At 70.9% G+C, this 55,770-nt stretch carries 55 protein-coding genes and 1 tRNA gene (2 of these 56 only partly in view); 31 read left to right on the top strand and 25 right to left on the bottom strand.

Translation table 11 applies throughout. From position 1 onward, the window contains the following. Together ACSGDB_RS09680 and ACSGDB_RS09675 are read left to right on the top strand one after the other, a co-directional pair. On the top strand, positions 1–703 hold the 3' portion of the coding sequence (locus tag ACSGDB_RS09680) for a heme o synthase (RefSeq protein WP_434994412.1). It extends 242 nt beyond the left edge of the window; the window shows 703 of its 945 coding nt (coding positions 243–945); its start codon lies off the left edge, out of view; it ends in the stop codon at positions 701–703. A gap of 72 nt (positions 704–775) precedes the next feature. After that, positions 776–1,675, top strand: a complete 900-nt coding sequence (locus tag ACSGDB_RS09675) for a dihydrodipicolinate synthase family protein (RefSeq protein WP_434994411.1) — start codon at positions 776–778, stop codon at positions 1,673–1,675. A gap of 52 nt (positions 1,676–1,727) precedes the next feature. On the opposite strand, the gene ACSGDB_RS09670 is transcribed toward ACSGDB_RS09675, so the two are convergent. The 3 genes from ACSGDB_RS09670 to ACSGDB_RS09660 are packed head-to-tail and all read right to left on the bottom strand — an operon-like array spanning position 1,728 to position 4,445. Further along, positions 1,728–2,699: a COX15/CtaA family protein gene (locus tag ACSGDB_RS09670; protein WP_434994410.1), complete on the bottom strand. Its 972-nt coding sequence runs from the start codon at positions 2,697–2,699 to the stop codon at positions 1,728–1,730. A gap of 4 nt (positions 2,700–2,703) precedes the next feature. After that, positions 2,704–3,498, bottom strand: a complete 795-nt coding sequence (locus tag ACSGDB_RS09665) for an ABC transporter permease (RefSeq protein ID WP_434994409.1) — start codon at positions 3,496–3,498, stop codon at positions 2,704–2,706. Further along, a complete protein-coding gene (locus tag ACSGDB_RS09660; RefSeq protein WP_434994408.1) occupies positions 3,495–4,445 on the bottom strand; it encodes an ABC transporter ATP-binding protein in 951 nt (316 codons plus the stop codon). Before ACSGDB_RS09660 ends, ACSGDB_RS09665 begins: the two co-directional genes overlap by 4 nt. Before the next feature lie 128 nt (positions 4,446–4,573). On the opposite strand from ACSGDB_RS09660, the gene ACSGDB_RS09655 reads away from it, so the two are divergent. The 8 genes from ACSGDB_RS09655 to ACSGDB_RS09620 all read left to right on the top strand — a co-directional run bounded on the left by ACSGDB_RS09655 (position 4,574) and on the right by ACSGDB_RS09620 (position 12,596). Beyond that, on the top strand, positions 4,574–5,470 hold the full coding sequence (locus tag ACSGDB_RS09655; protein WP_434994407.1) for a helix-turn-helix transcriptional regulator: 897 nt from the start codon (positions 4,574–4,576) through the stop codon (positions 5,468–5,470). Next, positions 5,470–6,942 (top strand): Fe-S cluster assembly protein SufB, encoded by a 1,473-nt coding sequence (gene sufB / locus ACSGDB_RS09650; RefSeq protein WP_434994406.1) that lies wholly within the window; start codon positions 5,470–5,472, stop codon positions 6,940–6,942. Before ACSGDB_RS09655 ends, sufB begins: the two co-directional genes overlap by 1 nt. 2 nt (positions 6,943–6,944) lie before the next feature. Next, positions 6,945–8,282, top strand: a complete 1,338-nt coding sequence (gene sufD, locus ACSGDB_RS09645; protein ID WP_434994405.1) for a Fe-S cluster assembly protein SufD — start codon at positions 6,945–6,947, stop codon at positions 8,280–8,282. Further along, complete coding sequence (locus tag ACSGDB_RS09640) at positions 8,282–8,641, top strand: non-heme iron oxygenase ferredoxin subunit (protein ID WP_434994403.1); 360 nt, start codon at positions 8,282–8,284, stop codon at positions 8,639–8,641. Before sufD ends, ACSGDB_RS09640 begins: the two co-directional genes overlap by 1 nt. 63 nt (positions 8,642–8,704) lie before the next feature. Further along, the gene (gene sufC, locus ACSGDB_RS09635) at positions 8,705–9,472 is read left to right on the top strand and encodes a Fe-S cluster assembly ATPase SufC (RefSeq protein WP_434994402.1); all 768 of its coding nucleotides are present in this window, start codon (positions 8,705–8,707) and stop codon (positions 9,470–9,472) included. 42 nt (positions 9,473–9,514) lie between these two features. Then, positions 9,515–9,844: a metal-sulfur cluster assembly factor gene (locus ACSGDB_RS09630; protein ID WP_104120512.1), complete on the top strand. Its 330-nt coding sequence runs from the start codon at positions 9,515–9,517 to the stop codon at positions 9,842–9,844. Between the two features lie 143 nt (positions 9,845–9,987). Further along, complete coding sequence (locus ACSGDB_RS09625) at positions 9,988–10,929, top strand: ABC transporter ATP-binding protein (protein ID WP_434994401.1); 942 nt, start codon at positions 9,988–9,990, stop codon at positions 10,927–10,929. Further along, positions 10,929–12,596, top strand: coding sequence for an ABC transporter permease (locus ACSGDB_RS09620; RefSeq protein WP_434994400.1), 1,668 nt, complete (start codon positions 10,929–10,931; stop codon positions 12,594–12,596). Before ACSGDB_RS09625 ends, ACSGDB_RS09620 begins: the two co-directional genes overlap by 1 nt. A gap of 79 nt (positions 12,597–12,675) precedes the next feature. Here ACSGDB_RS09620 and ACSGDB_RS09615 read toward each other — a convergent pair whose 3' ends face one another. The 3 genes from ACSGDB_RS09615 to ACSGDB_RS09605 are packed head-to-tail and all read right to left on the bottom strand — an operon-like array spanning position 12,676 to position 14,673. Further along, positions 12,676–13,350 carry an energy-coupling factor transporter transmembrane component T family protein gene (locus tag ACSGDB_RS09615; RefSeq protein WP_434994399.1) on the bottom strand — a complete coding sequence of 225 codons (675 nt, stop codon included), beginning with the start codon at positions 13,348–13,350 and terminating at the stop codon, positions 12,676–12,678. Further along, positions 13,347–14,039 (bottom strand): energy-coupling factor ABC transporter ATP-binding protein, encoded by a 693-nt coding sequence (locus tag ACSGDB_RS09610; protein WP_434994398.1) that lies wholly within the window; start codon positions 14,037–14,039, stop codon positions 13,347–13,349. The genes ACSGDB_RS09615 and ACSGDB_RS09610 overlap by 4 nt, the downstream gene beginning before the upstream one ends. Beyond that, complete coding sequence (locus ACSGDB_RS09605) at positions 14,032–14,673, bottom strand: biotin transporter BioY (protein WP_434994397.1); 642 nt, start codon at positions 14,671–14,673, stop codon at positions 14,032–14,034. The genes ACSGDB_RS09610 and ACSGDB_RS09605 overlap by 8 nt, the downstream gene beginning before the upstream one ends. A 164-nt stretch (positions 14,674–14,837) precedes the next feature. Between ACSGDB_RS09605 and ACSGDB_RS09600 the strand changes: the two genes are divergently transcribed. Further along, complete coding sequence (locus tag ACSGDB_RS09600; RefSeq protein ID WP_434994396.1) at positions 14,838–16,436, top strand: ABC-F family ATP-binding cassette domain-containing protein; 1,599 nt, start codon at positions 14,838–14,840, stop codon at positions 16,434–16,436. Positions 16,437–16,479: 43 nt separating this feature from the next. Here the strand turns inward: ACSGDB_RS09600 and ACSGDB_RS09595 are convergent, their stop codons facing one another. The 8 genes from ACSGDB_RS09595 to ACSGDB_RS09560 all read right to left on the bottom strand — a co-directional run bounded on the left by ACSGDB_RS09595 (position 16,480) and on the right by ACSGDB_RS09560 (position 24,540). Further along, positions 16,480–17,811: a glycosyltransferase family 2 protein gene (locus tag ACSGDB_RS09595; RefSeq protein WP_434994394.1), complete on the bottom strand. Its 1,332-nt coding sequence runs from the start codon at positions 17,809–17,811 to the stop codon at positions 16,480–16,482. Positions 17,812–17,857: 46 nt separating this feature from the next. After that, positions 17,858–18,691, bottom strand: coding sequence for a hypothetical protein (locus ACSGDB_RS09590; RefSeq protein WP_434994393.1), 834 nt, complete (start codon positions 18,689–18,691; stop codon positions 17,858–17,860). After that, entirely contained in the window at positions 18,688–20,217 is a 1,530-nt protein-coding gene (locus ACSGDB_RS09585) for a polysaccharide deacetylase family protein (protein WP_434994487.1), read from the bottom strand. Before ACSGDB_RS09585 ends, ACSGDB_RS09590 begins: the two co-directional genes overlap by 4 nt. 20 nt (positions 20,218–20,237) lie before the next feature. Continuing rightward, on the bottom strand, positions 20,238–21,233 hold the full coding sequence (locus ACSGDB_RS09580; protein ID WP_434994392.1) for an NAD-dependent epimerase/dehydratase family protein: 996 nt from the start codon (positions 21,231–21,233) through the stop codon (positions 20,238–20,240). Positions 21,234–21,258: 25 nt separating this feature from the next. Further along, complete coding sequence (locus ACSGDB_RS09575; protein WP_434994391.1) at positions 21,259–22,629, bottom strand: nucleotide sugar dehydrogenase; 1,371 nt, start codon at positions 22,627–22,629, stop codon at positions 21,259–21,261. Between the two features lie 365 nt (positions 22,630–22,994). After that, positions 22,995–23,822 (bottom strand): SURF1 family cytochrome oxidase biogenesis protein, encoded by an 828-nt coding sequence (locus tag ACSGDB_RS09570; protein WP_434994389.1) that lies wholly within the window; start codon positions 23,820–23,822, stop codon positions 22,995–22,997. Then, complete coding sequence (locus ACSGDB_RS09565; protein ID WP_434994486.1) at positions 23,823–24,062, bottom strand: hypothetical protein; 240 nt, start codon at positions 24,060–24,062, stop codon at positions 23,823–23,825. A gap of 52 nt (positions 24,063–24,114) precedes the next feature. Then, positions 24,115–24,540 carry a DUF3099 domain-containing protein gene (locus ACSGDB_RS09560; protein WP_434994388.1) on the bottom strand — a complete coding sequence of 142 codons (426 nt, stop codon included), beginning with the start codon at positions 24,538–24,540 and terminating at the stop codon, positions 24,115–24,117. A gap of 204 nt (positions 24,541–24,744) precedes the next feature. On the opposite strand from ACSGDB_RS09560, the gene ACSGDB_RS09555 reads away from it, so the two are divergent. After that, on the top strand, positions 24,745–25,482 hold the full coding sequence (locus ACSGDB_RS09555; RefSeq protein WP_434994386.1) for a beta-ketoacyl-ACP reductase: 738 nt from the start codon (positions 24,745–24,747) through the stop codon (positions 25,480–25,482). Between the two features lie 51 nt (positions 25,483–25,533). Continuing rightward, complete coding sequence (locus ACSGDB_RS09550) at positions 25,534–26,283, top strand: SDR family oxidoreductase (protein ID WP_434994385.1); 750 nt, start codon at positions 25,534–25,536, stop codon at positions 26,281–26,283. Positions 26,284–26,313: 30 nt separating this feature from the next. Here the strand turns inward: ACSGDB_RS09550 and serB are convergent, their stop codons facing one another. Further along, entirely contained in the window at positions 26,314–27,198 is an 885-nt protein-coding gene (serB, locus tag ACSGDB_RS09545) for a phosphoserine phosphatase SerB (RefSeq protein WP_434994384.1), read from the bottom strand. Between the two features lie 183 nt (positions 27,199–27,381). On the opposite strand from serB, the gene ACSGDB_RS09540 reads away from it, so the two are divergent. From ACSGDB_RS09540 to ACSGDB_RS09525, 4 genes are all read left to right on the top strand, one after another. Further along, positions 27,382–28,167: an ABC transporter ATP-binding protein gene (locus ACSGDB_RS09540; RefSeq protein ID WP_434994383.1), complete on the top strand. Its 786-nt coding sequence runs from the start codon at positions 27,382–27,384 to the stop codon at positions 28,165–28,167. A 37-nt stretch (positions 28,168–28,204) separates the two neighbouring features. Then, positions 28,205–29,041, top strand: coding sequence for a TrmH family RNA methyltransferase (locus ACSGDB_RS09535; RefSeq protein WP_434994381.1), 837 nt, complete (start codon positions 28,205–28,207; stop codon positions 29,039–29,041). 102 nt (positions 29,042–29,143) lie between these two features. Then, the gene (locus ACSGDB_RS09530; protein WP_104051131.1) at positions 29,144–29,401 is read left to right on the top strand and encodes a type B 50S ribosomal protein L31; all 258 of its coding nucleotides are present in this window, start codon (positions 29,144–29,146) and stop codon (positions 29,399–29,401) included. A gap of 95 nt (positions 29,402–29,496) precedes the next feature. Then, complete coding sequence (locus ACSGDB_RS09525) at positions 29,497–30,579, top strand: lipoate--protein ligase family protein (protein ID WP_434994379.1); 1,083 nt, start codon at positions 29,497–29,499, stop codon at positions 30,577–30,579. On the opposite strand, the gene pepN is transcribed toward ACSGDB_RS09525, so the two are convergent. Together pepN and glgC are read right to left on the bottom strand one after the other, a co-directional pair. Continuing rightward, a complete protein-coding gene (gene pepN / locus ACSGDB_RS09520) occupies positions 30,564–33,179 on the bottom strand; it encodes an aminopeptidase N (protein ID WP_434994377.1) in 2,616 nt (871 codons plus the stop codon). The two genes, ACSGDB_RS09525 and pepN, sit on opposite strands and share 16 nt — an antisense overlap. 123 nt (positions 33,180–33,302) lie before the next feature. Beyond that, positions 33,303–34,547, bottom strand: coding sequence for a glucose-1-phosphate adenylyltransferase (gene glgC / locus ACSGDB_RS09515; protein WP_434994375.1), 1,245 nt, complete (start codon positions 34,545–34,547; stop codon positions 33,303–33,305). A 134-nt stretch (positions 34,548–34,681) separates the two neighbouring features. On the opposite strand from glgC, the gene glgA reads away from it, so the two are divergent. Beyond that, positions 34,682–35,875 carry a glycogen synthase gene (gene glgA, locus ACSGDB_RS09510; protein WP_434994373.1) on the top strand — a complete coding sequence of 398 codons (1,194 nt, stop codon included), beginning with the start codon at positions 34,682–34,684 and terminating at the stop codon, positions 35,873–35,875. Between the two features lie 71 nt (positions 35,876–35,946). Here glgA and ACSGDB_RS09505 read toward each other — a convergent pair whose 3' ends face one another. The 5 genes from ACSGDB_RS09505 to ACSGDB_RS09485 form a co-directional block, all read right to left on the bottom strand. Beyond that, on the bottom strand, positions 35,947–36,690 hold the full coding sequence (locus ACSGDB_RS09505) for a glucose 1-dehydrogenase (RefSeq protein WP_434994371.1): 744 nt from the start codon (positions 36,688–36,690) through the stop codon (positions 35,947–35,949). A 92-nt stretch (positions 36,691–36,782) separates the two neighbouring features. Then, entirely contained in the window at positions 36,783–38,126 is a 1,344-nt protein-coding gene (locus ACSGDB_RS09500; RefSeq protein WP_434994369.1) for a phosphoribosyltransferase family protein, read from the bottom strand. A 145-nt stretch (positions 38,127–38,271) separates the two neighbouring features. Beyond that, positions 38,272–39,054 (bottom strand): polysaccharide deacetylase family protein, encoded by a 783-nt coding sequence (locus ACSGDB_RS09495; RefSeq protein ID WP_434994367.1) that lies wholly within the window; start codon positions 39,052–39,054, stop codon positions 38,272–38,274. A gap of 293 nt (positions 39,055–39,347) precedes the next feature. Continuing rightward, on the bottom strand, positions 39,348–41,486 hold the full coding sequence (locus ACSGDB_RS09490; RefSeq protein WP_434994365.1) for an acyl-CoA dehydrogenase family protein: 2,139 nt from the start codon (positions 41,484–41,486) through the stop codon (positions 39,348–39,350). Next, complete coding sequence (locus ACSGDB_RS09485; RefSeq protein ID WP_434994363.1) at positions 41,483–42,268, bottom strand: TetR/AcrR family transcriptional regulator; 786 nt, start codon at positions 42,266–42,268, stop codon at positions 41,483–41,485. The genes ACSGDB_RS09490 and ACSGDB_RS09485 overlap by 4 nt, the downstream gene beginning before the upstream one ends. 64 nt (positions 42,269–42,332) lie before the next feature. Here ACSGDB_RS09485 and ACSGDB_RS09480 point away from each other — a divergent pair, with 64 nt between their 5' ends. The 6 genes from ACSGDB_RS09480 to ACSGDB_RS09455 all read left to right on the top strand — a co-directional run bounded on the left by ACSGDB_RS09480 (position 42,333) and on the right by ACSGDB_RS09455 (position 49,176). Continuing rightward, a complete protein-coding gene (locus tag ACSGDB_RS09480; protein WP_434994361.1) occupies positions 42,333–43,646 on the top strand; it encodes an acetyl-CoA C-acetyltransferase in 1,314 nt (437 codons plus the stop codon). Between the two features lie 2 nt (positions 43,647–43,648). Continuing rightward, on the top strand, positions 43,649–45,025 hold the full coding sequence (locus ACSGDB_RS09475; protein WP_434994359.1) for a 3-oxoacyl-ACP reductase: 1,377 nt from the start codon (positions 43,649–43,651) through the stop codon (positions 45,023–45,025). Then, entirely contained in the window at positions 45,022–45,930 is a 909-nt protein-coding gene (locus ACSGDB_RS09470) for a MaoC family dehydratase (RefSeq protein WP_434994358.1), read from the top strand. Before ACSGDB_RS09475 ends, ACSGDB_RS09470 begins: the two co-directional genes overlap by 4 nt. Before the next feature lie 156 nt (positions 45,931–46,086). Then, on the top strand, positions 46,087–47,046 hold the full coding sequence (locus ACSGDB_RS09465; protein ID WP_434994357.1) for a trypsin-like serine peptidase: 960 nt from the start codon (positions 46,087–46,089) through the stop codon (positions 47,044–47,046). Positions 47,047–47,144: 98 nt separating this feature from the next. After that, on the top strand, positions 47,145–48,425 hold the full coding sequence (locus ACSGDB_RS09460) for a kynureninase (protein ID WP_434994355.1): 1,281 nt from the start codon (positions 47,145–47,147) through the stop codon (positions 48,423–48,425). Positions 48,426–48,435: 10 nt separating this feature from the next. After that, positions 48,436–49,176 carry a M50 family metallopeptidase gene (locus ACSGDB_RS09455; RefSeq protein WP_434994353.1) on the top strand — a complete coding sequence of 247 codons (741 nt, stop codon included), beginning with the start codon at positions 48,436–48,438 and terminating at the stop codon, positions 49,174–49,176. Positions 49,177–49,178: 2 nt separating this feature from the next. Here ACSGDB_RS09455 and ACSGDB_RS09450 read toward each other — a convergent pair whose 3' ends face one another. Next, a complete protein-coding gene (locus ACSGDB_RS09450; RefSeq protein WP_434994352.1) occupies positions 49,179–49,499 on the bottom strand; it encodes a hypothetical protein in 321 nt (106 codons plus the stop codon). A gap of 252 nt (positions 49,500–49,751) precedes the next feature. On the opposite strand from ACSGDB_RS09450, the gene ACSGDB_RS09445 reads away from it, so the two are divergent. The 4 genes from ACSGDB_RS09445 to ACSGDB_RS09430 all read left to right on the top strand — a co-directional run bounded on the left by ACSGDB_RS09445 (position 49,752) and on the right by ACSGDB_RS09430 (position 53,061). Further along, positions 49,752–49,835: transfer RNA gene (locus ACSGDB_RS09445), tRNA-Leu, on the top strand. A gap of 203 nt (positions 49,836–50,038) precedes the next feature. Beyond that, entirely contained in the window at positions 50,039–50,401 is a 363-nt protein-coding gene (locus ACSGDB_RS09440; RefSeq protein WP_434994350.1) for a cupin domain-containing protein, read from the top strand. Positions 50,402–50,554: 153 nt separating this feature from the next. Beyond that, positions 50,555–51,856 (top strand): M20/M25/M40 family metallo-hydrolase, encoded by a 1,302-nt coding sequence (locus ACSGDB_RS09435; RefSeq protein WP_434994349.1) that lies wholly within the window; start codon positions 50,555–50,557, stop codon positions 51,854–51,856. Positions 51,857–51,885: 29 nt separating this feature from the next. Further along, the gene (locus ACSGDB_RS09430) at positions 51,886–53,061 is read left to right on the top strand and encodes an acyl-CoA dehydrogenase family protein (RefSeq protein WP_434994348.1); all 1,176 of its coding nucleotides are present in this window, start codon (positions 51,886–51,888) and stop codon (positions 53,059–53,061) included. Between the two features lie 31 nt (positions 53,062–53,092). Here ACSGDB_RS09430 and ACSGDB_RS09425 read toward each other — a convergent pair whose 3' ends face one another. Then, positions 53,093–53,326, bottom strand: a complete 234-nt coding sequence (locus tag ACSGDB_RS09425) for a DUF5703 family protein (RefSeq protein WP_434994347.1) — start codon at positions 53,324–53,326, stop codon at positions 53,093–53,095. Between the two features lie 40 nt (positions 53,327–53,366). Here ACSGDB_RS09425 and ACSGDB_RS09420 point away from each other — a divergent pair, with 40 nt between their 5' ends. Then, complete coding sequence (locus ACSGDB_RS09420; RefSeq protein ID WP_434994346.1) at positions 53,367–53,630, top strand: hypothetical protein; 264 nt, start codon at positions 53,367–53,369, stop codon at positions 53,628–53,630. A 19-nt stretch (positions 53,631–53,649) separates the two neighbouring features. Here the strand turns inward: ACSGDB_RS09420 and ACSGDB_RS09415 are convergent, their stop codons facing one another. Next, entirely contained in the window at positions 53,650–54,576 is a 927-nt protein-coding gene (locus tag ACSGDB_RS09415) for an aldo/keto reductase (protein ID WP_434994345.1), read from the bottom strand. Positions 54,577–54,646: 70 nt separating this feature from the next. Here ACSGDB_RS09415 and ACSGDB_RS09410 point away from each other — a divergent pair, with 70 nt between their 5' ends. Both ACSGDB_RS09410 and mshC read left to right on the top strand, forming a co-directional pair. Next, entirely contained in the window at positions 54,647–55,471 is an 825-nt protein-coding gene (locus ACSGDB_RS09410; RefSeq protein ID WP_434994344.1) for an undecaprenyl-diphosphate phosphatase, read from the top strand. A 23-nt stretch (positions 55,472–55,494) separates the two neighbouring features. Next, on the top strand, positions 55,495–55,770 hold the 5' end (the start) of the coding sequence (mshC, locus tag ACSGDB_RS09405) for a cysteine--1-D-myo-inosityl 2-amino-2-deoxy-alpha-D-glucopyranoside ligase (protein ID WP_434994342.1). The gene runs 990 nt beyond the window's last position; only the first 276 of its 1,266 coding nucleotides appear in the window; it begins with the start codon at positions 55,495–55,497; the stop codon falls past the right edge of the window.

Below are 55,770 nucleotides of genomic sequence, written 5' to 3'. Positions count from 1 at the left end.
CCGTGACATCGACAAACTGATGCACCGCACGGAGAACCGGCCCCTCGTCACCGGCGAGGTCACGCCGCGGGAGGCGCTCGTCTTCTCCTGGGTCCTCGGCGTCGTCGCGATCGCCGTGCTCTGGTTCGGCGCCAACCCGCTCGCCGGCATGCTGGGCATCGCCGCGATCTTCCTCTACGTGGTGATCTACACGCTCGTCCTCAAGCGCCGCACGTCGCAGAACATCGTGTGGGGCGGAGCCGCGGGGTGCATGCCCGTCCTCATCGCCTGGGCCGCGGTCACAGAGGCCGTCGAGTGGCCCGCCGTCGTGCTCTTCCTCATCATCTTCCTGTGGACGCCTCCGCACTACTGGCCGCTGTCCATGAAGTACAGCGACGACTACAACGCGGCCAACGTGCCGATGCTCGGGGCCATCGCCGGCGCCCGCGCGGTCTCCGTGCAGGTGGTCCTGTACGCCTGGGCGATGGTGGCCTGCTCGCTGCTGCTGGTCCCGGCCGGCGCGGGCTGGGTGTACACGGTCGCCGCGATCGCCGGGGGCGCCTGGTTCCTGCGGGAGTCCCACCGGCTGTACTCGCTCGCGCACCGCGGGGAGCTGCACCCGAAGGCCGCGATGAAGGTCTTCCACGGTTCGATCAGCTACCTCACGGTCCTCTTCCTGGCCCTGGCGATCGATCCGTTCGTCGGCCCCGCAGTCCTCGCCTGACCCGGCAGGATCCGCGAGACCGGGTCCTGCCCGGAGCCTCGACCAGGCCCTGCTGGCCCTAGGCTTGCACTCATGGACTTCACCGGCCTGATCGCCTACCCCCTGACCCCGTTCCTGCCGGACGGCTCCGTCTCCCTCCCGGACCTCCGGGGCCTCGTGGACGGACTCGCCTCCACGAGGGTCGACGCCCTCACGGTCCTCGGCTCCTCCGGGAGCTTCGCCTACCTGGACCGCGGCGAACGGGCCCGGGTGGCGCGCACGGCCATCGAGGCCGTGGACGGCCGGCTCCCCGTGGCCGTGGGCATCAGCTCGGTCGGCACGCGCGAGGTGCTGGAGTCGGCAACGGACGCCCAGGAGGCGGGGGCATCCGGCCTGGTGCTCTCGCCGGTCTCCTACGTGCCCCTCACCGACGACGAGGTCCTGGCGCAGGTCCGGGCGGTGGACGAGGCGACGGACCTGCCGATCTGCCTCTACAACAACCCGGGCACCACCCAGTTCGACTACTCGCTGCAGGTGGTGGCCGAACTGTCGTTGCTCCCCGACGTCGTCGCGTTCAAGGACACCGCCGCTGACGCCCTGACGTTCAACGCCCGCTACGCCGAACTGGCCCGGCTCGTCCGGGGACCGTTCAGCCACGGCGTCAGCGGCGACCTCCTGATGATGACCGGCGAGGTGGCCGCCGATGCCTGGCACAGCGGGCCGGCCGCGCTCCTGCCTGCCTATTACGCCGGCCTCCGCGACGCCGTCGTCGGCGGGGACCGGGCGGGGGCGGAGCGGATCCGGCGCGTACTCGCACCGCTCGTCGACCACGTCGCGGGGCTGCGCAAGATCAGCGGCCTGCACCTCCTGGCACGTGCCTGCGGTGTCGCGGCCGGGGATCCCCGGCCGCCGCTGCTGCCGAGCCCGGGCTCCGAGCTGCGCGAACTCGGGCGGCTCCTCGACGTCCTCGAGGCGGAGCTCGACGCCGGCTGACCGGCGCCGGGCCTCCCGGACGGACCGGCCGGCCGGCCGGCGGCGATGCCGTCTAGGAGACGGCCTGCGGCATCCGGGTCGCAGCCGTCGTGCCCGGCAGGGTCCTCCGCGTGGTACCGGTGTACTGCGCGTGGACGGCCGCGGCCATGAGCAGGGACGCACCGAGCATGTGGAGCGCCACGAGCGCGATGGGCAGGTGGAGGAAGTGCTGCACGTACCCGACGGCCCCCTGCAGCAGGACGATCACGGCCAGCAGCACCAGCGCCTTGCACAGCTTCGCGTGGACCGCGGACCGGTAGGCGACCACGACGGCGAGGGCGACCGTGGCGACCAGGAGATACACCGGGAGGGCGTGCAGGCGCGTCATCAGGTCAGAGTCGAGCCCGTTGCGGGCGGCGCCGTGGTCACCCGCATGCGGGCCGGACCCGGTGACGACGACACCGAGCAGGATGGCGATCGACGTGAGCACGGTCGAGGTCAGGAGCAGCTGGCGCAGCAGCGGTGGTGCGGCGGGCGCACGCCGGCTCCGATACTGCGCGGCGTCGAGACGGGCCCGGTTGACGAGCACCATCGCGACGGCGACGAGGATCATCGACACGACGAAGTGCAGGCCAACGACCCAGGGGTTCAGTCCGGTCCACACGGTGATGCCGCCGATGACCGCCTGCGCGGGGATGCCGAGGAAGAGCCCGATCGACAGGCGGAACAGGTCCTTCCGCTCCCGGCGCATGCCGAGCACGGCGACGATCATGGCCACGGCGATGGCGACGAGCACGAAGGTCAGCAGCCTGTTGCCGAACTCGATCACCCCGTGGAAGCCCATCTCCGGCGTGGTGACGATGGAGTCCGCCGTGCAGCGGGGCCACTCCGGGCAGCCGAGCCCCGACGCCGTGAGGCGCACGGCCCCGCCGGTCACCACGATGGCGATCTGCGAGACGAGGGAGGCAACGGCCAGCCGCCGCACCACGGGCGTGGTGGTGCGGGGGAGTGCGCCGGTGAGGCGGGCGAGCGGGGGAAGAGTCATGCTGTCAGCTCCATTTGAACCAGCGGATGGCCGCCAGGCTGGCGACGACGGCCCAGGCCAGGAGGACCAGGCACGCGATGGGGTCGAACACGCCGTCCAGCAGGGCGCTCCGGAGACCGTCGCCCAGGGCGGCGGAAGGGAGCACCGAGACGAACGGTTCGGCGGCGGCAGGCAGGCTCGCCGCCGGGATGATCACGCCGCCGGCGGCGGCGAGCAGGATCCACACCAGGTTGGTGACCGCGAGGGTCGCCTCCGGGCGGAGCGTCCCGGCCACGAGGAGCCCGAGCGCGGTGAAGGCCGCCGACCCGAGGAGCAGCAGCAGGGCCGCGGGCAGGATCCCCGCGGGGTCGGGCGTCCAGCCCATCAGGAGGGCGGCTCCGCCGATCACGACGAGCTGGACGGCCAGCACGACGGCGACCGCGACCGCCTTGCCGAGGATCAGGCCCGACCGGCCGAGCGGCGTCGTCGACAGGAAGCGCAGGACCCCGTAGCGGCGGTCGAACCCCGTCGCGATGCCCTGGCCGGTGAAGGCCGTGGACATGGTGCAGAGGGCGAGGACGCCGGGGGCCGCGACGTCGATCCTGCTCGGCCCGTAGGCGTCCAGCAGCGGCGTGAGGACCAGCGCCGTGAGCGCGAGGAGCGGCAGGACGATCGCGAGGACCAGCTGCTCCCCGTTGCGGAGCATGGCCAGCGCCTCGTAGGCGCCGTGGCGCAGGACCCGGGCCGGCAGCGGGGCCGCGGCACCGGCGGCCGACGGAGGGGCCGGCGTCCCGGCGGGAACCGGTGCGTGAAGGGTCATCGGATGCTCCGTCCGGAGATGTCGAGGAAGACGTCCTCGAGCGAGCGCGGCGCCATGGAGATCGCCGTGGGCATCACCCCGCATGCGTCCCACCACCGGGCCAGCCGGGCGACGTCGTCCGCCGTGAGCGGTCCGCGGAGCACGTACTGTCCCGGTTCCGTCTCACGCTGGAGCAGGTGGGGGAGGAGATCGGGCGGGAACGAGAGGCCCGGCACGGTCTCGAAGCGCAGTTCGCGGGCGCCGTCCGCCCCGCTGTCCGCCGTGAGCGACGCGACGGTGCCCTCGGCGACGGTGCGGCCTCCCTCGAGGATGTACACGTAGTCGGCGAGCTTCTGGGCGTCGTCGAGCAGGTGCGTGGTCAGGATGACGGCCAGGCCGTCGGCGCGGAGCTGGCGGATGAGGTCGAACACGATGGTGCGGGACTGCGGGTCGAGGCCGGCGCTCGGCTCGTCGAGGAAGACGACCTCGGGCCGGCCCACCAGCGCGCAGGCCAGGGCGAGGCGCTGCTTCTGCCCACCGGAGAGCCGCCGGATGGAGACGGCCCCGAACTCGTCGAGTCCGAGGTGCTCCGCCAGGGCGGCGACGGGCAGGGGGTTCGCGTACATGGACGCGACGTGGCGGAGGAGGGCCAGCGGGCGCACCGACGGCGGGAGCCCGCCGTCCTGCAGCATCACCCCGACACGCGCGCGCAGGTGCGGCGTGGCCCGGGACGGATCCTCGCCGAGCAGGCGGACCCGGCCGCCGTCGGCGCGCTGCAGGCCCTGCGCGCATTCGAGGGTCGTCGTCTTGCCGGCGCCGTTGGCGCCCAGGAGGACGGTCACCGCGCCGTGCTCGGCCCGCAGGCTGACGCCGTCGAGCACGCGGACCATCCGGCCGTCGAGGGCGCCGACCGGGCCGAAGTCCTTGACGAGACCGTCGATCTCGAGGGCGGGGGAAGATGTCGGCACCCGCTTATTCTACGGCAGGTAGTAGGCGCCACGACGGCGCCGATGGGTAGCCTCGCCTAAGTGGTGGCACGGAATACATTAGGTCATGCTTGTGTTGTGTATTTTGTCGCCGACGGAGGGAATGGATCGTGACCGCATCACCCCACGCCGCCGTTCCGGCGGCGTCTACGCCTGCTGTCCGGGCGCCGGCCCGCGCGGCGCAGATCGTCTCCCCGGACTCCGACGAACGCACGCGGGACCGTGTCCTCGCGGCCGTCCTCGAACGCGGCCCGGTCAGCGCGACGGAGCTCGGCGACAGCCTCGGATTCACGCCTGCCGCCATGCGGCGCCACCTCGACGCGCTGTCCACCGACGGCCTCATCGAGGTCAAGCGCGTCCGCGGGTCGGCCGGCGGCGCGGGACGCCCGGCCCGGCGCTACGTGCTCAGCCGCCGCGGGCAGTCCCGGCTCGGCAACGACTACCTGGACATCGCCGTCGCGGCGCTCGCGCAGCTCGGTGAGACCGGGGGTCCCGAAGCCATCGAGGAATTCGCCCGCACACGCTTCTCCGGCATGGAGGAGCGGTACCGGCCGATCGTCGAGGCCGCAGGTCCCGACCTCGCCGCCCGTGCCCACGCCCTCGCCGGCGCCCTGACCACCGACGGTTTCGTCGGGTCCACCAAGACGGTCGGCCTCCCGCAGGGCGACGCGCCGCGGACGGGCCCCTCGGCGGCCCGGCCCGTGATGCTCAGCGTCCAGCTGTGCCAGGGACACTGCCCCATCCAGGGCCTGGCCTCGGCCTTCCCGGCGTTCTGCGACCAGGAGACCGGCGTCTTCGCCCGCCTGCTCGGCGTCGACGTCCGGCGGCTGTCCACCCTGGCCGCCGGCGGGCACGTCTGCACCACCCACATTCCCCTGGGACGGACGACGGCGGCCACGGCCGCGCCGGTCGGCCCGGACACCCCGGGACCCGCGCAGGCGGATCCCGGCACCGTCCCGCCCAGCAGCCCAGCAACGTTATCCATCCATCAGCAAGGAAGGCCATGATGACGGATCAAGTAGACCGCACGCCCGCTGCATCGGCAGTGCCGGAGTCGGTGATCACCGACATCCTCGAGAAGAACCCCGAGCTCGAGGGCATCGGGACCTACCAGTACGGGTGGGCCGACAAGAACGAGGCGAGCGACAACGCGCGCCGCGGGCTGAGCGAGGAAGTCGTCCGCGACATCTCCGCGAAGAAGAACGAGCCCGAATGGATGCTCGACCTCCGCCTCAAGGGCCTGAAGTACTTCGACCGCAAGCCCATGCCCGCCTGGGGCGCCGACCTCTCCGGCATCGACTTCGACAACATCAAGTACTTCGTCCGCTCCACCGAGAAGCAAGCGAACACGTGGGAGGACCTCCCCGAGGACATCCGGAACACGTACGAGAAGCTCGGCATCCCCGAGGCGGAGCGTGCGCGCCTGGTCTCCGGCGTCGCGGCCCAGTACGAGTCCGAGGTGGTCTACCACCAGCTGCGCGAGGACCTCGAACGCCAGGGTGTCCTCTTCCTCGATACCGACACCGCGCTGCGCGAGCACCCCGAGATCTTCAAGGAGTACTTCGGCACGATCATCCCCGTGGGCGACAACAAGTTCGCGTCGCTGAACACGGCCGTCTGGTCGGGCGGCTCGTTCGTCTACGTGCCCAAGGGCGTCCACGTCGAGATCCCCCTGCAGGCGTACTTCCGCATCAACACCGAGAACATGGGCCAGTTCGAGCGGACGCTGATCATCGCGGACGAGGACTCGTACGTGCACTACATCGAGGGCTGCACCGCCCCGATCTACACCTCGGACTCCCTGCACTCGGCCGTCGTCGAGATCGTGGTGAAGAAGGGCGCCCGCGTCCGCTACACCACCATCCAGAACTGGTCGAACAACGTGTACAACCTGGTGACCAAGCGCGCCGTCGCCCACGAGGGCGCCACCATGGAGTGGATCGACGGCAACATCGGTTCCAAGGTCACCATGAAGTACCCGGCCGTGTACCTCGTCGGCGAGCACGCCAAGGGGGAGACGCTCTCCATCGCCTTCGCCGGTGAGGGACAGCACCAGGACACCGGGTCGAAGATGGTCCACATCGCGCCCAACACCAAGTCCTCGATCATCTCGAAGTCCGTGGCGCGTGGCGGCGGACGCGCCGCCTACCGCGGACTCGTCCAGGTCCGGGACGGCGCGAAGCACTCGGCCAATACGGTGCGCTGCGACGCGCTGCTCGTGGACACCATCTCGCGCTCAGACACGTACCCGTACGTGGACATCCGCGAGGACGACGTCACCATGGGCCACGAGGCCACCGTGTCGCGCGTCAGCGAGGAGCAGCTGTTCTACCTCATGTCCCGCGGGCTCCCCGAGGACGAGGCCATGGCCATGATCGTGCGCGGCTTCATCGAGCCGATCGCGCGCGAGCTGCCCATGGAGTACGCGCTCGAGCTGAACCGGCTGATCGAACTGCAGATGGAAGGGGCCGTGGGCTAGCAATGGCTGACACGACACAGATCTCACCCGACACCACGTCCGAGGGGGAGCGGACCGAGCTCGGACGTGCGGCCGACAAGGCACGTATAGGTGTTCCCTCCGGCACAGTGGACACCCGCGCCGTCATCGACGGCTTCACCGAGGAGGGCGAGAGCCTGCCCGGGGGCGACGACGGGGTCGAGCAGCTCGGCTTCAAGAAGCACAGCCACGGCAACGCACCGGTCATCCCCGAGGCCTCGCGCGGTGAGCGCCGCCGGTCCTTCGACCTCGCGGACTTCCCGCCGCTGACCGGCCTCGAGGAGGACTGGCGGTTCACGCCGCTGAAGCGCCTCCGCGGCCTGCACACCGACGCGCTCGACGGCGCAGCGCCCGCCGTCGCCGTCACGGGTGCCGGCAACGTCACCGTCGAGACCGTGGGCCGCGGCGACTCCCGGCTCGGGTCGGCCGCCACGCCGGAGGACCGCGTGTCGGCCGCCGCGTGGAACGCCTTCACCGAGGCCACGGTGATCACCGTCCCGCGCGAGACCGCCGCCGACGGCGAGGTGATGGTCAGCGTCACGGGGTCCTCACCCGGCGCCGCCGCGCAGCACATCCTCATCCACGCCGAGGCGTTCTCGAAGGCCGTCGTGGTCCTGGACCACACGGGCTCCGTCACGCTCGCCCAGAACGTCGAGATCGTGGTGGGCGACGGCGCCGAACTCACGGTCGTCAGCGTCCAGGAATGGGACGACGACGCCGTGCACGTGTCCTCGCAGCAGGCGAAGGTGGGACGCGACGCCCGGTACAAGCACGTCGTCGTCAGCCTGGGCGGCGACCTCGTGCGCCTCACGCCGTCGTCCATCTTCACCGCCACCGGCGCCGAGGTCGAGATGTACGGCCTGTACTTCGCCGATGCCGGACAGCACCTCGAGCAGCGCCTCCTGGTGGACCACGCGGTCCCGAACTGCAAGTCCCGGGTGACCTACAAGGGCGCGCTGCAGGGACAGGACGCGCACACCGTCTGGGTGGGCGACGTCCTGATCCGCAAGGCGGCCGAGGGCACGGACACCTACGAGACGAACCGCAACCTGATCCTCACGGACGGCGCGCGCTCGGACTCGGTCCCCAACCTGGAGATCGAGACGGGACTCATCGAGGGTGCAGGCCACGCCAGTGCCACGGGCCGGTTCGACGACGAGCACCTGTTCTACCTGATGGCGCGCGGCATCCCCGAGAAGGCGGCCCGCCGTCTCGTGGTGCGCGGCTTCCTCACCGAGGTCATCCAGCAGATCAGGGTGCCCGCGCTCGAGGAGCGGCTGTCGGAGTCGGTCGAGCGCGAACTCGCGGCAGGCAACCTCTGATGTCCGAGACGCCCCGCGGCGAGCTGATCTGCAGCGTCGACGACATCCAGGTCAAGCAGGCCCTGCGCGTGCTCATCGACGACTACCCCGTGGCGATCGTCCGTGACTCCGAAGGCGACATCCACGCGCTGGGCGACACCTGCTCGCACGCGGACATCTCCCTGTCCGAGGGCGACGTCGAGGGGTGCGCCATCGAATGCTGGGGCCACGGCTCCCAGTTCGACCTCCGCAGCGGCGCCCCGCTGCAGCTCCCGGCGTACGAACCGGTCCCGGTCTTCGCGCTGGAGATCCACGACGGCAACGTCTACGTCGACGTCACGACGGTCACAAACGGAGCAGCCACCCCGCAGCTCGGCTAGCGGCCCCAGCCCCACCTACTTCCTGCACACCTCCTGCATAGCAGGCGAAGGAGAAAGAACACGATGTCCACACTTGAAATCAAGGACCTGCACGTCAGCATCGACACCGAGCAGGGCAACGTCCCCATCCTCAACGGTGTCACGCTGACCATCAACACCGGCGAGACCCACGCGATCATGGGCCCCAACGGCTCCGGGAAGTCGACCCTCGCGTCGACCATCGCCGGCCACCCCCGCTACAAGGTCGACAGCGGCACGATCACCCTCGACGGCGAGGACGTGCTGTCCATGAGCGTCGACGAGCGGGCCCGCGCCGGACTGTTCCTGGCCATGCAGTACCCGGTCGAGGTACCCGGCGTCACGATGACGAACTTCCTGCGGACGGCCAAGACGGCCCTCGACGGCGAAGCCCCGAGCCTGCGCCACTGGACCAAGGACGTCAAGACGGCCATGGCGCAGCTGCGTATCGACGCCGACTTCGCGCAGCGCAACGTCAACGAGGGCTTCTCGGGCGGCGAGAAGAAGCGCGTGGAGATCCTGCAGCTCGAGCTGTTCCGCCCCAGGTTCGCGATCCTCGACGAGACCGACTCCGGCCTCGACGTCGACGCCCTGAAGGTCGTCTCGGAGGGCGTCAACCGTGAGCACGCGAAGGGTGAGATGGGTACGCTGCTCATCACGCACTACACGCGGATCCTGCGGTACATCAAGCCGGACTTCGTCCACGTGTTCGTGGGCGGCAGGATCGCCGAACAGGGCGGGCCGGAACTCGCGGACCGCCTCGAGGAAGAGGGCTACGATCGGTTCACGGCACAGGCCGCGGTCGAGGCGTAGCCCCACCGCGTCAGAGGACACCAGCCTGAGAGGAAGAGTTCGATGAGTGATGTGCAGCAGGCGCAGACCGCGCTGGATGACATCGAGGAAGCGCTGCGGGACGTGATCGACCCGGAGCTCGGCGTGAACATCGTCGACCTCGGTCTCCTGTACGGCCTGAAGTACGCGGAGGACGGCGCCCTCCTGATCGACATGACCCTGACGACGGCGGCCTGCCCGCTCACCGACGTGCTCGAGGAGCAGGTGGGCCAGGCGCTCGACGGCGTCGTGGACGAGTGGCGCCTGAACTGGGTGTGGATGCCGCCGTGGGGTCCGGAGAAGATCACCGAGGACGGCCGCGACCAGATGCGGGCCCTCGGCTTCAACATCTGAGCGGTCCGACGGCGGGACGGGAGGGCGGTTCCAGCGAAGGCTGGGACCGCCCTTCCTCGCGTCCGGGAGGTCCTTCGGCCCTGACCTGCGTGCCCCGGCGGTCCTAGCCTTGGTCCCGGACGACCGACCAGAGGGGACACAGGATGGCGGCGGTAGAGGTCCGGGATCTCCGGAAGTCCTACGGCGACCTCCTCGTCGTCGACGGTGTGTCCTTCAGCGTTGATGCCGGCGAGGTGTTCGCCCTCCTCGGACCGAACGGGGCCGGGAAGACGACGACCGTCGAGATTTTGGAGGGGCACCGGCGCGCCGACGCCGGCACCGTGTCGGTCCTTGGCTTCGACCCGGCGACGCACCCCCGCGCCTTCCTCGAGCGCATCGGGATCGTCCTGCAGGACGCCGGGTTCGAGGACGACTTCACCGTCCTCGAACTCGTGAACCTGCAGCGCGGGCTCTACCCGCGCCGGGTGGGGGCGGACGCCCTGATCGACCAGGTGGGGCTCTCGGCGAAGCGGAAGGCGCGGGTGAAGACCCTCTCGGGGGGCCAGCGTCGCCGGCTCGACCTCGCCCTCGGCCTGGTCGGCGACCCGGAGATGCTCTTCCTCGACGAACCCACCACCGGGTTCGACCCCTCCGCCCGGCACCAGGCGTGGGGGCTGGTGGAAGGCCTCCGCGACCTGGGGAAGACCGTGCTCCTGACCACGCACTACCTCGACGAGGCGGAACACCTCGCCGATCGCGTGGCCGTGATGGTCGAGGGCCGCATCGTGGCGCTCGGGACGCCGGCGGAACTGACCGCCGGGCAGCGCAGCGTCGTGGTGTCGTTCCGCCTGCCGCGCGGGATCCCCGTGGAGAGGCTCCCCGAACTGGGCGGCAGGCCCCTGCCCGACGGAGCGGGGTGGACGCTGTCCACGATGCATCCGGCCGCGGTGCTCCATGCCCTCTCCGGCTGGGCGCTCGAACACCGGCTCGAACTCCCGGCCCTCGAGGTCCGCCGTCCCTCCCTCGAGGACGCCTACCTGGCGCTCGTGGGCTCGGCGGCGACGGCGGAGCGGGAGGACGCCGAGGCACCCCCGGGGAGGGCGTGATGGACGCCGGCGTCGGAAGCGCCGTCCGGGGGCAGGCCGTCCCGGTCAGCGCCGCCTCGATGGCCCGCGACCAGCTGGTGCATGCCGTCCTCGCGCTGTGGCGGACCCAGGTGGTGCTGATCTTCACCTTCGTGATGCCGCTGCTTTGGCTCTTCGTGCTCGGCCTGCTCGCCGGCAACGACGCCGTGGGGCCGGACGGCGTCCGGGTCATGCAGTTCGCCGCACCGATCGCCATCGCGATGGGCACGTTCTTCGCCACCCTGCCGCCGGTGGCGATCGCGGTGGCGGAGGCCAGGGAGACCGGGGTGCTGAAGCGCCGTCGGGGGACCCCCCTCCCGGCCTGGGCCTACTTCTTCGGGCAGATCGGCGCGGCCCTGCTGTTCGCCCTCGGCTCCCTCGTGGTGACGGTGCTGCTCAGCGTCCTGCTCTACGACGTCCGGCTGCGCACGGAGACGCTCCTCGCCACCGCCGTGACGCTGGTCCTCGGGACCCTGACGTTCGCGGCCATGGGTCTTGCGATCGGGTCGCTGAGCAGGACCGCCTCCATCGCGGAAGCCGCGTCGATCGGTTCCGCGGTGGTGCTCTCCTTCATCTCGGGCCTCTTCTTCGTGGGGGCCGCGCTGCCGGCCTGGCTCGACGCGGTCGCCTCCGTGTTCCCGCTGAAGCCCTATACGGACTCCCTGCGGAGCCAGTTCGACCCCTACCTCCCCGGGGGCGGCTGGAACCCGGCGGAGCTTGCGGTCATCGCGGGGTGGCTCGTCGCCGGCACGCTGGTCAGCCTCGGTGCCTTCCGGTGGGAGCGGTACCGGTCGCCGTCCGCCGGGTCTGCACGGCGGCGACCGCCCCGGTCGACGCCGCCGTCGTCCGGGGGACCGGCCCCACGAGGGCTCGGCGCCGTGGCGGTCCGCCGGCCCTCCGCCCTCGCCCTTCTCGCGGGCCAGGCCGGGGCTGCTCTCCGCGGCATCGCCCGCCGGCCGGGTGACGTGTTCTTCTCGGTCCTCATGCCGGTGGGCCTCTTCGCGCTCCTGGTCACCGTCCAGCCGGGCGACACCCTGGCCGACGGTCGACCCGCCGCCCTGGTCATCGGGGCCAGCATGGTCACCTGGGGCGCGGGCGTCGCCCTGTTCATGAACCTCGCGGAGCGTGTCGCCCGGGCCCGGGACACGGGCCTGCTCAAGCGACTGCGGGGGACGCCGCTGCCGGTCGTCGGGTATCTCGCCGGGAGGACCGTCGCGGGCTTCACGCTCACCCTGGTGATCCTCGCCGCGATCCTCCTGCTCGGGGCGGTCGCCTACGGTCTCAGGATCGGCGCGGCCGGGCTGCTGCTCGGGCTGGTGGTGCTCCTGATCGGCGCGCTGAGCCTGGCAGCCTGCGGGTTCCTGCTGACCGCGCTGGTGCCCAGTGCGCGGGCGGTCGGCACCGTGGGCCTGGCCGTCCTCTTCCTCCTTTCCTTCTTCTCGGACGTGTTCCTGAACGATGGACCGGCCTGGATGGACACCGTCGGCTCGTTCTTCCCCCTCAAACACCTGCAGAACGGGTTGGTCGCGGCGTGGGATGCCTCCGGGTCCACGACGCCGTGGCTGGATCTCCTGGTGCTGGCGGTGTGGGCCGGGGCCGCCGGAGCGGCAGCGATCCGGCGGTTCCGCTGGCAGCCGGCTCGGGGATGACACCGGGGAACCGCGGCCCGCGCCGGTCTCACCGCCGGGCGGATGGCCTGGCCCTGATCCTGTGGCTGCGGCGCGTCGACTATGCTCCCGGGCGGGCGTCCCGGCCGTCGTCGTCCCCGTCGTCGTCCCCGTCGTCGTGGTCACCGAGGCCTCGCGCCGCGAGGGCCTCGCCGGTCCGGTGCGCGTAGGCGACGGCGCCGATCACGAGGGGCGTCACGGCGATCCGCGGGCTGCGGTCGAGGCCCCGCGCCTTCGCGGCCTCCCTGACGTCGACGAACAGTCCGGCCAGGTAGGGGATGCTGCGCAGCATGACGGACAGCGCGAGGGCGAAGCGCTCCGGTTGCGCGCCCAGGACGCGGAGGGGGCGGGCCAGCCGGACCACGCCGTCGAGCATGGTCTGCGTGGGTGTCGTGAGCGTCAGGGCCCGCGCCGCGAGCAGGCAGGCGATGATCCCGCCCACGACGCCGAACGCGGCGGACCATCCCTGCAGCCAGCCCTGGTAGAGCGCGAGGACCCCGAGGACGGGCGCCGCCGGCAGGAGCATCCGCAGGATCCGCACGGGGGACACGTGCGCCCCGAGCAGCAGCGCGCCGACGGTCAGGACCAGCGCGACGCCGGTGACGGAGGGCGAGCGCCAGGCGAGGACGACGCCCGCGCAGGCGAGGGACGCGGCGGCCTTGACGGGCAGCGGCGTGCGGTACAGGAAGCCGCTGCCGGGCTCGTAGAGGCCGATCGTGCCGCCGAAGCCCCTCACGGCCCGGGCACCGGCGGCGAGACGAGCGAGCGGTAGTGCGCCACGGCGTCGGCGGGTGGACCGTCGAAGACGACGGCGCCGCCGTCGACGACCAGCGTCCTCTCGGCCTCGAGGGCGAAGTCCAGGTTGTGCGTCGTGAAGACGACCTGCTGCTCCAGGCCGGCGATGACCGCCCGGACCCGGGCGTCGTTCCGCAGGTCCAGCAGCGTGGTCGGCTCGTCGGCGACGAGGATCCGTGGCTCCACGGCGAGCACGACGGCGAGCGCGAGGATCTGCCGTTCGCCGCCGGAGAGGTCGTAGATGCTGCGGTCCGCGAGGTGCTCCACGCCGAAGCGCCGCAGGACGTCCTCCGCCCGCCGGTGACGCTCGGCCGGCGGGAGCCTCCGCGTCCGCAGGGACAGCTCCACGTCCTCGCGGCCCGTCGGCATGACGAGCTGCGACAGCGGATCCGTGAACACGAAGCCGACGGAGCGCCGCACCGCCCGCCCTTCCGTCCGGGTGTCCCGCCCGAAGACGGTGACCGTACCGGTGGACGGGACGAGCAGTCCGTTGATGAGGCGCAGCAGGGTCGACTTGCCGGATCCGTTGGCACCGATCACCGAGATCCGCCGCTCGCGGAGCGTCAGGGTGGCCTCGAGGATGGTCCGGCCGCCGTCCACGCGCACCTGCGCCCCCGCGAACTCAATCACGCGGTGCGCGCCCGGCGAGCAGCCGGGGGAAGGCGCGGTGCACCGACACGGCGATGACCGCGGCCAGGATGTTCTTGAGCACATCGCCGGGCAGGTAGGCGGCGTCCACGATCACGGCGTCCCGCAGCGGCAGGCCCGCATTGACCATGAGGCCCGCGATACCGAGCGGGTGGATGGTCACCAGGCTCGCCGCGAGGCACGCGATGAAGAGGAGGGGGGCGCGGAACCGCTGCCGGCGCAGGACGACGACGGCGAGGAGCCCCGCGACGAGGGCCGCGAGGGGGAACGCCAGGAGGTATCCCGCGGACGGCCCGGCCAGCACGCCGAAGCCCCCGCTGAACCCGCTGAAGACCGGCAACCCGATCAGCCCGGCGACCAGGTAGAGCAGGACGGCGGCTGTCCCGCGTGCCGGCCCGAGCACGATCCCCGCGAGCATGACCCCGAGGGTCTGGAGCGTGATGGGCACCCCGAGCGGGCCCACCGGGATACCGGGTAGGATTGCAAGGGCGGCGATGAGGGCGGCGAAGACCGCGATCAGCGAGAGATCGGTGGCATCCCACCGTCGTCCGGGCCGTCGTCCGGAGGACGGGCGGCTGCGGACCGGATGGGCGGCGGTCTTCTCGGCTGGCTGCATGGCACACACTCCTTCAGCGGGCCGGAGTCGCACCGGCTGCTCCGGTGATTGTCGACTTCCTCCAGCCGTCACTGCTTCTGTACCGAGACTAGCGCCGGTCACCGGGGGATCCTTTGTGGGATTCCTACAACAACGCCGTCTCCGGCACCATGAAAGGCCACACCGTGATCAACGTTTCGAACCTCGAGCTGCGGGCTGGTGCCCGCCTTCTCATGGACGGGGTGTCCTTCCGCGTGGACAAGGGTGACAAGATCGGGTTCGTGGGCCGCAACGGCGCCGGCAAGACGACGCTCACGAAGGTGCTGGCAGGCGAGGCGCTCCCGGCCGGCGGCACAGTGACCCGCTCCGGGGAGATCGGCTACCTGCCCCAGGACCCCCGGACGCCCAACATGGAGCAGCTCGCCCGCGACCGCATCCTCTCGGCCCGCAACCTGGACGAGGTGGTCAGCGAACTGCGTCAGGCGCAGGAGGACATGGCCAGCGACACGGCGTCGGTGCGCAACAAGGCGATGGCGCGCTACGACCGCATCGAGTCGGCGTTCCTCGCCGGCGGCGGCTACGCGGCCGAGGCCGAGGCGGCGTCCATCTCCTCGAACCTGGCGCTGCCCGAGCGCATCCTCAATCAGCCCCTCAAGACGCTCTCCGGCGGCCAGCGCCGGCGCGTGGAACTCGCGCGCATCCTCTTCTCCGGCGCCGAGACCATGCTCCTCGACGAGCCCACCAACCACCTCGACGCCGACTCCATCACCTGGCTCCGGGAGTTCCTGAAGAACCACCAGGGCGGCCTGATCGTCATCAGCCACGACGTGGAACTGCTCGAGGCGACCGTGAACAAGGTGTTCCAGCTGGACGCCAACCGGGCGACCATCGACATCTACAACATGGGCTGGAAGCGCTACCAGCTCCAGCGCGAGACCGACGAGCGCGCCCGGAAGCGCGAGCGGGCCAACGCCGAGAAGAAGGCGCAGGTCCTCATGGACCAGGCCAACAAGATGCGGGCCAAGGCCTCCAAGGCCGTCGCCGCCCAGAACATGGCCAAGCGCGCCGAACGCCTCCTCGGCAACCTCGACGCCGTCCGCGCCTCCGACCGCGTGGCCGCCCTGCGCTTCCCCGAACCGTCGCCCTGTGGCAAGACGCCGATGACGGCGGAGGGACTGAGCAAGTCCTACGGGTCGCTCGAGATCTTCACCGACGTGGACCTCGCGATCGACCGGGGGTCGAAGGTGGTGATCCTCGGGCTCAACGGTGCGGGGAAGACCACCCTGCTGCGCATGCTCGCCGGCGTCGACACGCCGGACACGGGCAAGGTCGTCGCCGGTCACGGCCTCAAGGTCGGGTACTACGCGCAGGAGCACGAGACGCTCGACACGCAGCGCACGGTGCTCGAGAACATGAAGTCCTCCGCCCCGGACATGCAGGACGCGGAGGTGCGCGGCATCCTCGGCTCGTTCCTCTTCTCCGGCGACGACGTCGACAAGCCCGCCGGGGTGCTCTCGGGCGGCGAGAAGACGCGCCTGGCCCTGGCGACCATCGTGGCGTCCTCGGCGAACGTACTCCTCCTGGACGAACCGACGAACAACCTCGACCCCGCCAGCCGGGCCGAGATCCTCGGCGCCCTCAAGAACTACAGCGGCGCCGTGGTCATGGTGAGCCACGACGAGGGCGCCGTGGACGCGCTCGACCCCGAACGGGTGGTCCTCCTGCCCGACGGCGTCGAGGACCTCTGGAACGAGGACTACCTGGAGCTCGTCACCCTCGCCTAGAAGTCCCGGGCCGGTCGGCCCCTACCCGGAGTACCCCTGGTGCTCACGCTGCATCGACGGTGTCGGTGGCGCGGATGGTGCGCGTCGGGGGATTCGTGCCGTCCGCGTGCCGCCGGGGGCTGGTCCAGACGCCGCTCGTCCGGTCCGGCAGCCACGCTCTCGGGAGTTGGCTCAGGCAGATGCCGGCGTCCAGCATGCGCACCAGGGGGAAGAGCAGTCCGAAGAGCAGGTACACCGGCCGCTTGAGGAGGATCGCGGCCAGGACCGAGAGCAGGAAGTCGGGGAGGAGGACCCCCAGCAGGACGGCGCCGAGCGGGACGGCTTCGGTCAGCCACTCCAGGACCGGCGGTGCCTGCGCGAGCAGCGGCCGCGGCAGGGCGTCGGCGATGAGGGAGAGGACGAGCAGCGGCAGCAGGGACAGCAGGAGGATCCCGCTGACGACGAGTTCGACGATGTGGATCCACAGGTTGACCCAGAACTTGGTGAACCGGAACCGGTGCCGCCGGACGGTCTGCCAGAAGCCGAGGTTCCACCGTCGGATCTGGCGGACGTAGTCCCGGAGGTTGTCCGGATCCTCCGTGTACGCGATGGCGGCCGACGGGTGGAACGCGATGCGTCCGAGTTTCCTGGCGTGGACGTCGAACGTCATGTTGAAGTCCTCGATCACGAGGCCGCGGCCCGCGACGTCGATGTGCCGGAGGACGGAGGTGCGGTACATGCTGGCGAAGCCCGGGACGATGCTCACCACGTTCGCCGGTTTGGCCGCCTGGCCGTATTTCAGCAGGAGCTGGACGACCAGGTAGAGCCTGTCGCGGTAGGCGATGAGGAACCGGCCCAGCAGCGACCGCTTGCCCGCGCCCACGATCGACTTCGCCCGGCCCGCCACCGCGGCGACCCCGGGGTCGGCGAAGAGCGGCAGCCCGGTGGTCAGGTAATCCCTCGTCGGCCGGGTGTCGGCGTCGAGGATCAGGACGACCTCGAAGCGGTCACACAGCCCGAAGTGCCGGATGCCCTCGGCCAGGGCTCCCGCCTTGCCGCGGTTGACCTGCAGATCGAGGACGTTGACGCCCAGATTCCGGGCGATCGGGACGGTCGCGTCGGTCGACTTGTCGGACACGACGTGGATGTTGGTCGGGGGCACGAGGTCCGCCGCCGCGTGGATCGACTTCTCGATGGTCGACGCCTCGTTGTGGGCGGCGATGAGGACCGCCACGCGACTCACCGGGGGAGTGCCCGGCGGACGTGGGGCGTGGGGCCCGGCCGTGGTGCGGCGCACCGCTTCGCCCACGCCGCGGCCCACGCCGACCAGCCCCCAGAACGTGGTGCTGAGACCCACCACCAGCAGCACCACCAGCAGAACTGTCAGGAAGTCCATGGTTCTCCGTCACTCCTCGCGGGGCTGCATCTGTTGCGCCGCCCGGTCATCGGACCTGGCTCGTGGTGACGATCCGCTTCCAGGGCCCGTCCGGCACGTCCGCCTCGTCGACGAACTGCCAGTCCACGCGGTCGTTCTTGTCATCGAGTCCCCTGAATCCGAGGCAGCCGTTCAGTGCCGGTGAGACGTCCAGGCCGGCTCCGTTGTACTTCGTGCTCGCGGGGCGCCGATCGTCGTGTCCGAAGACGTACTCGCGGTCGTTGTACAGTGCCGGTCCGGCGTCCTGGATCTGCCCGTAGCACACCGACCACCCCTTCCTGAGCTTGACCCAGCGGTTCTTCATGAAGCTGTACTTCCGGTCCGTCAGGAGGGACGGGTTGCCGGCGGCGTCCTGGGCCGCCCAGGGGATCACCGTGCCGCGGTCCGCGAACGCGTCCGGATCGTTGACGTCGTCGAACGGGAGATCGAGGTAGAAGGGGTTCTCCAGCGGCGTCATGCTGCTGGGGAAGTAGTCGTTCTCGGCGACCCGCTGCTCCGTTTGGCATCCGGCATCCGTCCGCACGCCGTCGCACCCCCCGTAGCTCTCCATCCAGCGCGAGTCGTAGGTCGACAACTCCTGACTGCCGTCCGAGGTCTCGGGGTCGTGGATCTCGCCCACCCAGAAGGTCGTGGCGACGATGTCCGTGTGCCACGGGTACTTCTGCTGTGCCTGAGACGAGACCATCAGCATGGTCCCGATGACGAGCAGTGCCACCACTGCCGCCCCCACCAACAACGCGCGCCGTCGGGTTCGTCGCAGCATTTCCACATGGCCGTCCTTCGCTGCTCGTCGCTGCGCGGCCCGGCTGTGTCCGCCGGGGCCGCGTGTGTCGGTACTCATCGTCCGAGTCCGAGGTTCTCCATCGGTCCCAGCGCCGTAGCGGACAACCGGGTCCACATCACGTCGATGCCACGACCCAGGTAGTCCCACCACCCGACGCTCCACTCCAGGCTGTAGTCGTCGGTCTCCAGGGTGCCTGCACCCATGACGTTGAGGCCGAAACTGATGCCGTCGACCCCTTCGGGAACGGTATCGGTGATGAAGGTCGCGTGCGCCCATTCGTCCGAGGGGGGGAATGCGGGGCTCGACGTCCAGTAGGACCACGTCCCGTCCCGCTCCCGCACGTAGATTTCGAACTGCGTCTCCCCGCTCGAGCGGTACCAGACACCGAGCTCGTAGGCCCTGGTCGGTTCCACCGTCGGGGAACACGTGCCGAGGTCCATGGTGGGGATCAGCTTCGCGTCCCCGTTCACGTAGTCGGTCAGGGAGAGCTGCGCGGCGACGTCGCCCGTCCGGGCGTCCCCCCGCACGGCGAAGGAGCGCTCGTTCTCACCGAAGCCGGCCTGCTGCCAGCACGCGGGGAGGTTCCCGTCGGCGTCGAGCGTCTCGAGGCCGGGGTTGCGGACCAGGTTTCCGGCACGGGGCGGATCGACGGCGTCCACAACGGCCTTCTCGGGTCCCCCGATCACCTGGTCGACGGTCCTCACCACCGTGCCGGCTGCGGCCCGTTCCGCGATCCACGCCGTGAAGGCCTCGAAGACGGACGGCGGGATCGAGAGCTCGTTGCCGGTGTCGTCCATGTGGTGGAAGGTCAGCTGCAGCCATCCGCCGGTGGTCTCGGCCGTGGTGACCGTCTTCTGCAGGTCCTCGAGCGTCCACGTGTTCTCCACTTGGTTCGGAGCCTTCGTCCGGAAGGGATTTGCCGGGGGCATCGTCTCCGCCACCGGGCAGCCGGCACAGATGTCGTCCTCACCCGGCACGGCCGGGCTCCGGATCTCCCCGAGCGCCCGGGCGCTGTTGTACCCGCAGGCCGCCGCGAGACGCTGGGTTTCCCCGGTCGAGGCACCGAAGGGGTAGGCGAAGCTGGTGACTCTCAGGCCGAGGTCGATCAGGGTGGCCCTGTCCCTGCAGATCTGGCGCTGGGCCTCATCCGGGACCAGCTTCGTCAGGTTGTTGTGCGTGGCCGTGTGGCCGCCGATCTCGTGACCCTCGTCCTGCAGCGTGCGCACCTGGTCGACCGTCATGGTGGTGGGTGGTGGATCCCCGGACCCCGGTTCGTCGGCGAGCAGGCCCGACGACACGTAGAACGTCCCCTTGAGGTCGTGGTCGTTCATGATCTGCGCGGCCTCGAACTGATCGTCGTTGCCGTCGTCGAAGGTGAGGCTGACGATCGTTCGCGGAGCCGACGCCTGGACCACGGGTGCGCCGTCGACGGCGGCCTGCGCCGGGGACATGCCGACGACGGACGCGCAGACCATGAGGAGTACCAGGAGCAGTGCTGCCATGCCGTCCGTACGGCAGCGCAGGGGGTGATCGCGGTCCCGGTCCGGCCCGCCGTTGCCGGGCCCGGACGGCGGATCGTGCATCCGTCCCACGCGGGTCCTCCTCACCGGGTGGCTCCCGCTGCGACACCGCCCGGGGCGTCGGACAGCATCGCCTTCGCCACCTTGAGAATGATCGTGTCCACCGACGTCGTCGGCTTGAACCTCACGAGGCGGCCGGCGAGGGAATTGTCCGGAACCCGGCGGCGCATGTCCTCGTAGCCCGGCCCGTAGGCCTGCTCGTAGGGGACCAGGTTGATCACGCTGCTGCTCCCGAGCAGCTTGATGGTCCGCTCCGCCAGCTCGAGGATCGAGATCTCCTGCAGTCCCCCCAGGTTGATGGCGAGACCCCGCGTCGCCGGCTCCTCGGCGATGCGCACCATGGCCGGGACGACGTCGCCGACGTAGGAGAAGCAGCGCGTCTGCCGTCCGTCGCCGTACACGGTGAGCGGTTCGCCTCTCAGCGCCTGCCCGACCAGGTTCGGCACCACCATGCCGTAGCGGCCGGTCTGGCGTGGTCCGACGGTGTTGAACAGCCTGACGATCGACACGTTCAGGCCGAATTCGCGCCAGTAGGCGTGGGCGAAGGCTTCGTCGATGCCCTTCGCCGCTGCGTAGGTCCACCGTGACTTGAGGGCGGATCCGAGGATGCGGTCGGCGTCCTCGGACAGGCGGTCCGCCGTGTTCTTGCCGTAGATCTCGCTGGTCGAGGCCAGGAGCAGGTCCGCCCCCGCTTCCAGGCAGGCGTCCAGGACCACTTCGGTGCCATGGATGTTGGTGCGAAGACTCTCCAGGGGGTGGTCCACGATGAGGTGCACGCCGACGGCGGCAGCCAGGTGGAAGACGCGGTCGGCCGCGCCGATGACCTCACGGACGGCGTCGCGGTCGAGGATGCTGCCTTCGCGGAACGTGAAAGCGGGGTGGTCCCAGCTGGCCTTCAGGTTCTCCCCGGCGCCCGTGGACAGGTTGTCCAGCACCGTCACGCTGTCGCCAGCGTGGAGCAGGTGTTCGGTGAGGTGGCTGCCGATGAACCCGGCACCGCCCGTGATGACAGTTCTCATGTTTCGGTACTCCCAGCCGGTTCGGTCAGAGATGGATGATGTTGGACGCGTGCGGAAGACGGAAGGTCGAGTCGAGGACATCGACCTCCGGGGTGATCCAGCTGATGTCCGCGGTACTGTGCGCGGTGTGCAGGAGCACCAGGTCGGCATCGAATGCTGCGGGGTCGGCCTCGTGTTCCAGCACCCTCCCGTCGCCGAGGCGGAGGCTCGGGATCAGATGGTCGTGGTAGGAAACCACCGCACCTTCTTCGATGAGGCCTTCGAGGATCTCGAGCGCCGGGGACTCACGCAGGTCCTCGACATCGGGCTTGTAGGCGACGCCCACCACCAGGACACGCGACGAGTGAAGGCCCTTGTCCCGGTCCGAGAGGATCTTGCGGATGCGATCCACCACCCGGCCCGGCCGGGCGGCGATCGCATTCATCGCCTGCTCGATCACGGGTGTGGAGAGCCGCAGCCGACGCATCTGCCAGAGCAGATAGTGGGGATCGCAGGGGATGCAATGGCCGCCCACCCCCGGACCCGGTGTGAAGGCCATGAACCCGTAGGGTTTCGTGGCGGCCGCGTTGATCACCTCCATGACGTCGAGCTTCAGCGAATTCGCCATGTCCGCGAACTCGTTGGCCAGACCGATGTTCACTGCACGGAAGGTGTTCTCCACGAGCTTGGTGAGCTCGGCGGCATCCGCCGAGCTCACCACGTGCACGAGGCGGGTGTAGGTGCCGATGAGGGCTGCCGCAGCCTCGGTGCAGCTGTTCGTGATCCCGCCGACCACGCGCGGGACGTCCTCGTGCGCAACACTGTCCATTCCCGGGTTGATGCGTTCCGGGCTGAAGGCCACATGGATGTTGCTCCCGGCGACCAGGCCGCGCTTGCCCAGCGGGGTCGCCAGGAGATCGCGGGTGCTGCCGACATAGGTGGTCGACGTCAGGAGCAGCAGTTGGCCGCTGACCGCGTTCTCGACCACGGTCTGGCAGGCCTGCGCCAGGATCCGCAGATCGGGCACGAGGTAGGCGTCCACCGGGGTGGGCACGCAGATGATCACCGCCGCTGCGCGGGACAGCCGCGACGGGTCGTTGGTCAGCTCGAAGGACGGATCCGTGAGGGCCCGCGCCAGGCGCTCGCGGTCCGAGGGCACCAGGTCCGCCCGGCCGTCGCGGATGACGTCGAGGCGGGCGGGACTCGCGTCGAGCCCCAGGACCCGGGCGCCGGCCGCACTGAAGGCCAGGGAGGTGGGCAGTCCCACGTACCCCATCCCCACGATCGCGACGTCGAACTCGAACTCGTGTTCGGACTGTTCCTGCGCCGATGCCGTGGTCGCCGCGGGGGCTTCGAGAAGTCCCGTCCCCTTTCGCCTGCTCCACAGCTTCGGACCAGCAACCAGATTTCCAGCCATCTTCACATCCTTTGATCTAGCGTGGATCCCGGCGCCAGACGACTTTCGGATTCAGGTGCTCGGTTTCCCAGCCCGGAGCCACAGGGAGTGCGCGGCTGTGGTGTTGTGACCGCCGCAGTCGTCACTCTATGAAGGGCCTTCACCCTGCGCACGAGTGCATTCCACGCGACTCCGGCGCCGATCACTCGCACGTGACACTTGGGATCGAGATACGGCTACGCGGCTGCCGGCCCTGAATACTCAGACGGCGGACGGCGTGCCACGCGGCGCCGCGGGCATGGTGGGGTAGCGGCGGGAGTCATGGCCCGGCGGGAAAACCGCACCGCGCCCGGACGTGCCGCCCGCGGGCGGCGCGAGGACGGACGCTAGCGGATGCCCTGCCTGTCGAGGATGGCGTCCTCTTCCTCTTCCGAGGAGGGACGGCGACGCCGGCGGACCGGGCGGGCGGTGGCGGTGCCGTCCCGCTCGGCGTCGTTCCTGCGTTGCTGGCGCGCCGCGTAGCCGAGTCCCACGAAGGCGAGGACGCCGAAGGCGAACCACTGCAGGGAGTAGGAGAGGTGCGGCCCTTCGTCGATGGACGGCTTGGGGGCGGCGACCGGGGTCTCGGGTACCGCCGGCCGCTCCAGGGCCAGCAGGCCGTAGGCGGCGTCCTGCAGCGGGTACTCCAGCGTGTCCGCGAGCGAGGGGAGGTGCACCGATGCCACCTGACCGTCGGGGGCGCCGCGGTTCACCTCGGGCTCTCCGGGTCTGATCCGCGCCGTGACCTCGACCTCTCCCGCGGGCGGGGCGGGGACGGCGTCGGGCCGTCCCGCTTCGACGTTGCCGATGGGCAGCCACCCGCGGTCGATGATGACGGCGGTCCCGTCCTGGAGCCGCAGGGGAGTGAGTACCTCGTATCCCGGCTGGCCGTTGAGCGGCCGGTTGCGCACCACCACCTGGCCCTCGGTGTCGTACGTCCCCGTGAACGTCACCGGCGTCCATTCGCGGGTGGGGTCGAAGACGTCGAAGCCGTTCACGCCCGGCACGTAGCGTTCCGGTGGGGCGTCGTAGTTCGCCTCGATGCGCTGGATGTCCTCGACGACCGCCTCGCGCCGCTCCAGCTGCCATCGTCCGAGTCCCACGCAGCCTGCGGCGAGCACCACGACCACGGCGAGCCAGCCGAGCCAGCGGGCGGAGAAGAAATAGCGGAACACCTAGCGGGTCTCCATCGGTCGGTCGGCGGTGAGGGGGAGGGTCTGCTTCCAGAGTCCGCGGTCCCGGAGGTATTCCTCGAACCACTCCACGTGGTCGGGGCACGACGCCCAGGCCTTCCGGCGCTCCGGGGTGTGGATGCGCGGATTGTTCCACAGCAGCTGCCAGCCGGCGTCGTTCCGGCATCCCTTGCGGGAACAGACGGGCGGCCCTGCCTCGGCCGTCCGCGGGGCCCCGAACAGACCGAGGCCCGCGGCCGGCGGGGCGGCAGCGGGCCGGGCGGCGGAGGGTCCCTCAGCCACGGGCGTCGGGCCCGCCGTGGTCCGCCTCGTGCGACCCGTGACGTGCCGGGTCCGCGGAGTCGTCGACGATCTCGCCGCTGAGGACGTCCTCGTCGGCGTCGGGGGCGGCGTCGACGACCGTCGCCTCGATCTCGCGCACCGGGGCGCGGTCGATCAGGGCGGCACTGTGAGGGATGTTGCTGGTGTCGCTGCCGCCGTTCGCGACGATCACGGCGAAGTAGGGCAGGAACACCGCTCCGGCGATCATCACCCACTGCAGCCACACGTAGGGGACCACGAACACCAGGACGAAGCAGACGAGGCGGATGCTCATCGACACCGAGTAGCGGATCATGCGTGTACGCATCTCGTCGCTGTGCGATTCCCGTGCGTCGGAGATGCTGTGGACGTCCGTGTTGTGCTTCGTTTGCATACTCATCACACTTCCGAAAAGACTCCCTCCATTGTCTCATTCCGGGTCCCGTTCCCGAAGTCGAGGGATGCGCCGCTAGGATCGTCGGGACGGCCCGACCGACGGCCGCGGGGGCTTCCGAGCGGGCTGGACGCCCGTCCGGGCCACCCCATGGTGGTCGGCAGGAACAACGCGGACCGCTTCCGGTCCGCAGACAGAGGAGTTACCCCCTTGGCACGTGATGCAGACACCGCTGCGCCGGCGACCGGCCGCAGCGTCCTTGTGACCGGAGGAAACCGCGGGATCGGCCTTGCCATCGCCAAGGTATTCGTAGCCAACGGCGACAAGGTTGCCATCACCTATCGCAGTGGTGAGGTCCCCGAGGGAATGCTCGGTGTGCGTGCCGACGTCACCAGCGAGGAACAGATCGACGCCGCGTTCACGCAGGTCGAGGCAGAGCACGGGCCGGTGGAGGTGCTGGTCGCCAATGCCGGCATCACCCGCGACACCCTGCTTCTGCGCATGAGCGAGAGCGACTTCACGGACGTCATCGACACGAACCTCACCGGCGCGTTCCGCGTGGTGAAGCGGGCGTCGCGCGGCATGATCCGCCTCCGGCGCGGCCGCGTCATCCTCATCTCCAGCGTCACGGGCCTGTACGGGGCGCCCGGCCAGATCAACTACTCGGCCTCCAAGGCCGGACTCGTCGGCATCGCCCGCTCCCTGACGCGCGAGCTGGGTTCGCGGGGCATCACGGCGAACGTCGTCGCCCCGGGGTTCATCGACACCGACATGACGGCCGAGCTGCCGGAGGACACGCGCAAGAGCTACCTCGCCACCATTCCCGCCGGCCGCTTCGCCTCGCCCGACGAGGTGGCAGGTGTGGTGTCCTTCCTGGCCGGCGACGCAGCCGGCTACATCTCCGGTGCCGTGATCCCCGTCGACGGCGGACTCGGCATGGGCCACTAGGCGCCACCGGCCGTCATCCCACCACTTCTGCAGCCCACTCCAAGGAGCACCATGGCCACCCTCGAGGGAACCACAGCAATCATCACCGGATCGTCCCGCGGCATCGGCGCCGATGTCGCGCAGCAGCTCGCCGCGCAGGGAGCCGCCGTCGTCGTGAACTACCGCCAGAAGGCGCCGCGCGCCAACAAGGTGGTCGCGGGGATCGAGGCGGCCGGCGGCCGGGCCGTCGCCGTCGGTGCCGACCTGACCGCCCCCGAGGGTCCTGCCGCACTCGTCGAGGCCGCGGTCTCGACCTTCGGCGGCCTCGATCTGCTGGTCCTCAACGCGTCCGGCGGGATGGAGACGGGGCTGGGGGAGGACTACGCGCTGAAGCTCAACCGCGACGCGCAGATCGCCATGCTCGAGGCCGCCACGGAGGTGATGCCCGCGGGCTCGCGTGTCGTCTTCATCACGAGCCACCAGGCGCACTTCATCGACACGGTGGAGACGATGGACGCCTACGAGCCCGTCGCGCGCAGCAAGCGTGCCGGCGAGGACGCCCTGCGCGCCCGCATCCCGCAGCTCGACGAGAAGGGGATCTCCCTCGTCGTCGTGTCCGGTGACATGATCGAGGGCACGGTGACGGCGACGCTGCTGGACCGCGCGACCCCCGGGGCCATCGAGGCGCGCCGCCAGGAGGCGGGCCGCCTGTACTCCGTCGCCGAGTTCGCGACGGAGATCGTCCGGATGGTCACGGCGGATGTCCCCACCGGGCACACCGAGTACGTGGGCGGCGCCCAGGACTTCCTCGCCAAGAGCTGACCCGGCACGGGATGCCGGGCGGGCCCGCGGCTACAGTCCGGCGAAGTGGCGGACGACGTCCAGGTCCGGGAGGTCCAGCGCGGCGTCCGCCGCGGCGCGGACGGCGGGCTTCGCGTTGAACGCGACCCCGAGTCCCGCTGCCCCCAGCATGTCGAGGTCGTTCGCCCCGTCGCCGACCGCGATCACGGCTGCCGGCCGGACGCCGGCGCGGTCCGCCTCGGCGCGGAGCGTGCGTTCCTTCTCCCGACGGTCGACGACGGCCCCTGCCACCCTCCCGGTCAGCGTGCCGTCGAGGATCTCGAGGTCGTTCGCCTTCGCGAAGGACAGGCGGAGACGCTGGGCGAGGGGTGCGAGGACCTGCGAGAAGCCACCGGAGACGACGCCGACGCGATGGCCCGCTCCGAGGTACGCGGCCACGAGGGCCTCGGCGCCGTCGCTCAGCCGGATGCGTTCCACGACCTCCCCGATCACGGCGGCCGGGAGCCCTTCCAGTGCACGGACCCGGTGGTGGAGGGACTGGGCGAAGTCGAGTTCGCCCCGCATGGCCGCCTCGGTCACCGCCGCGACCTCCGCCTCGCGGCCCGCGTGGGCGGCCAGCAGCTCGATGACCTCCTGGCGGATGAGCGTCGAGTCGACGTCCATGATCAGCATTTTGGGCCCGGGGGAGTAGACGGGCGCCGGCACCAGGGCGGCGCCCACGCCGGACGCGGCCGTCCACCGGGACAGGCCGGCGCGCACCTCCGCCGCAGGGGCGGCGAGCTCGACGTCGAGGGTCAGCACCGCATAGGTGGGGGCCTGGGTGGCGGAGGTCTCCGTGACCTCGACGCCGAGCCCGTGCAGGGCGGCGAGCAGGTCCTCCCGCCGTCCGTCGTCGAGCCGTCCCGCATAGGCGACCACCCGTGCCGTGTCCCGCATGCTGCCGCTCCTGTCCGCGCCGGTGCCGGCGTCCGTCGTCGTCGAGGTCCTGGCCGCGGCGTCCTGCTCGCGACAGGGCCCGGCAGGAGGGCCGGGCCGTCCCGACCCGGGCGCAGGGCGCGGGGCGTGCGGGAGGCTGCCGGTTTCGCCACGGGGCCGCTCCTTAGCCTAGTGTCTAGGACCATGAGTGACGTTCTGGAACTGGCGGGCGTGAGCCTCGTCAGGGGTGGCAAGACCCTGCTCGACGAGATCGACTGGCAGGTCGACGAGGGTGAGCGCTGGGTGGTGATGGGCCCCAACGGAGCGGGCAAGACCACGCTCCTGCAGCTCGCCGGGGCGCGGCTCCACCCCACCCGCGGCGTCGTCGGGATCCTGGACGAGGTCATGGGCGCGGTCGACGTCTTCGACCTGCGACCGCGCATCGGCCTCGCGTCGGCAGCCCTGGCCACGCAGGTCCCGGATCACGAGACCGTCCTGAACGTCGTCGTCACCGCGTCCTACGGGGTCACCGGCCGGTGGCGCGAGCAGTACGAGCGCCTCGACGAGCGCCGCGCCTTCCGCCTGCTCGACACCTGGGGCATGTCCCGCTTCATGAACCGCCCGTTCGGCTCCCTCAGCGAGGGGGAGCGCAAGCGCGTGCAGATCGCACGGGCGCTCATGGCGGACCCCGAACTCCTGCTCCTCGACGAGCCGGCGGCGGGCCTGGACCTGGCCGGGCGGGAGGACCTCGTGCGCCGGCTGACCGAGTTCGCCCGGGATCCCGCGGCACCCGCCATGGTGCTCGTGACCCACCACCTCGAGGAGGTCCCGCCGGGCTTCACGCACGCGCTGCTGCTCCGCGAGGGCGTCGTGGTGGCGACCGGGCCCATCGGCGACGTGCTGACCGAGGAGAACCTGAGTACGGCGTTCGACGTCGCCCTGAAGGTGAGCGAAAAGAACGGCCGCTACAGCGCCGTCGCGCGGGCGTGAGCGGCGTGTCCTTCCGCGCGGCCCGGCACCCTCGCTGATGCCCCTCGTTCCCCTGGACGCGGCCGACGACCCACGGCTCGCGGACTACCGCAACCTCACCGACGTCCAGCTGCGCCTCGCGAAGGAGCCCGCCGAGGGGCTGTACATCGCGGAGAGTTCGAAGGTCCTCCGGCGCGCCGTCGACGCCGGGCACGTCCCCCGGTCCTTCCTCCTGGCACCGAAGTGGCTTCCGGACCTGGCCGACGTCGTCGCCCGGTTCCCGTCCGTGCCCGCGTATGTGGCACCCGAGGCCACGCTCGAGGCCATCACGGGCTTCCACCTCCACCGGGGCGCCCTCGCGGCGATGCACCGGCCCGCCCCCCGGCCCCTCGGCGGACTGCTGGCCGCCGCCCGGCGCGTCGCGGTCATCGAGGACATGGTGGACCACACGAACCTGGGGGCGGTGTTCCGCTCCGCTGCGGCCCTCGGCGTCGACGCCGTGCTGCTCAGTCCCCGCAGCGCGGATCCGCTCTACCGCAGGGCCGTGCGCGTCAGCATGGGCAGCGTCTTCCAGGTCCCGTGGGCCAGGCTCGGCTCGTGGCCCGGGGACCTCGCCGCGGTGCGCGCCGCGGGCTTCACCCTCGCCGCCCTCGCCCTGGGTCCCGGGGCCGTCCCGCTCGGTGCATTCCCGGCGCGGGACCATGAGCGGCTCGCCCTCCTGCTCGGCACCGAGGGCGACGGGCTGAGCGACGCCGCCCTCGCGGAGTCCGACGTCGCCCTGACCATCCCCATGCACGGGGGCGTGGACTCGCTGAACGTCGCGGCGGCCGCGGCGGTCGCCTTCTGGGAATGCCGGTACGACGACGACGACGGCGGCGCGCTGCCCGCGCTTTAGCCGTCGCGGGCGCTCCTGCGCTAGTATGGACAGCTGGCGCTGTCGCCATCCTTTCAAGTTCCCGTGCCTGGCAAAATCCAGGCAACCAGAGAAGGTAGTCCTGTGAAGTCTGACATCCACCCCAAGTACCAGTCGGTCGTGTTCCGCGACCTCGCCTCCGACAAGGCGTTCCTGACGAAGTCGACGGTCGGCTCGGCCAAGACCATCGAGTGGGAAGACGGCAACACCTACCCCCTCATCGAGGTCGAGATCTCCTCGGAGTCCCACCCGTTCTACACGGGCAAGCAGCGCATCATGGACTCCGCGGGCCGCGTGGAGCGCTTCAACGCCCGCTTCAAGGGCTTCGGCGCGAAGAAGTAGTCCAGCTCCTCCCGAGCACCGGACCACGGTCCCAGGCAGAAGCCACGCCCCTCCGGCGTGGCTTCTTCCGGTTAACCCATCCCAGGAAGGCACCAATGGAGCAGGCACAGCAACCGGACGCAGGGCGCCTGCACGGCGAGTTCAAGACCCCGGGCGGCAAGCTCACGGCGGTGGACCTCAGTGTGCAGGGCGGGCGCCTCACGGGGGTCTCGGTCAACGGGGACTTCTTCCTCGAACCCGACGAGGCGCTGCTCGACATCAACGCCGCGCTGGAGGGACTCCCCGCGGACACCACGCCCGGCGAGCTCGCGGCGGCGATCACCCAGCGGCTCGACCCCGCGGCCGTGCTCTTCGGGTTCTCGCCGGCCGCCATCGCCACCGCCGTCCGCCGCGCCCTCGGCCGGGCCTCGAGCTTCGCGGACCACCAGTGGGAGATCATCCCTCCCACGCCGCTGCCCACGGCCATGCACGTCGCGATGGACGAGGTCCTCACGCACGACGTCGGCGCGGGCATCCGCAACCCGACCCTGCGCTTCTGGGAGTGGCAGGCGCCCTCGGTGGTGATCGGCAGCTTCCAGTCCGTGCGCAACGAGGTGGACCCGGCAGGCGCCGACCGGCACGGGGTCACCGTGGTCCGCAGGATCAGCGGCGGCGGGGCGATGTTCATGGAGCACGGCAACGCCATCACCTACTCCGTCTACGTGCCGCAGTCGCTCGTGGACGGCATGAGCTTTGCCGACTCCTACCCCTTCCTCGATGCCTGGGTCATGGAGGCCCTGCAGCGCCTCGGCATCCGGGCCTGGTACCAGCCCCTCAACGACATCGCCACGGAGGTCGGCAAGATCGGCGGCGCGGCACAGAAGCGCCTCGCGAACGGCGGGATGCTGCACCACGTGACCATGAGCTACGACATCGACGCCGACAAGATGCTCGAGGTGCTGCGCATCGGCCGGGAGAAGATGTCCGACAAGGGGACCAGGAGCGCCAAGAAGCGCGTGGACCCCCTGCGCCGCCAGACCGGGCTGGCCCGCGAGGAGATCATCGGCGTCATGATGGACACCTTCCGCGAGCGCTACGGCGCGGTGGAGGCCTCCCTCTCCGAGGACGAGCTCCGCCGCGCCGGGGAACTCGTGGAGAACAAGTTCGGGACCGAGGACTGGCTCTACCGCGTCCCCTGAGCCTGCGCCCGCAGCGACCGCAGCAGATGGTCGCGTTCCTCGACGACGATGCGCCGCAGGGCCGGCGGGGCGTCGCGGTTCGCGTCCAGCCAGGCATCGGTCCGCAGGACCACCGGGTGCCGGTCGGGCAGCCCGTCCAGGTCCTGGTGCCCCGGGTAGAGGCCCCGGACGATCCGGCTCGCCATCTCGATCCCCCGGTCCGCCCACACCCCGCGGAGCGCCCGGAAGTAGGGCTCGCGGTACGGGTCCAGCAGTTCGTGCGAGCCGAGCTGGAAGCCCTCGATCGCGGCGCTGAGCAGTTCGTTGGACAGCCGGTCGCCGTGCACCGCCTCGTCCCAGGTGGCCTTCTTGAGGGCGGCGTCGGGGATCGCGGTGGACGCGAGGGTGAAGCCCACCCGGCCGGACGCCGTCGGATCAGCGGCCCGCTCGGCCTCCAGCTCGCCGGGCAGGACGCGCTGCTGCGCCGCGAGTCCCTGCAGGAGGGACCAGCGGAGGTCGGCGTCGAGGGCGAGGCCGTCGATCCGCTCGTCGCCGTCGAGCACGGCGCGGACGACGCCGGCGGCCCGCCCGGCGCTGCGGGCGGTCGTGGCGAGCGCCCGCGCCCAGGCGAGCTGCAGGTCCGATCCGGGTGCCGCGGCGCGCAGGCCCTCGGCGAGGAAGTCGCTCAGCCGCTCACGGAGCGCCGGGCGCTCCCCGGCGGGAGCGAAGCGCTCCACCGCGGTGCCGGCGTTGGACAGCAGGCTCTGCAGCACGCCCACCCCTCCCTCGACGGGAGCGGCGAGCATCACGGCGGACAGGTAGGAGCCCACCGGCAGGCGCGCGTCCCGCACGCCCGACCACAGGGCGGTGAGGCACGTGGCCCGGGCCAGGGGGTCCTGCACGCGGTGGATCGAGGTCAGGAGCGTGGCGAGGGACCGCTCGTCGAAGGAGAGCTTCGCGTAAGTCAGGTCGTCGTCGTTGACCAGCAGGAGGTCCGGCCGGGCCGCGCCGACGAGCGCCGGCACGGCGGTGCGGGCGGCGTCGACCGTGACGGCCTCCGCCCGTGTCCGCACGAGCCACCCCTCGGCGTCGAATGAGTACAGGCCCACCCGGATGCGGTGCGGACGGGGCTCGTCCCGGCCGGTCACCGGATCCACGGCGTCCTGGACGATCGTCACCCCGGTGAGGACGCCGTCGTCGGCCGTGACCTCCGCGGTGAGGGCGGGGACGCCGGAGGTCCTGAGCCACGCGTGCGACCATGCGGCGAGGTCCTGGCCCGTGGCGACGGCCAGCACGTCGAGCAGATCCACGAGCGTCGTGTTCCCGTACTCGTGCTTCCGGAAGTACTGGCGGGCGGCGCCGACGAAGCCCTCGCGGCCCACGAAGGCCACGAGCTGCTTGAGGACGGAGGCCCCCTTCGCATAGGTGATCCCGTCGAAGTTCTGCTTGGCGGCCTCGAGGTCCGGGATGTCGGCGACGATCGGGTGCGTCGTCGGCAGCTGGTCCTGGACGTAGGCCCACGCCTTCCGGCGGTTCGCGAAACTCACCCAGGACGTGCTCCAGCGCGTGGCCTCCGCCACCGCGAGGGCGCCCATGTAGTCGGCGAAGGACTCCTTGAGCCAGAGGTCGTCCCACCAGGACATCGTCACGAGGTCGCCGAACCACATGTGGGCCATCTCGTGCATGATCGTGTTGGCCCGGGCCTCGCGCTGGGCCTCCGTGGCCGCGGACCGGAACACGTAGTTCTCGGTGAAGGTCACCAGCCCGGGGTTCTCCATCGCCCCGAGGTTGTACTCGGGGACGAACGCCTGGTCGTACTTGCCGAAGGGGTAGGGGTAGTCGAACAGGTCGTGGAAGAAGTCCAGGCCCCGCCGGGTCGTGTCGAAGATCTCCGCGGCGTCGAAGGACGGGGCCAGGGAGCGCCGGCAGTACAGGGCCAGCGGCACCTCGAGGCCCTCGCCGGCCGTGCCCGGCGTGCCGGTCCAGGAATCGGTCTCCCGGTGGTAGGGACCCGCCAGTACGGTCGTGATGTAGGTGGAGATCCGCCGCGTGGGGGCGAAGGTCCACCGGGCCGTCGGGGCGGCGTCCGGCGCGTCGGCCTGCGGCTCGACGCCGGTCTCCGCGCCGTTGGAGGCGACCGTCCAGTCGGCGGGCGCGACGACGCTGAACGTGAACACGGCCTTCAGGTCCGGCTGCTCGAAGGTCGCGAAGACGCGGCGTGCATCCGCCGGCTCGTACTGCGTGTACAGGTAGGTCTCGCCGTCGGCGGGGTCCACGAACCGGTGAAGTCCCTCACCGCTGGTGCTGTAGCGGGCCCGACCGGTGACCGTCACCGTGTTGTGTTCGGCGAGGTCGTGCAGCAGCACCCGGGCGCCGTCACGCGCCTCGGCGGGGTCGAGCACCCGCCCGTTAACCTCCAGGCCGGTGACCTCCCCGATGAAGTCCAGGAACGTGGACGCTCCTGCCTCGCGGCAGGAGAACACCACGGTCGTCGTCGTGGGGTAGGTGCCGCAGGCGCCGTCCCGCGCCCTGGAGAGATCCAGGTGGACGGCGTAGCTCTCGGTCTCCAGCAGCACCGAGCGGGCGGCCGCCTCGTCCCGGGTCAGGTTCTCGTTCTCCATCCGGTCATTCAACCACGCGACCACCGCGCCCCAGCGCCCGTGGGACCGGGCGGTCCGGGCGTGGGGACGGCGACGTCCCGGCCGGTGCCGGGACGTCGCCGTCCGTCGGGGAGCGCGGGCCGGTCAGTCCGCCGAGATGATCTGGTTCTTGCTGACGATCGTGAGTCCCGAGTCCGTGACGGCGAAGCCGCGCCTGCGGTCCAGCTCGGCGTCGACGCCGATCGTCGCGCCGGCGGGGATGCGCACGTTCTTGTCGATGATCGCCCGGCGCACCACGGCGCCGGCCCCGACATTGACCTTGTCGAGGAGGACGCAGCCGGTCACCTCCGCGGCCTCGTCGATGAACACGTCGGTCGCCAGCACGGAGTTCTGGACGGCTCCGCCGGACACGACGACGCCCGCGGAGACGATCGAATCATGTGCCTCGCCCGACCGCCCGGAGGAGCTGCGGACGAACTTGGCGGGCGGGGAGACGCTCTGCCGGGTGTAGATGGGCCACTGCAGGTTGTACAGGTTGAACAGCGGCAGGGGCGAGATGAGGTCCATGTTGGCGTCGTAGTACGAGTCCATGGTGCCGACGTCGCGCCAGTACTGGCGGTCGCGGTCGGTGGAGCCGGGGATCTCGTTGGTCGTGAAGTCGTAGACCGCGGCATCGTTGCGTTCGACGAAGTAGGGGATGATGTCCCCGCCCATGTCGTGCTTCGTGTCGAGCCGCGCGGCGTCGTCCTCGAGCGCCTTCAGGAGGGCGTCGGTGGTGAAGACGTAGTTGCCCATCGAGGCGAGGAAGCTGTCGGGGTCGTCCGGGAGCCCCGGGGTGCTCTTCGGCTTCTCGACGAACGCCGCGATGCGCCCGGGATCGTCCGGGTCCGTCTCGATGACGCCGAACTGGTCCACGAGATTCATGGGCTGGCGGACGGCCGCGACGCTGACCGAGGCGCCGCTCTTCACATGGGCGTCGACCATCTGCTCGAAGTCCATGCGGTACACGTGGTCCGCACCGATCACGACGACGATGTCGGGCTGGGCGTCGTGGATGAGGTTCAGGGACTGGTAGATGGCGTTCGCGCTGCCGAGGAACCAGCTCTTGCCGCGGCGCTGCTGCGCAGGCACGGACGCGATGTAGTTCTGCAGCTGCGTGGACATCCGCCACGTCTCCGAGATGTGCCGGTCGAGGCTGTGCGACTTGTACTGCGTCAGCACCACGATCTGGAGGTAGCCGGAGTTGACCAGGTTCGACAGTGCGAAGTCGATGAGCCGGTAGCTGCCCGCGAACGGTACGGCCGGCTTGGCCCGGTCCGCCGTGAGCGGCATCAGGCGTTTGCCTTCGCCGCCCGCCAGGACCACGGCAAGTACTTTCTTCGGTGCCACTTCAGACCCCCCGCTCTTCGTTGAGTGTTCTGCCTGCTCGATGGGTGGTCGATCAGCGTTGGTACACACAGTCCGGAACCGTTCCGGTCTCTTCACACTAGAGGACACGGGACACACTGCACTACGTTGGGTGGGTGCGAGTAGACATTGTGACCAAGGAATTCCCGCCCGAGATCTACGGTGGCGCGGGGGTGCACGTCGCCGAGCTCAGCAGGGTCCTCGCCCCGCAGGTCGACCTCCGGGTCCACGCGTTCGGGGCGCCCCGGCCGGGGCAGTACCACGGCGCCTCCGTGTCCTCCTACGGTGTGCCGGAGGGCCTCGCCGCAGCCAACCCGGCCGTCCAGACCCTCGGCACGGATCTGCTGATGCTGGAGGGGATGGCGGGCGCGGACCTCGTCCACTCCCACACCTGGTACGCCAACATGGCGGGGCACCTGGCGTCGCTGCTGCACGGCATCCCGCACGTGCTCAGCGCGCACAGCCTCGAACCGCTGCGCCCCTGGAAGGCCGAGCAGCTGGGCGGCGGCTACGCGGTGTCCTCCTGGGTGGAGAAGACGTCCTACGAGGCGGCGGCCGCCGTCATCGCCGTGTCCGCCGGCATGCGGGCGGACATCCTCCGCAGCTACCCCGACGTCGACCCCGGCAAGGTCCACGTGGTCCACAACGGGATCGACGTCGCCCAGTGGTCCCGCGACGAGGACGACGACGCCCTCCGCGCCCACGGCATCGACCCCGCCCGCCCGAGCGTCGTGTTCGTGGGCCGCAACACGCGGCAGAAGGGCGTCCCGTACCTGCTGCGGGCGGCCGCGCACCTGCCGTCGGACGTCCAGCTCGTCCTCTGCCTCGGCGCGGCGGACACGCCGGAGCTCGCCGCCGAGACCGAGGTACTCATCTCCGCCCTGCGGGAGCAGCGGGGCTCGGTGGTGCTCATCGAGAGGATGCTGCCGCGCCGGGAGGTCGTCCAGATCCTGAGCCACGCCACGGTCTTCGCGTGCCCGTCCATCTACGAGCCGCTCGGGATCGTCAACCTCGAGGCGATGGCCTGCGGGGCCGCCGTCGTCGCATCGGCGACCGGCGGCATCCCGGAGGTGATCGACGACGGCGTGACCGGAACCCTCGTGCCCCTCGAACAGGTGCAGGACGGCACGGGGACGCCCCTGGACCCGGAGCGGTTCGTGCAGGACTTCGCCGCGGCGCTGAACGCCCTCGTCGGCGATCCCGCGCGGGCGCGGGAGATGGGCGCCGCGGGCAGGCAGCGGGCCGAACGGCACTTCGACTGGGGATCGATCGCCGAGACGACGCTCGGGGTGTACCGCAGCGTCATCTGACCCTCGGGCCGCGGGCGTCCCTCCGGGCCCGGGGCCTCCCGCCCGTGTCCCGGTCCGCCGTCCCGCGTGGACTACGGCGCCGGGCGCGTCACCGTCCCGGCCGTGTCCCCGCCGTCGATGACGAACTCGGCACCCGTGACGAACGAGGACTCGTCGGAGGCCAGGTACAGGACGAGGTCCGCGACTTCCCCCGGATGGCCGATCCGGCCGAGGGCCACGTGGCTCATGTCCACGGCGATGCCGGCCGTCATCGGCGTGGAGATCACGCCGGGATGGACCGAGTTGACCCGGATGCGGTGGGGTCCGAGATCGAGGGCGGCACTCTTGGTGAGCCCGCGCACGCCGAACTTCGAGGCTGTGTAGGCGGGGAGCTGTTCGTAGCCGCGCATGCCGGCGACCGACGAGATGTTGACGATCGAGCCGCCCCGGGACTGCTTCAGGGCCGGGATCGCAGCCTTGATCCCGTTGAACGTGCCCGTCAGGTTCACGGCGATCACGGTATTCCACCGTTCCAGGGTGTACTCCTCGATGGGGGCGAAGTCCGCGATGCCGGCGTTGTTCACCAGGATGTCCAGGCCACCGAAGGTCCCGACGGCGGCGTCGACGGCGTGCTGCCAGTCCTGCGGACTCGTCACGTCGAGGTGGACGTAGACAGTGCCGGAGCCGATCCGCTGCGCCGTCTCCTCTCCCTCCCCGTCCAGGACGTCGCCGATGACGACGCGTGCGCCCTCGCCGTGCAGCCGCGCTGCCACGGCAGCCCCGATCCCGCGGGCACCCCCGGTGACCAGTGCTACCTTGTCGATGACCCGTTCCATGTGATCTCCCTTCGGTGATGGCGGCTCCGCTGGTGTCGTCCCGGCCCCCGGAGCCCGGGGCCTGCTCGTGTCGTCCGGCCGGGTCCCGCCGCTCATGGCAGTTCCTCCGGGGCGGGGCCTCCAGGCCGTGCCGGCAGGAGATACCGGCTGAACCAGGCGGCAGCCAGAGCGGCCGCACCGGCCAGTGTGCCGGGCTCCTCGAAGAGGTGGGTGGCGCCGGGGACGATCTCCAGGCGGGCGGGAGCCCGCATCAGCGCCAGCGCCTGCCGGTTCAGGGCGATCACCTCGGTATCCGCTCCGCCCACGATCAGGAGGGTGGGGGCGCGCACCTCCCCGAGCCGGGGACCCGCCAGGTCCGGCCTGCCTCCCCTGGAGACGACGGCGGCGACGGAGGAGTGCGGCTCCGCGGCGGCGTACAGGGCGGCACCCGCCCCCGTGCTCGCCCCGAAGTAGCCGGTGCGGCCGGGCCCTCCGTCCTGCCGGGTCTCGAGCCAGCGGGTGGCGGCACCGAGCCGCCCCGCCAGGAGGGCGATGTCGAAGACGTTGGTGCGGTCGACCTCCTCGTCCGGGGTCAGCAGATCGAGCAGCAGCGTGCCGAGACCCGCCTCGTGCAGGACCGAGGCGACGAACCGGTTGCGGGGGCTGTGCCTGCTGCTGCCACTGCCATGGGCGAAGACGACGATGCCCTCGCACCCCGCGGGCCGGTTCAGGGTGCCGCGCAGCAGCACCGTGCCCGCGGTGATCTCCACGTCCTCCTCGGCGCCCTCCGCGCGGACGGCTCCGCCCCCGGGTCGTTCCCGCGAGCGGGCGGCGGTGTCGAGGAGCCGCACCACGTCGTCGTCCTCGGTGGGCGAGAAGTCGTGGTAGTAGGAGCCCACCGCCTGGAAGTTCCGCGGCAGGACCAGACACACGATCTCGTCCGCGTCCACGGACGACGCCCGGGTCCGGGCCGGCGCGACCGGCACCGCCAGGACCACCCGTGCCGCGCCCAGCTGCCGGGCCACCCGGCAGGCCACGCGCGCCGTCGAACCGGTAGCGATGCCGTCGTCCACCACGACGACGGTGCGCCCCTCGAGCTCCACCCGGTTCCGCCCCTGCCGGTACCGTGCCAGGCGCCGCCCCAGGAGTTGCCGTTCCCGGTCCTCAACCGTCCTCAGGTCCTCCTCCGAGACGCGGGCCCGCGAGAGGACGTGCTTGTCGAGGACCCGGGCCCCGCCCTCCCCGATGGCGCCCATGGCGACCTCGGGCTGGAACGGCACCCCCAGTTTCCGCACCACGATCACGTCCAGCGGTGCATCGAGTGCTTCCGCCACCTCGAAGGCGACCGGGACCCCGCCCCTGGGCAGCCCCAGCACCACCACGTCCTGACCGCGCATCGCAGCGAGCCTCTGCCCCAGCCGCCGGCCGGCGTCGGTCCTGTCCACGAACTCGAACATGTTCCCTCACTAACGGCACGATCCCGCCCGCCTGAGGTTCGATCCTCGCGGCAGACCGAAGCCCTGGTCAGAGCCTTTCGTCCCTGTCCTGCCGGCGGGCCGGGACGCCGGTGTCCCGGCCCGCCGGAGCGCCCGTCGAGCGGAGTCAGACCTGGAAGAGGTCGTCGAGGGTGACCGCGGTCAGTCCTCGATCCGCGATGAGCTTCGCCAGTTGCGGGAAGACCCGCGTCACGGGCAGGAAGTTCAGGTGCCCGATCACCACATGCGCGGGCAGGAACCATTCACCGGCCAGACCGAGGATCTCCTGCTCGGGGCGGTGCTCCGAGTCGGCCAGCGACCCGTACCACATGACGGGGGAGGTGTAGCCGATGGACGCGGCCGCCGCATCCGTGCGCGCGTCCCGGTAGCCGTACGGGGGACGGTAGTAGGGGCGGGGGTCGACGCCGAACGTGGCGACGATGAAGTCATGGTTGCGCTGCAGCTCCGCGACGATGCCTGCGTCGCTGAGGCCGGTGAGGTCTGCGTGGGACCAGGTGTGGTTGCCGAGCTGGACCTGGCCTGTGGCGACCAGCGGCCGGAGCAGCGTCGCGTGGTCGGACCACCCGGGGTATCTCCCGTTCAGGAAGAAGGTCAGCCGGGTGCCGCTCGTGTGCGCGAACTCGATGTACCGCCGGACCACTTCGCTGTCCGACCCGTCGTCGACCGTCCACGCGAAGACGGGGTCGGACGTGGGTAGTCCGGTGATGACGCCTGCCGGGAGCGGCACCTTCGTCACCTGCGGCGGTGCCGGGGTCGGGGTGGGCGTCACCCGCGACGGCGCCGCGGACGGGACGGCGGACGCCCGGGACGGGACGGAGGGTGCGGCCGTCACCGCCGCCCCGGCCGGGCGTCCGGCTGCGCGGGAACACGCGGCCAGTGCAAGGCCCACGCTTCCGGCGACGACCGCATCGAGAAATGTTCGGCGCTCCACATGACGGCCTTTCCCCTGAGGAATCATCCGGCGCCGGCGAGTCGATGCCCGCGCCGGATCCGATAGTACGCACCGGACACCAATTCCCCGTTCCTCCCGCACCGGGGAATGCGTGGGGGAGTTCATGCGCTCGCCGCCCAGCGGGCGACCGGCAGCGGCACGACGTCGCCGGGCACGGAAAGGACCTCCGGGCGGAGCGAGGCCGGGAAGCCCCGTCCCGCCCGGAGGTCCTCAGGGGACGGGCGGTCCAGCTAGCCCGCGGCGGGCGACGACGACGGCTTCGCGGCCTTCCTCGCCTGCTTCGCCTTCTTCTCCCGGGCCTCGCGGGCCAGCAGCGTCTTCTCGTCGATCGGCGCGTCCCCGCTGGCCCGCCGCCGCCGCATGTACTCGGCCGCCTCCTCCTGGCGTTCCTGCTCCGCGCCGCTGGCGATCACCGAACGAAGGTGCTCCTGGCCGTAGCCGAAGGACTCCACGAGGTCCAGGGCGTGGGGGCGGATCTTCACCAGCAGGCGGTTGATGTAGCCGTCCAGGGTGCGGGCACGCTGGGCGGACAGGCGCCCGTTCATGAGGAACCAGGCCAGATCCTTCTCGATCAGGCACAGGCCGAACAGGTCGCGCAGGCGCGTCAGGACCTGGCGGGTACCGGGATCGGCGACCCTGTGGACGCCGCGCGTGAATGCCTCCCACTGCAGCAGCTCCGCGTGGGCATGGGCGACCTCGATGAGCTCGTTCTGGTGGTCGTTGAAGAGTGCGGCGGCCTTCTCCTGCGACATCCCCTTCGCGCCCCGCAGTGCGGTGGCGAGCTCGGCGACGCGGGACTGCACGCGGTCGGTCAGCAGATCGTGCTGGGTCTCCTCGTCGCGCAGGGCGATGGCCGACTTCTTGCCGGAGCCGGTGTCCGCGAGGGTCTGGGCGACGCGGCGCAGACCCGAGCGGTGCAGCGTCCTGCCGGCGGCCTGCGACACCGCGTAGCGGGCGAGGACCCCGAAGTCCACGCCCTTGAACTCCTTCGCGTAGTCCGTCAGGAGGCGCTTGGCGACGAGCTGCAGCAGCACGTTGTTGTCGCCCTCGAACGTCACGTACACATCGAGATCCGCGCGCAGCGACGTGAAGCGGTTCTCCACCAGGAAGCCCTGCCCGCCGGTCGCCTCGCGGCACTCCTGCAGGGTGTCCAGGGCGAGCCAGGTGCTCAGGGGCTTGAACGCGGCGGCGAGCGTCTCGAGGTCCTGGCGGTCCTCGTCGGTGTCGTGCTCGCCGGAGAAGACGCCGTCGAACTTCTCCAGCAGCTCCTCATGGGCGAAGGAGGCCGCATAGGTCGCGGCGAGACGAGGCAGGAGCCTGCGCTGGTGGCGCTGGTAGTCCATCAGCACCTCCTCCCTGAGATCGGAGGACGCGTTGAACTGGCGGCGCTGGGTCGAGTAGGTGATGGCGGCGGTGAGGGCCAGCTTGCTCGCGGCGACAGCGGCGCCGTCGAGCGACACGCGGCCCTGCACCAGGGTCCCGAGCATGGTGAAGAAGCGGCGCCCCGGGGAGGCGATGGGCGAGGTGTACGTGCCGTCCTCGGCGACGTCGCCGTAACGGTTCAGCAGGTTGGTCCGGGGGATCCGCACGCCGGTGAAGTGCAGGCGGCCGTTGTCGATGCCGTTGAGGCCGCCCTTGATGCCGTCGTCCTCCCCGCCGACGCCGGGCTTGAACGAGCCGTCCTCGTTGCGCAGTTCCACGTAGAAGCCGTGCACGCCGTGGCTGACGCCGTTGGTGACGAGCTGGGCGAACACGACGGCGGCCCGGCCGTCGATGGCCCCGTTGCCGATGTAGTCCTTCCACGCCGCGCGGAACGGGGTGTCGATGACGAACTCGTCGGTGGAGGGGTCGAACGTGGCGGTGGTGGCGATGCTTGCCACGTCGCTACCGTGGCCCGTCTCAGTCATCGCGAAGCAGCCGGGGATCCGCAGGTCCATGATGCCCGGAAGCCAGGCTTCATGGTGCTTCTCGGTGCCGAGGTGCATGACCGCCGACCCGAAGAGGCCCCACTGCACACCCGCCTTGATCTGCAGCGACGGGTCGGCCACGACGAGCTCCTCGAAGCCGGCGATGTTCCCGCCGTGGTCGTCGTCGCCGCCCAGCGCGGAGGGGAACGCGCGGTGGACGGCCTGCTGCTCCACGAGGTAGTGGAGCTGGTCGAAGCAGCGCAGCCGGTGATCGGTGTGGGTGAGTCCCTCGATCTTCCGGACCTCGGGACGGCCGGCGAGGTTCCGTGCCGTGCGGCGGATGTCCGCCCACCGGCCGAGGAGCAGTTCGCCGAGCTCGGCGGTGTCCACGGTCGCCTGTTCGTCGTCGGTGATGGTGGCCGTGGCGGGGATCTGCTGCGGCCGGGTGATGGTCTGGGTCATGGCGTGTCCTTCGCGCTGGGTGGGAGATGGGGGATGGCCCGGGGCGCCAGTGCCTCGTACCGGCTGATGCCGTCGAACAGCCAGGCGGTGATGTGCCGGGCCATCTGGTCCTCGGTCGGTTTGTCGGGGGTGTCGGGTGATGAGAGCCAGTGCTCGCCGGCGGCGCGGACCATGCCGATCGCGGCCGCCGGCCAGTATTCCGGGGCGGCGTCGTCGGGGGCCGAGGGCCGGTCGGGGGAGAGCAGGTAACCGCGCATGGGACGCGCGACCAGGTCAGTGACCGCAGCGAGGAAGTGCGCGAGGGTGTCCTGGCCGCCGTCGGCCGGCGACGGACCGGGGGAGGCCGCCGCGGACGCCGCCGAGGATTCGGCGATTCCCACGCGGGTCACGAAGGCGTAGACGTTGGGCGAGGTGCGGGCCATCTGCAGGTAGGCGAGCACCATGGCGTACAGGCCCTCCCGGGGGGTGGGCGCGGCCTCCGCGGCGTCGAGCACCTTCTGCTGCATCTGGCCGATGACCACCTCGGCCATCGCCCGCTGCAGTCCGGTCTTGTCCCCGAAGTAGCGGTAGTACACGGACTTCGAGGTGTCCCCGGCTGCGGCGATGTCCTCCATGGAGGCGCCGGGGCCCAGGGCGTCCACGGCTCGCCTGGCGGTCTTGATCAGCTGCCGCCGCCTCTCGGCCCGGTGCCCCTCCCATCGGCTGGATCTGCCGTCCTGCACGGGAGCCACGCCACCGGCGGTCTTTCCGGAGGCGCCTTTGAGGGCCTGGGCAAGCTTCATGATACTCAGCGTATCAGGTACGCTAGGTATCGGTAATCCACCCTCTCGTACCAGGAGCACTCCCATGGCAGATCAGGCCGGGGCGCACAACGCCGCCCACACACCGCGTACGGCAGTCGTCATCGGCGGCAACCGCATCCCCTTCGCCCGCTCGGGGGGCGCCTACGCCTACTCGTCCAACAAGGACATGCTCATCGCAGCGCTGGACGGCCTCGTGGCGCGGTTCGGGCTGCAGGGCGAGCGCATCGGCGAAGTCGCCGCCGGCGCCGTCCTCAAGCACTCCCGCGACTTCAACCTCACGCGCGAGGCAGTCCTCGGCTCGGCGCTGTCCCCGGAGACCCCCGCCTACGACCTGCAGCAGGCTTGCGCCACAGGCCTCGAGACCGTCGTCGGCCTCTCGAACAAGATCAAGCTCGGCCAGATCGACTCCGGCATCGCCGGCGGCGTCGACTCCGCCTCGGACGCCCCGATCGCTGTCAGCGAGGGTCTCCGCCGCGTGCTGCTCGACCTCTCGCGGGCCAAGACCACGCAGCAGAAGATCAAGGCCCTCAGCACGCTCCGTCCGAAGGACCTCTCGCCGAACGCGCCCACGACGGGCGAACCCCGCACCGGCCTGTCCATGGGAGAGCACCAGGCGCTCACCACCGCGGCCTGGGAGATCACCCGCGAAGCGCAGGACGAACTCGCCTACCGCAGCCACCACAATCTCGCCGACGCCTACGAGCGCGGGTTCTTCTCCGACCTCATGACGCCCTACCGTGGCCTGACGAAGGACGCCAACCTCCGGGCGGACACCTCGCTGGAGAAGCTGGCGACCCTGAAGCCCGTCTTCGGCAAGAACCTCGACACCCCGGCCACCATGACCGCGGGCAACTCCACCCCGCTCACGGACGGCGCCGCCGTCGTCCTCCTCGGCAGCGAGGAGTACGCGAAGGCCAACAACCTCCCGATGCTCGCCACCATCGTCGACGCCGAAGCGGCCGCGGTGGACTTCGTCACGGGGGAGGAGGGCCTGCTGATGGCCCCCGTCCACGCCATGCCCCGCCTGCTGCAGCGCAACGGCCTCACTTTCGAGGACTTCGACTTCTTCGAGATCCACGAGGCCTTCGCGGGCACCGTCCTCAGCTCCCTCGCGGCGTGGGAGGACCCGGACTACTGCAAGCGCGTCCTCGGGCTCGACGGCGCCCTCGGCAGCATCGACCGGGCGAAGCTCAATGTCAACGGGTCCTCCCTCGCCGCCGGCCATCCGTTCGCGGCCACGGGCGGGCGCATCGTCGCTTCGCTCGCCAAGACCCTCTCCGAGAAGGGCGGCCGCGGCCTCATCTCCGTCTGTGCCGCCGGCGGCCAGGGCGTCGTCGCGATCCTCGAGGCGAGGTAGCCATGGCCGACAACTACCTGGACCTCGTGAACACACCCCTGCCCGGGAAGATCGCCAAGGCCCTGGGCCTGCCGCGGCCCTCGGTGCTGCGCCGCTACACCCCCGGGGAGGCCATTGCCCCGAAGCCGGTGCTCGTCACCGGGTCGGGTGCCGGGGCGGAGGCGCTCGCCGACGTCCTGCTGGGCTGGGACGTGGAGGTGCGTCGCCATGTGCTGCCGGGCGAGAAGCTCAGCGCCGCCGTCGTCGTGCTCGACCGGGCCACCTCGCCCGCCGACCTCGCAGAGCCCATGCTCGAGCTCGGGCAGGCGGCCAGGATGCTGGTGCCGGGTGGCCGCGTGGTGGCGGTCTTCCGCTCCTCAGCGGACACCACGGACCCCGCCGTGGCCGCGGCGCGCCAGGGCATCGACGGCGCCATCCGGTCGATCGCCCACGAACTGCGCGGCGGGGCCACGGCCAACGGCATCGTCCTTCGTGCGGGAGCAACGACGACGGACGCCACGACGCTCGCCGCCCTCCGCTTCTTCCTGTCCGGCAGGAGCGCGTACGTTGACGGCCAGTTCCTCGAGGTGACCGGAGCGCCCGCCGACAGCGTCGGAGGACTCGCGGCCGCCACGACGGCGGCGGGGGAGGGCGTCCCCGACCAGCCGCTGGCAGGCAGGACCGCCGTGGTCACCGGGGCGGCCCGCGGCATCGGCGCGAAGATCGCCGAGATCCTCGCCCGGGACGGAGCCCGCGTCATCGCCGTCGACGTCCCGGCGGCGGGCGAGCAGCTCGCGCAGGTCGCGAACCGGGTGGGCGGGACGGCCCTGCAGATCGACATCACCGCTCCGGACGCGGCGGCACGCATCCTCGAGCACGTCGGCGGACGCTACGGCGCCCTCGACATCGTGGTGCACAACGCCGGCATCACGCGGGATAAGCTCCTGGCCAACATGGACGCGTCCCGGTGGGACTCGGTGATCGCCGTGAACATCGCCTCCCAGCTGCGCATGAACGAGCACTTCCTCGCCTCACCGGTCTTCTCCACGACGGGGCGGATCATCAGCCTCGCCTCGACGAGCGGGATCGCCGGCAACCGCGGGCAGAGCAACTACGCGGCGTCGAAGGCCGGCGTGATCGGGATGGTCCGGGCACAGGCCGCGTCCTTCGACGGCGGGGGCCGGACCATCAACGCCGTCGCGCCCGGCTTCATCGAGACGGACATGACGGCCAAGATCCCGCCCCTCACCCGCCAGGTGGCCCGACGGCTGAGCAGCCTGCAGCAGGGCGGGCTCCCCGTGGACGTGGCGGAAGCGATCGCCTTCCTGGCCTCCGACGCCGCGGCGGGCATCAACGGGCAGGTCCTCCGGGTATGCGGGCAGAACCTGGTGGGCGCGTGAGCGGGACCCCGCGCGAGGAGGTGACGCTGCCGGGCGTGCCCGCCCTGCCCGGGCTCTACCGCCAGGCCGTCGCGCTGGCAGCACGGCGGAGGGTGAGGCGGGCGACCGTCCCGCTCGAGGTCCCGTCCGTCCAGCACCGCGTCCACGGGGTCCGGGTCGACCTGGCCGCCATGACGCGGTTCCAGCAGCTGCTCGGATCCGCCGCGCGGGACGTGGTGCCCTCCGCCTACGTCCACACGCTCGCGTTCCCGGTGGCCATGAGCGTCCTCGTGCGGCCCGACTTCCCGTTGCCCCTGCTCGGCATGGTGCACCTCAGCAACGAGGTGCACCAGGAGCGCCTGATCGACGCCTCCGAGGTGCTCGACGTCGTGGCCCGGGCGGAGCACCTCCGCCCGCACGCGGCAGGGACGCAGGTCGACGTCGTCATCGAGGTCCGCGCCGACGCCGGGCTCGTGTGGACCGGCCGGTCCGTCTACCTGGCCCGCGGGGTCCGGCTCGACGACGCCGCGGCCAGCGTGCGCCGGGACGAGGACCGGCCGGTCTTCACCGCCCCCACGCCGACGGGCGTCTGGCGACTCGGCGCGGACACCGGACGCCGGTACGCCGCGGTCTCGGGGGACTGGAACCCCATCCACCTCAGCGCGCTCACCGCGAAGGCGCTCGGGATGAAGGCGGCGATCGCGCACGGCATGTGCCTGGCCGCCCGCATGGTGGACCAGGCGGTCCCCGCACCGTCCGGGGCCCTGAGCTGGCGCATCGACTTCGCCACCCCCGTCCTCCTGCCCGGCACCGTGACGACGTCGTTCACGGGGCGTGGCGACGACTCCGGTCGCCGGACGGACGTCGTCGGGTGGTCCGCGAAGCGCCGCCGCCCCCACTTCACCGGCTGGGTGCGCGCGGAATAGTTCCATGCCGGCCGGGGCCTGTCCAGACGCGAGGTGATTTTCGGGGGCAATTCTCCCGAACGTCCCCTTTCGGCTGGGCAGGCGCCGGGTCACCGGGGCAGACTCCGACTACCAGCCCTCGATGGCTGGCCCCCACTGTATGGAAAGAGGAGTTTCGTGAACTCTCGAGGTCTCAAAGCAGGGCTGCTCGCCGCATCGACCCTGATGGCGACGGCAATGATGGCAGCAGGTCCCGCCCAGGCAGCACCGGCGGTAGCCCCCGCCGCCGCCGGCACCGTGTCCCACGCGCAGGACCAGGGCCAGGCCGCCCTCGACGCCTACTGGACGCCGGACAGGATGAAGAACGCCAAGCCGGCCAACACGATCAACTCCGGCTGGGCCGCCGAGGGCCGTTCGATCATGCCGAAGGCAGGGCAGCAGTCGGTGACGAAGGCGCCCAAGCAGCCCGTCGCGGAGACGCGTGCCACGTCCCAGTCCGCGGTGCCACGCATCGGGAAGGTGTTCTTCACCCAGGGCGGGCAGAACTACGTCTGCTCCGGCAACTCGGTCCAGAGCGGGAACCAGAGCGTCGTCGCCACGGCCGGGCACTGCACGCACGACCTCTCGACGGGCTGGGTCACGAACTTCGTCTTCGTCCCCGCCTACAGCAACGGTGCGGCCCCGTACGGCAAGTTCACCGCCCGGACGCTGGTCTCGACCAGCGAGTGGGTGTCCCGCAACGACATCAGCTACGACGGCGCCTTCGCCGTCATGAACACGCTCAACGGGCGGACGCTCGCCGCCACGGTCGGCGCCTCGAGCATCGGCTTCAACATGTCGCGCGGCCTCACCTACACTGCGTACGGCTACCCCGCCGCCTCGCCGTTCAACGGCGAGCGCCTCTTCAGCTGCTACGGGAAGGCCTCCGCTGATCGCATCGGCGGTACCCAGTCGCAGGGCATTCCGTGCGACATGACCGGCGGATCCTCCGGTGGCCCCTGGTTCGTCGGTTCGGGTTCCACCGGGACGCAGAACTCGGTCAACAGCTTCGGCTACAACACCCAGAGCAACGTCATGTACGGCCCGTACTTCGGCAGCTCCATCCAGTCCGCCTACTCCACGGCGGCCAGCCGGTAGTCCGGCAGACACTCCGCACACGGGCGGTTCCCCTTCGAGGGGGACCGCCCGTGTGTCGTCCGCCCGCGTCCGCGGCGGGCCGCCCCTAGACTGGGCGCATGACCGGCTTCGACCTCCTCACCCGTGCGGCGGAGCTCGACGCCGCGGACCCCCTCGGCGCTCAACGCACCCTCTTCCTCGGCACGGACGACGACACCGTGCTCTCCTACCTCGACGGCAACTCCCTCGGGCGGCCGCTCACCCGGACAGCGGACGGCCTGGCCTCGTTCGTCCGCGACCAGTGGGGCGGTCGGCTGATCCGCGGCTGGGACGAGGGGTGGCTCGGACTGGCGGAACGGATCGGCGACCAGCTGGGTCGGGTGGCGCTCGGCGCGGCCGCGGGCCAGTGCGTGGTGGCGGATTCCACGAGCGTGATCCTCTACAAGCTCGCACGCGCGGCGGTGGCGGCCCGCCCGGGGCGGACCGAGATCGTCATCGACCGCGACAACTTCCCGACCGACCGGTTCATCGTCGAGGGGATCGCCCGCGAGCGCGGCCTGACCCTCCGATGGATCGACGTCGCGTACGACGGCGGGGCGACGCCCGCGGAGGTCGCCGCAGCCGTCGGCCCCGAGACCGCCCTCGTGCTCCTCAGCCACGTCGCCTACCGTTCCGGGTTCATCGCCGACGTCTCCGCCATCACGAGGATCGCCCACGACGCCGGCGCCCTCGTCCTCTGGGATCTCAGCCACTCGGTCGGATCCGTCCCGGCCGATCTCGACGCCTGGGGCGTCGACTTCGCGGCGGGCTGCAGCTACAAGTACCTCAACGGCGGGCCGGGCGCTCCGGCCTGGGCGTACGTCGCGCAGCGGCACCTGCCGACCCTCGACCAGCCGATCCTCGGCTGGCTGGGCAGCGCGGACCCGTTCGCCATGGGATCCGCCTACCAGCCCGCCGACGGCGTCCGCCGCCTGGTCTCGGGTACGCCGCCGATTCTCGGCATGCTCCCGATGCGCGACATGCTCGCCCTCATCGAGGAGGTCGGGATGCCGGCCGTCCGGGCGAAATCGGAGGAGCTGACCGCCTTCGCCGTCACGGCCGTCGACGCCGTGCTGGCCCCGTACGGCGTCGTCCTCGCCTCCCCGCGTGCCGCCGGGGCCCGCGGCGGGCACATCACCATCGACCATCCGGAGTTCGCCGGGATGGTGCCGGAGCTGTGGCAGGACGGCGTCATCCCCGACTACCGCAATCCCGACGGGATCCGGCTCGGCCTCTCACCCCTGTCGACGTCGTTCCACGAGGTCGCCGTCGCCGTCGGGGCCATCGCCGCGCGCCTGGAGCACGCCGGACGCACGACCGGCGGCGGGTGCCTGGACCCGGCGGCGCGCACGGCCGAGTAAGCGCACGGCGGTGGAGTCCCTGGCAGGGCAGCTGCGGGATCGGATCGCGGAGGGCTTCCTCCGGGCGGATCCGCCCGCGATCGGCGCCACGGGACTCGTCCTCATCGGTCTGCTGGCCATCGCCCTCTCGATACCCCGGCGCTCATGGCGGATCTTCGGGCTCTTCGTCACCGTGGTCCATGAACTCGGTCATGCGGCCGCCGCCCTGCTGACCCTGCAGCGCGTCACGGGGATCACGCTCCGGCTCGACCACTCCGGCACGACGACGAGCCTCGGCCGCCGCGGGTGGCGGGCGGCCTTCACGACCTTCTGGGGCTACCCGGTGCCCGCCGTCGTCGGGGCGCTGCTGCTCGGGGGCGCCGCCCACGGCTGGGCGCCGGCGGCTCTCTCGCTCGGCGCCATGGTGTTGGTGGCGGCGCTGGTCCTGATCCGGAACGGTCAGGGCGTGCTCATCCTCGGGGGCAGCGCGGCCGTGGCACTCGGCCTCGTCTGGTTCGGAGGAGCCGCACCGGCGGGCTACGCCTGCCTGGTGCTCGGGGTCGCACTGCTGGTCGGTGCATGCCGCGACTGCGTAAAGGTGGTGCGGGTCCACCATCGACGGCGGGACCTCGCGACCTCGGACGCCCATCTGCTCCGCCTGGCGACACGCGTCCCGTCACCGGTCTGGCTCGGTCTGTTCGCGCTGGTCATCGCCGCGGCGATGGTGCTGTCCCTGGCCCCGCTCGCCCTGATCGCCGGGACGTCGTCCTGACCTCAGTCGTCGCCGTGCTTGAGGTGTCCCGAGCTGTAGGGGGCTCCCTGCTGGCGGCAGAGGTCGTCGTAGAGCTCGTTGACGGCCTGCGAGATGAAGTCCCGCTCCACGTCCGGGAGGTCGATCAGGCCGTTCAGGTACGCGGCGACCTCGTACTCGTCCACGCCCCCACCCATGCTGGAGTAGTGCTCCCAGAGATCGGTGACGGAGATGTTCGCGCGCTTCATGGCGTCGCACGTCAGGGCGTGCTGCTCCTCGTCGCGCTTCCGGTCCGGCATCACGTCCCCCTCCCGGTCGGAATCCGTGAGATCGTTGTCGGCCATGGCGTTCCTTCCCGTCACTCGAGGTACCTCCGGCACCGCCCGGTCATCCTTCCAGCATAGGCAGGGGAGGAGGAAGAAGACAGGTTCCCGCCACGGTTGCCACCGCCCGGGATCGGGTCTAGTGGGCCCGTGCGTCGTCCGGCGAGGACGCCCGGGTCCGCGCAGGGGGATCCGCCAATTCACGATCCGGGCGAGTGCCGTGTTAGAGTATTTCTCGTTGCTTTCGCCGGTTTCCACGGTGAAAAACCACCCGCGCGGGTGGCGGAATGGCAGACGCGCTAGCTTGAGGTGCTAGTCCTCTTATTGAGGGTGGGGGTTCAAGTCCCCCTCCGCGCACAGTGAAGCCCCCGGTCAGAGTCATCTGGCCGGGGGCTTTCTCGTGGCCCGGGGCAAGGGTTGCTCCCGTCGGGCACATCATGCCCGAAGTGCCCTTGACCCTCACGGACGGCAGGTCCACTCTGGTCTCCCGAATCGGGCAGAACCAGCCCAGCGGCGGGAACCCCGGAACAAGCGAGCAACGCCATCCATTGGAGGTCGTGATGCCAGGTCTACTCAGGAAGAGCCTCGATGCGCCGGAGGAGACGCGTCCCTTCGAAGGTGACACGGGCCATCTTCAACTCGTCGGCTCGGAGATGGGCGCGGTGGGCCGCGCCACCTTCCGGCCCGGATGGCGCTGGTCCCAGCACGTCAAGCCGATCGCCGGGACCGACAGTTGCCAGGTCACGCACGTGGGCTACTTCGTCTCCGGCCGGATGAAGGTCGTCATGAACGACGGGGAGGAGATGGAGTACGGGCCCGGCGACTTCGCGGTCATGACCCCCGGGCATGACGCCTGGGTCGTGGGTGACGCCCCCTGTGTGTTCATCGACTGGCGGGGATACGACGACTACGCGAAACCCTGACCCCGAGGACGCGCGGGCCGCGGACACGGCGCCATCGGGGGCCCCGGCCGGAGACATCCGGCCAGGGCCCTTCCGTGTCCACGGGTGAACCGGCCGTGTCCTGGCACGCGCGCTCGGTAGGCTGGGGAGGCAACCGCTACCGAGGAGGACCACGTGGGCATCACACCCGAAGATGAAGTCGTCAGGATCTGCCAGGAACTGATCCGGATCGATACCTCGAACTTCGGGGACAACGCGGGTCCGGGGGAGCGGAAGGCCGCCGAGTACACGGCCGCCCTGATCGAGGAGGTGGGACTCTCGACCCAGCTCTTCGAAGCCGCCCCCGGCCGCACCTCCGTGGTCGCCCGCATGGACGGTTCGGATTCCTCCCTGCCCGCGCTCGTGGTGCACGGTCACCTCGACGTCGTCCCCGCGCAGAAGGAGGACTGGACGGTCGACCCCTTCGGTGGTGAGGAGAAGGACGGGCTCATCTGGGGTCGCGGCGCCGTGGACATGAAGGACATGGACGCCATGATCCTGTCCGTCCTGCGGTCCATGCAGCGCGACGGCATCAAGCCGAAGCGGGACCTCATCTTCGGTTTCTTCGCCGACGAGGAAGCCGGTGGAGCCTACGGTGCGTCCTGGCTCGTGGACAACAAGCCGGAGGTCTTCGAGGGCGCCGCGGAGGCCATCTCCGAGGTGGGCGGGTTCTCCGCGACGATCGGCGGCCAGCGCACCTACCTCCTGCAGACGGCCGAGAAGGGCATCTCCTGGCTGCGCCTGGTGGCCCACGGCCGCGCAGGGCACGGTTCACAGATCAACTCCGACAACGCCGTCACCGCCCTGGCCCGCGCCGTCACGCGCATCGGGGACCACGCCTGGCCGATCGAGCTGACCCCCACGACGCGGCAGTTCCTCGACGGCGTCACCGAACTGACCGGCGTCGAGTTCGACCCCGACAACCCGGACGTGCTGCTGAAGGAGCTCGGCACCGTGGCGCGCTTCGTCGGGGCGACCCTGCAGAACACGGCGAACCCCACGGTGCTCAAGAGCGGCTACAAGCACAACGTGATCCCCGGGACCGCCGAGGCCCTGATCGACGTGCGCACCCTGCCCGGCCAGCAGGACCAGGTGCTGGAGATCATCCGCGGGCTCGCCGGCGAGGGCGTCGACGTGAGCTACGAACACAAGGACACCTCGCTCGAGGTGCCGTTCGCCGGGAATCTCGTGGATTCGATGATCGACGCCCTGCACGCGGAGGACCCGGGCGCGAAGGTGCTCCCGTACACGCTCTCGGGCGGCACGGACAACAAGTCGCTGAGCCGCCTCGGCATCACGGGCTACGGCTTCGCACCCCTGCAGCTGCCCGACGAGCTCGACTTCACCGGCATGTTCCACGGCGTCGACGAGCGTGTGCCCACGGACTCGCTGCGTTTCGGGGCGAGGGTGCTTGCCCGCCTGCTGACCACCTACTGAGCAGGATCCGACCCAGCGCAGGAGGCGCCATGACCACCACGACGACGACGGACGGCCTCGCCCAGCTCCTGCCCGTCGACCTCCTGGAGCGGTTCCGGGGACGGGCGGCGGGCTACGACGCCACCAACAGCTTCTTCACCGAGGACTTCGACGACCTGAGGGCCATCGGGTATCTGCGCCTCCTGGCCGACACTCCACCCGGCGCCGCGGGCGGGATGGCGCGGGCCGCCGCGGCCCAGCGCCGGCTGGCGGCAGCAGCGCCCGCGACGGCGCTCGGGGTCAACATGCATCTGGTCTGGACGGCCGTCGCCGGCCTCCTCGCGGACCGCGGCGACCCCTCCCTGCGCTTCGTCCTCGAAGGGGCCGCCGACGGCGAGGTGTTCGCGTTCGGCGTGTCCGAGCCCGGCAACGACGCCGTCCTCTTCGACTCCCTGACCCGCGTGGAGCGCGAGGCCGACGGCGGATTCGCCTACACCGGCACGAAGGTGTTCACGAGCCTCTCGCCCGTGTGGACCCGACTCGGGATCTTCGGGAAGCTCGAGGGAGAGGACGGCGCGGACGATGTGATCCTCCACGCCTTCGTCCCGCGCGGCACCCCCGGACTGGAGATCCTCGAGGACTGGGACCCGCTGGGCATGCGTGCCACCCGGTCCAACACGACCCGCCTGCACGCCGTCCGCGTGCCGGCGCAGGCCGTCTTCCGGTCCCTGCCGGTCGGACCCAACGCCGATCCACTGGTGTTCGGGATCTTCGCGGCCTTCGAGACCCTCATCGCGTCCGTCTACCTCGGTATCGCGGACCGCGCCCTCGATCTCGCCACCGACGCGATGGGACGCCGACGGAGCCACACGGGGGACCGCGTGCTGTCCGACGATCCCGTCCTCCGGAACCTGCTGGCCGGACCCGCCATGCGGCGGACCGGTGCCGAGGCCGAACTCCGCCAGGTCACCCTCGACCTGGACGCCCGCGAGGGGGACGCAGCGCAGTGGTTCGCGCGCCTCGTGACCCTCAAGACCCATGCGGTCGAGGCCGCGGTGGCCGCCACCACGGTGGCACTCCACGTGGGCGGGGGATCGGGTTTCGCGGCGTCGTCGGAGGTCGTCCGCCTCCACCGCGACGCGCTGGCCGGGCAGTTCCACCCGTCCACGGAGGAATCGGCCCGGGCGACCGTCGCCACGGCACTGCTGGGACCGCCGTCGGCCTGACGGCCCGCGGTCTGCCCGACCGCGCCCGGGCTCAGGCGGTGCGCTCGACCCGGAGTACCTTCCGGCGCAGCCAGTACCGCCGGCCCCCGCCCATGTAGATGCAGCTGCGCTCGAGTTCCCACTTGCCGTACTCCGCATGCTCGGCGACGAGTCTGCGGGCGGCGGGCAGCGGTTCCCCGGCGTTCACGGTGAGCACCAGGTACTCGTACTGCCGGCCGTAGTCGCGCTCCCGGACGGCTGTCGCGTTCACGAAATGTTCTCGCATTTCCCTCCAATTCGGTCCACTTTACCGATAACGTCTAGCCATGAGCATAGATCCGCGTGTCGCGCTCCAGTCCCTCGTGACGGCCCTCGAAGAGCACCTTGCGGCCTCGGCGTCGCGCCGGCGCGAGGACGATCCTGCGGTGGAAGCGGCGTACGTGGGCATCGCCGACGCCTTCGAGGTCTATGAGGAGGCACTCTACGACGCCTTCGGGGAGATCACCCCGCTCGAGGTCTACGAGGAACCGGACGACGAGGACGACGACGAGTACGCGTCGGGCCTCGTGGAGGCCGACGCGGAGAACTGAGCCGCGCACCCGGCGCGCGTCAGGCGGAGACCTCGTCGAGGACCGCGGCGATGGGTTCGGGCACCGGCGCGCCGCCGGTCTGCAGGATCTCCTTGAGCTGCTGCGGCGTACGGGCTCCCACGATCGCGGAGGCCACCCCGGGCCGGTGGAGGAGCCACCGCAGGGCGAGTTCGTGGGGTTGGAGGTCCAGTCCCCGGGCCGCCGTGCACAGCGCCTCGGTGATGCGCTGGGGCTTGCCGTCGAGGTAGGGCTCCACGTACGGCGCCCACACGTCGGAGGCTCCCCGGGAGTCCGCGGGGAGCCTGCCCCGGTACTTGCCGGTCAGGACGCCCCGCCCCAGGGCCCCCCAGGCGAACACCGCAGCCCCGAAGGCCTCCGCGGCGGGCAGCACGTCCCGCTCGGCGCCCCGGTTCACCAGCGAGTACTCGACGTCGTTGACCAGGAGCGGGAAGGACGCCGTGGCGGCCGCCCGCGCGAACTCCCACCCGGCGTAGTCGGAGACGCCGACGTAGCGCGCGCGACCGCTTCCGTAGGCGACCTCCAGCGCGCTCAGCGTCTCCTGCAGCGGGACGGCGGCGTCGGGGGAGGGCGCGAGCCACACGTCGACGTGGTCGGTGCCGAGCAGGGACAGGGAGGCGTCGAGCGAATCGAGCAGCCCCCGGCGCGATCCGTCGAGGCGCCGCATGCCGGTGCGGGTGGTGCCGCCCTGCACCGCGAGGACGAGTTCCGAGCGGGCCACGGTATCGCCGATGAACCCGCCCAGGATCGCCTCGGCCTGGCCCTCGCCGTAGCGCGCCGCGGTCTCGACGAGCGTGCCGCCCGCGTCGGTGAACAGGCGGAGCTGCTCGCGGGCGGCCTCCTCGGACACTTCCTGGCCCCAGTTCATGGTGCCGAGACCCAGAGCGGACACGGTCAGGCCGCTCATCCCCACGTTTCGCCGTTGCATGAGGCCAAGCCTAAAGCCTTGCCGCGGCCGGATACCTCAGGTCCATGCGGCATGGCTTAGGGTCTTAAGGGTGAATTGGATAGAAGCGATCATCCTGGGGTTCGTCCAGGGCCTCACCGAATTCCTACCCATTTCATCGAGCGCACACCTGCGGATCGTGGGTGAGTTCCTCCCGAACGCGCAGGATCCGGGGGCGGCGTTCACCGCCATCACCCAGCTGGGTACCGAGACCGCCGTCGTCGTGTTCTTCTGGAAGGACATCGTCCGGATCGTCAAGGCCTGGTTCGGCGCCCTGAGGGGCACCGTCCCGCGGAACGACCCCGATGCGCGCATGGGCTGGCTCGTCATCCTCGGCAGCGTGCCGATCGTCGTGCTCGGGCTCCTGTTCCAGGAGCAGATCGAGGGCTCGTTCCGCAGCATGTGGATCGTCGCCACCATGCTGATCGTCTTCGGGCTCATCCTGGCGGTCGCCGATGCCGTGGGACGGCAGACCCGCGACCTGCAGAGCCTCACCTACCGGCACGGCATCCTGTACGGACTGGCGCAGGCCCTGGCCCTGATCCCCGGCGTGTCGCGCTCGGGCGGCACCATCACCGCGGGCCTTCTCATGGGCTACACCCGCGAAGCCGCAGCACGCTACTCGTTCCTGCTGGCCATCCCCGCCGTGTTCGGCAGCGGCGCCTTCCAGCTCGTGAAGAGCTTCGACGAGACGGGACCGTACGGGCTGGGGGAGACCGCCCTGGCCACCCTAGTGGCGTTCGCGGTCGGGTTCGCGATGATCGGCTGGTTCCTCCGCTACGTCAGCACGCGCGGCTACGGGCTCTTCGTCTGGTACCGCATCCTGCTCGGCCTCGCCCTGTACGTGCTGCTCGGCTTCGGTGTCATCAGCGCCTGACCGCGGCCCGTAAGGTTGACCGTGTGATTGCGTGGAATTCGACCCCTGTCCCAGTACTCGACGGCACCCAGTCGGGTATCACCCTGTTCGACACGGCGCTCCAGGCGCCGGCAGCCCTCGCGCAGCATCCGGAGCAGAGCCTCTACGTCTGCGGGATCACCCCCTACGACGCCACGCACCTCGGCCACGCCTCGACCTACGTGGCGTTCGATCTCCTCAACCGGACCTGGCGTGATGCCGGCTCCACCGTGCGCTACGTGCAGAACGTGACCGACGTCGACGATCCGCTCCTGGAACGG

Source organism: Arthrobacter sp. Ld5, assembly GCF_051172775.1.
In the GTDB taxonomy this organism is placed as follows: Bacteria; Actinomycetota; Actinomycetes; order Actinomycetales; family Micrococcaceae; genus Arthrobacter_D.
Note: the sequence above shows the minus strand (reverse complement) of the source record. Positions and strands in the feature narration are given on the sequence as shown.

Excerpts from the sequence above, each read along its gene's own strand:
- ACSGDB_RS09675 (WP_434994411.1), top strand. The coding sequence starts at position 776 with ATGGACTTCACCGGCCTGATCGCCTACCCCCTGACCCCGTTCCTGCCG.
- ACSGDB_RS09670 (WP_434994410.1), bottom strand. The coding sequence starts at position 2,699 with ATGACTCTTCCCCCGCTCGCCCGCCTCACCGGCGCACTCCCCCGCACC.
- ACSGDB_RS09665 (WP_434994409.1), bottom strand. The coding sequence starts at position 3,498 with ATGACCCTTCACGCACCGGTTCCCGCCGGGACGCCGGCCCCTCCGTCG.
- sufB (WP_434994406.1), top strand. The coding sequence starts at position 5,470 with ATGACGGATCAAGTAGACCGCACGCCCGCTGCATCGGCAGTGCCGGAG.
- sufD (WP_434994405.1), top strand. The coding sequence starts at position 6,945 with ATGGCTGACACGACACAGATCTCACCCGACACCACGTCCGAGGGGGAG.
- ACSGDB_RS09640 (WP_434994403.1), top strand. The coding sequence starts at position 8,282 with ATGTCCGAGACGCCCCGCGGCGAGCTGATCTGCAGCGTCGACGACATC.
- sufC (WP_434994402.1), top strand. The coding sequence starts at position 8,705 with ATGTCCACACTTGAAATCAAGGACCTGCACGTCAGCATCGACACCGAG.
- ACSGDB_RS09630 (WP_104120512.1), top strand. The coding sequence starts at position 9,515 with ATGAGTGATGTGCAGCAGGCGCAGACCGCGCTGGATGACATCGAGGAA.
- ACSGDB_RS09625 (WP_434994401.1), top strand. The coding sequence starts at position 9,988 with ATGGCGGCGGTAGAGGTCCGGGATCTCCGGAAGTCCTACGGCGACCTC.
- ACSGDB_RS09620 (WP_434994400.1), top strand. The coding sequence starts at position 10,929 with ATGGACGCCGGCGTCGGAAGCGCCGTCCGGGGGCAGGCCGTCCCGGTC.
- ACSGDB_RS09605 (WP_434994397.1), bottom strand. The coding sequence starts at position 14,673 with ATGCAGCCAGCCGAGAAGACCGCCGCCCATCCGGTCCGCAGCCGCCCG.
- ACSGDB_RS09595 (WP_434994394.1), bottom strand. The coding sequence starts at position 17,811 with ATGGACTTCCTGACAGTTCTGCTGGTGGTGCTGCTGGTGGTGGGTCTC.
- ACSGDB_RS09590 (WP_434994393.1), bottom strand. The coding sequence starts at position 18,691 with ATGAGTACCGACACACGCGGCCCCGGCGGACACAGCCGGGCCGCGCAG.
- ACSGDB_RS09585 (WP_434994487.1), bottom strand. The coding sequence starts at position 20,217 with ATGCACGATCCGCCGTCCGGGCCCGGCAACGGCGGGCCGGACCGGGAC.
- ACSGDB_RS09580 (WP_434994392.1), bottom strand. The coding sequence starts at position 21,233 with ATGAGAACTGTCATCACGGGCGGTGCCGGGTTCATCGGCAGCCACCTC.
- ACSGDB_RS09575 (WP_434994391.1), bottom strand. The coding sequence starts at position 22,629 with ATGGCTGGAAATCTGGTTGCTGGTCCGAAGCTGTGGAGCAGGCGAAAG.
- ACSGDB_RS09560 (WP_434994388.1), bottom strand. The coding sequence starts at position 24,540 with ATGAGTATGCAAACGAAGCACAACACGGACGTCCACAGCATCTCCGAC.
- ACSGDB_RS09550 (WP_434994385.1), top strand. The coding sequence starts at position 25,534 with ATGGCCACCCTCGAGGGAACCACAGCAATCATCACCGGATCGTCCCGC.
- serB (WP_434994384.1), bottom strand. The coding sequence starts at position 27,198 with ATGCGGGACACGGCACGGGTGGTCGCCTATGCGGGACGGCTCGACGAC.
- ACSGDB_RS09540 (WP_434994383.1), top strand. The coding sequence starts at position 27,382 with ATGAGTGACGTTCTGGAACTGGCGGGCGTGAGCCTCGTCAGGGGTGGC.
- ACSGDB_RS09535 (WP_434994381.1), top strand. The coding sequence starts at position 28,205 with ATGCCCCTCGTTCCCCTGGACGCGGCCGACGACCCACGGCTCGCGGAC.
- ACSGDB_RS09525 (WP_434994379.1), top strand. The coding sequence starts at position 29,497 with ATGGAGCAGGCACAGCAACCGGACGCAGGGCGCCTGCACGGCGAGTTC.
- pepN (WP_434994377.1), bottom strand. The coding sequence starts at position 33,179 with ATGGAGAACGAGAACCTGACCCGGGACGAGGCGGCCGCCCGCTCGGTG.
- ACSGDB_RS09505 (WP_434994371.1), bottom strand. The coding sequence starts at position 36,690 with ATGGAACGGGTCATCGACAAGGTAGCACTGGTCACCGGGGGTGCCCGC.
- ACSGDB_RS09500 (WP_434994369.1), bottom strand. The coding sequence starts at position 38,126 with ATGTTCGAGTTCGTGGACAGGACCGACGCCGGCCGGCGGCTGGGGCAG.
- ACSGDB_RS09490 (WP_434994365.1), bottom strand. The coding sequence starts at position 41,486 with ATGACCCAGACCATCACCCGGCCGCAGCAGATCCCCGCCACGGCCACC.
- ACSGDB_RS09485 (WP_434994363.1), bottom strand. The coding sequence starts at position 42,268 with ATGAAGCTTGCCCAGGCCCTCAAAGGCGCCTCCGGAAAGACCGCCGGT.
- ACSGDB_RS09480 (WP_434994361.1), top strand. The coding sequence starts at position 42,333 with ATGGCAGATCAGGCCGGGGCGCACAACGCCGCCCACACACCGCGTACG.
- ACSGDB_RS09475 (WP_434994359.1), top strand. The coding sequence starts at position 43,649 with ATGGCCGACAACTACCTGGACCTCGTGAACACACCCCTGCCCGGGAAG.
- ACSGDB_RS09460 (WP_434994355.1), top strand. The coding sequence starts at position 47,145 with ATGACCGGCTTCGACCTCCTCACCCGTGCGGCGGAGCTCGACGCCGCG.
- ACSGDB_RS09450 (WP_434994352.1), bottom strand. The coding sequence starts at position 49,499 with ATGGCCGACAACGATCTCACGGATTCCGACCGGGAGGGGGACGTGATG.
- ACSGDB_RS09440 (WP_434994350.1), top strand. The coding sequence starts at position 50,039 with ATGCCAGGTCTACTCAGGAAGAGCCTCGATGCGCCGGAGGAGACGCGT.
- ACSGDB_RS09430 (WP_434994348.1), top strand. The coding sequence starts at position 51,886 with ATGACCACCACGACGACGACGGACGGCCTCGCCCAGCTCCTGCCCGTC.
- ACSGDB_RS09425 (WP_434994347.1), bottom strand. The coding sequence starts at position 53,326 with ATGCGAGAACATTTCGTGAACGCGACAGCCGTCCGGGAGCGCGACTAC.
- ACSGDB_RS09420 (WP_434994346.1), top strand. The coding sequence starts at position 53,367 with ATGAGCATAGATCCGCGTGTCGCGCTCCAGTCCCTCGTGACGGCCCTC.
- ACSGDB_RS09415 (WP_434994345.1), bottom strand. The coding sequence starts at position 54,576 with ATGCAACGGCGAAACGTGGGGATGAGCGGCCTGACCGTGTCCGCTCTG.